Origin of the sequence: uncultured Erythrobacter sp., from assembly GCF_947499705.1 — a bacterium.
Classification (GTDB): domain Bacteria; phylum Pseudomonadota; class Alphaproteobacteria; order Sphingomonadales; family Sphingomonadaceae; genus Erythrobacter.
In genome coordinates this window covers 614,787-670,838 of record NZ_CANMPJ010000002.1, presented here as the reverse complement: position 1 = coordinate 670,838, position 56,052 = coordinate 614,787, and the positions used below count along the sequence as shown (strand labels likewise).

The window sequence follows — 56,052 nt, the reverse complement described above, 5'->3', positions numbered from 1 at the left end:
CCAAGTCCAAGAAAGATATCGCTCATTGTGTGCCGGTCCCCAGCCTGATTGTCGCCCGTTTTTCGTTGCGAAGCGGTTTGGAGAGCCAATGCAGAGCGGTCAACTCTCGACTTGGCACGCGGATGGAGTAAGGCGGAGGGAATGGGAGATCGGTCGCAATTCGTGTTGCTCGACGATGCCCGCGAAAGCGGCGCAGCGGACGCTCTGCTTTATCAAAACCCCACCGAAATATTTGCCGCCTACAGCGCCGACGATGTCGAGCGTGTACTCGCCGAAGCCGAGAAAGCGCGCAGCGAAGGTCGCGGTTCGCTAGCAGGGTATATTGCCTACGAAGCTGGGCTGGCGCTTGAAGCCAAGCTTGCTCCGTTGGCCGACGCGCGCAGCGGCAGCGCAGGACCGCTTGTATGGCTGGGCCTGTTCGACTCTCCAGAGCGCATTACCGCAGATGAGGTACCAACTTGGCTTGCGGCACATTCGGAAGGGAACACGTCGCTGGGACCGCTCGACCCTCAGCTGTCGCCCGGCGGGTATGTGGAGGCGTTCGAGGCCCTGCGCGAAGCGATCCATGCGGGCGATATCTATCAGGCGAACCTGACCTATCCGCTCGCGGGTTCCTATCGGGGCGATCCGCTGGCTCTCTACGGAGCGCTACGACCGGCGGCGCAGGCCGGCTATGGCGGTGTGATTTTCGATGGATCGCATTGGCTGCTGAGCTTCTCGCCCGAATTGTTCGTCGCGCTCGATGGAAATCAGGCGAAGGTGAAACCGATGAAGGGCACTCGCCCTCGCGGTTTGGACGAGGCTGGCGATGTGGCGCTGGCCGAAGAGTTGGCGACCTCGGTCAAGGACAAGGCCGAGAACCTGATGATCGTCGACCTGATGCGCAACGATCTGTCGCGCGTCGCGGTGCCGGGCAGCGTTCAGGTCGATGCGCCTTTCGCGATTGAGAGCTATCCGACCGTGCATCAGATGGTCTCGACCGTCCGGGCACAGCTTGCTCCTGGCAAAGGCGCGGGCGATCTGGTCCGCGCAATCTTCCCCTGCGGCTCGATCACCGGCGCGCCGAAAATCCGCGCAATGGAATTGATCAATCAGGTCGAGCGCGATGGGCGCGGCCCATACTGCGGCGCCATTGGCAGGATCGACGCTGATGGCGATGCGGCATTCAATGTGGCCATCCGCACGCTGCGCCTCACACCCATCGAGAATGCGCAAGGCACCGCTGTGCTTGGTGTGGGTTCGGCGATCGTCGCCGACAGCGATCCGCTGGCTGAGCGGCGCGAATGCGAGGTCAAAGCTGGCTTCGCGCGCCGTTCTTCACCCAAGCTGACAGCGCCTGCTTGCGACCTGATCGAGACCATGGCCTTCACGCCCGAAGAGGGGATCGCGCTGCTCGAATTGCATCTCGAGCGGATGAAGCGCAGCGCGAAAGAACTAGGCTTCGAGTTCGACCGCCACGCCGCGCGCAATCAGATCCATGCGCTATGCTTCGAATTAGAAGAACCAGCCAAACTGCGGCTCATGGCGAGCCGCAGTGGTGCGACCTCGCTGGAAACCAGCCCGATGCCTGACCCAAACGGCGAACCGCTAAAAGCGATCGCGCTGCCCAATCCGGTCGATCCGTCGGATTGGCGCCTCGCTCACAAGACCTCGGATCGCGGTTTCTACGAAGACGCGTTGACGGCGGCGCACAGCATGGATGCGAGTGAAGCCATCCTGGTGCGTGAGGATGGACTTGTTACTGAGGGCAGCTTCACCAATGTGTTTGTTGAACGGGGTGACATGCTGCTAACGCCGCCCAAGCATCTCGGCTTGCTCCCAGGAGTGTTCCGCGCCTTTCTGATCGAGAAAGAACGCGCACGCGAAGCCGAACTCACGCTTGATGATCTCGCTGACGGCTTTTGGCTGGGCAATGCGGTCCGCGGGCTCTTCAAGGCAGAATTTTTGTGATCTCATCTTCTTCGATAGCCAGGCCACCCGCTCCCTCCACCCTTCCACCCGGAGCCTACCGGGATAAAATCCGGTTGGAAGGGTGGAGGGAGCGGGTGGCCTGGTTCCAGGATAAAACGCCATGAAAATCCCCATCCTGTTCGAAGATGGTGAAGCGCTTGTCATCAACAAGCCTGCCGGGCTGCCGGTCGACCGACCCCGGCGCGGTGGCGCCTGTCTTGATGATCACCTCGACGAATTGAAGCTAGGCTTCCAGCGTCGCCCGATGGCAGTCCACCGGCTCGACACCGATACCAGCGGCTGCCTGCTCCTCGCGCGCAACCCGAAGGCGCTGAAACGCTTCAACAAGGCGTTCGAGGATCGGCTGGTCGGCAAGACGTATCTCGCTGTGCTCGACATTGAGCCGGCCGAGCAGTCTGGGACGATCGAATTGGCGCTGTCCAAGATCAGCTCCGCTGAGAAGGGCTGGCGGATGATCGCGGCCAAGAAGGGCAAGCCCGCAATCTCGCATTGGGAGTTGCTTGAGACAATTGGAGAGGGCGATCTCAAACGCTCGCTGATTCGCTTCCGGCCGGAAACGGGCCGCACGCACCAATTGCGAGTGCACGCATTGCAAGGCCTGGGTGCGCCATTGCTGGGCGATCCGGTGTACGGTCCGGTGCGGGGACAAAACAAAGGCGCGCCGCGCACGATGCTGCATGCCGAAACGATCTCAGTCGAACGCGATGGCAAACCGACCATCACTGCCTTTGCGCCGTTCCCGGAAGACTTTGTACGCGCCGGGCTGACCGCTCCACCGGAGCCTGCGAAACCTGCGCCCAAACCCGAAGGCGAAGCCGCTCAGGACAATGGATAAAGACCTTCTCGACGCCGTGATCTCCCGGGCCCACGCACTGGCCGAAGAGAGCTTCCTCGCGGGCTCCGGCCCCGGCGGACAGAATGCCAACAAGGTCGCCACAGAAGTCCAGTTGCGCGTCAACATCTACGCATTGCGCCTCCCGCCGCCGGTGTTCGCACGGCTGCGCGATCTTGCAGGCTCGAAACTGACCACCACTGGCGATCTGCTCATCACGGCACGCCAACACCGGACACAAGAGGCCAACCGTACGGCAGCGCGCGCCAAGCTTGAGGACATGCTCGAAGCCGCGCATCGCCAGCCCAAGAAGCGCGCCAAGACCCGCGTGAACCGCGTCGGCAAGACCAAACGGCTCAAGACCAAAAAGGCACGCGGAGAAGTGAAAGCCAATCGCGGCAAACCAAGTCGTTCGGACTGGTGACTCTGCTTGACTTTTCCCGGTGAATCGGCAAATGGGCGCGGCTTGAAGGGCGGCGCTCGCGCGTCGCCTGTTGTTTTTCAGGCCGAGCGAGCGATTCGCTTAGCCCTACCCGATCTTAGGAAACCGCCATGGCGAAGCCCGCAACCGTCAAGATCAAGCTCGTCTCGACCGAGGGCACGGGCTTTTACTACGTGACCAAAAAGAACCCGCGCAACATCACCGAGAAGATGGTGTTCCGTAAGTACGATCCAGTCGCGAAGAAGCACGTCGAGTTCAAGGAAGCCAAGATCAAGTAAGATCTTGTCCGATGCGCCAGCCACATGGCCAGCGCACCTTTCTGCTTGCCACGTGCGAAATTCAGCCGCAGTTCAAGGCTTCGGGAATAATCCGCGAGGCATGATGAAGCTGATCTCATTCACATCGAAAAAGCCCCTGCGCTTTGCGCTGGCCGGCATGGCTGGCGCCTTGGCGCTCGCGCTTCCTGCAGGATCGCCGTTGGCTCCGATTGCGCCTGCGCAAGCGCAGAGTAACGCAGCCGATCTCGATCGCGCGGTTGAGGCGCTGCGCGGCATTTCGACTATGCGCGCGGATTTCACCCAGACCGATCGGATGGGCGGCGTCGTACGCGGCACCATGACACTCAAACGCCCGGGCAAGATCCGCTTCGACTACGGCAAGGATTCCGACCTGCTCGTCATTTCCAACGGCAGATCGCTCTATATGGTCGATTATGAGGTCAATCAGGTACAGCGTTGGCCGATCAAGAATTCACCGCTGGGCGCACTGCTCGATCCCAACCGCGACGTGAAGCGTTACGGCACCTTGATTCCAACTGGCAGCCCCGACGTGCTCAGCGTCGAAGTGCGCGATCCAAAGAAGCCGGAATTCGGCACGATTACTCTCATTTTCGTGCGAAATTCGCGCGCACCGGGCGGGATGCAGCTCACCAACTGGGTCGCTCTCGACGCGCAGAATCACCGCACCACCGTAAGGCTTACGAATCACCGCTATGGAATGTCGGTCGCAGAGAGCACTTTTCGGTTCCGCGATCCGCGCCGCTCGTCTCGTCGACCGGGGTGAACGGTTGGACCGCGTCCGGTTGTAAGGATGCGACAAAATCAGGCGCATATTCATTTACGCGCAAGCCGAAACAGCGTATTTATTCAAAACAAGGCGGTCGAAGGTGGGTTTCCCCCCTGTTGCCCTTTCCTTCGTAAAGGCTGCCTTGAACAAGCGTGACGAACGCTCACAAGGAACCCCTGTCCCATCGCCCCCGGGACAGGGGTTTTTTTGTGGGAATTCGTCTTATGCGGGGTGTTTGTTTGCGCACTCGCATCCGCGAGCGCGATTTCCTCGCTCACGCGGCCTGAAGGCCGCGTCGCTGCGGGCGGGCGGGCGCCCTTGCGGCTGCTACGCAACCGTTTGGCTCCAGGTCACGGCAGTCAAAGGCCGAAAGCGAAGTCGAAGACGCAGCTGACCAGAGGTCACCTGCAAGGCCGACGCGCCTTATGGCGCGGAAGCCAAGCAGCGCGGATACGCTGCGTCCAGCGTTTGAGGGCGCTGGAACGTCACTCCCAGCCAAAAGCACTCCTAATAATATCGTAGATCACGTTTTGCTCGATGACGCCGCGTGCCTTTTGCGCGCCTGGACCGCTGGCGTAGAGCGCGACGTCTTCCCCTGCGTGAGTTTCGCTGCGGAGCGGGATTGCCGATTGTTGCTGAGCATTCACCCCGGTTTCGGGGACCGGACGTTCGGCCAAGTTGGCAATGGCGCCGGGACCGTTGGCATAGCCCAACGTCGTGTAGGGTTTGCCGTCAGTGGCCGGACGGGGCTCTTCGCTGTTGCTGATCTCACCCGCTGGAGGCACCACCAGCCCGAGAATGTCATTCCCGCGCCGCGGGTATCCGGCGATGGTAAAGACGTGGCTGTGATCGGCGGTTACCATGATCAGCGTCTCTGCCGGGTCGGTGTTGTCGATCGCATATTCGATCGCCCGAGCGAATTCGACGGTCTCTTCGAGCGCAAAGCCCGCCTTGCCCGCGTGGTGGCCGTGATCAATCCGCCCGCTTTCGACCATCAGGTAGTAGCCCTCTGGATCATTCCGAAGGCGCGCAATGGCCTGCGCGGTCATATCGGTCAGTGTGGGTTCGCTGGCACCCTTGGTTCCGTCTTTTTCAGCCTCGTATGTCATATGGCTGGTGGAAAAGAGGCCGAGCACGGGCTTGTCCATCGGGGCAGCTGCGAGCGCCTCCTTGTCAGTCACATAAGTGCCACCGGTCCGTGCACTCCATGCGGCTGTCAGGTCGGCCCCCGCATCTTCGCGCCAGCCGCCTTTCTCGCTGCCAAAGAACGGACCGAGTCCGCCGCCCAGGGCGAGATCCCAGTCCGCCTCGATCAGCTGTGTGGCGATATCCTTACACCCCTTGCCGCGTTCATCGGCGGGGATTGCATTGTCTGCTTCCCAACCGCGGTCGGGGCTGCGCGAATAGACGCTGGCAGGAGTCGCATGAGTGATTCGTGCGGTGGAGACGATCCCGAGCGCCAGACCGCGCTGCTTCACTTCCTCGCCCAGCAAGGGTAGCGGATTTGCGAGACCCGAGGCACAATCGCCGCGCGACACGCCAGGTCCAACACCCAGCACGCCAATTTTGGTCTTCTGGCCCGAATGCATCGCGGTCGCCGTGCCAGCACTGTCGGGGACCTGTGCGTCGGTGTTGTAGGTCTTCACCAGCGCGACGTTTTCAAACTTCTCGAAGCTCAGCAGGTTCTCTTCGCCCGTCTCGCCGCGCTTTTGCCCCGCATATATCCGCGCAGCTGTGATGGTCGATATGCCCATGCCGTCGCCTATGAACAGGATGACGTTTTTCGCGCGCGTCGGCTCTGCCGTGATCACCTCCTGCGCAGCTGAGACGCTGCCAACCGCAGGCGGAGCGCCAGCGTCGGTCGTGCAGGCGCCGAGCGGCAAGGCGGCGCAAGCCAACAAAGCAGTGAGCGAACGGGCGCGGATCATGTCGTGGTCTCCTGATGTGTCGACCTTCGCTATCGCCTGCGATTGCGACGGGAAAGTGAAAGGTGGAGTTTCTGCCCATCCCACCCTAAATCGCTGCGCATGATTTCAATCGCCACATGGAACATCAATTCGGTCCGCCTGCGGATGCCTATTGTCGAAAAGTTCGCCGCCGCTGAATCGCCTGACGTGATCTGCCTCCAAGAGATCAAGTGTGAGAACGACAAGTTCCCTGCCGATGCGCTCGCCAAGCTGGGTTACGAGCATCAGGCGGTGTGCGGGCAAAAGGGCTATCACGGGGTCGCTACCGTCAGCAAAATCCCGCTGAAGGAAGTCTCCCGGCACGATTGGCAGAACAATGGCGAAGCGCGTCATATCGGCGTCGAGGTCGGCAACACCGGCATGGTACTCGAGAACGTCTATGTCCCTGCGGGCGGCGATATTCCCGACCGCGAGAAGAACACCAAATTCGGCCAGAAGCTCGACTTTCTGGAACGGATGACGCGCTGGGCTGATAAAGTGGATGCCCCAACGATGATCGTTGGCGATTTCAACATCGCACCACTCGAAAGCGACGTGTGGAGCCACAAACAGCTGCTCAAAGTCGTCAGCCACACTCCGCTCGAGGTCGAAACGCTGGACCGGTTCCGCGATGCGCATGGCTGGGTCGATCTTGGCCGCGAATTCATCCGCGATCCGGAACGGTATTTCAGCTGGTGGTCGTACCGCTCGCCCGACTGGCGCAAGAATGATCGCGGACGGCGGCTCGACCATATGTGGGCCAGCCCTGAATTGGCGAAGCAGGCAACCGGCCACCGTATTCTCGAGGATGCGCGCAGTTGGGAAAAGCCGTCCGACCACATCCCGCTGATCACGGAGTTCGATCTCTGAGCGAATGCCCGTCTCCGGCACGCCGCGCTGCGCAAGCGGTCGATGCGCTGCGTCACGGGTGGCCTGTGACGTTCGCGGGCGGACCAACCGTGCTGCCGGTTGAAACCGCTGTTGCAAGCGGGGCGACGTCAGACCGGATGCTCATTTCCGCAGCGCGTGCAGCGACGCTCAAACTCGCGAATCAGCGCGATGCGGCTGCACCGCACGCACCGGTGCTGATCCGGGGCGGGGAAGCATTCGATCTGGCCAGCGCCGTCCCGATTGCCGATCCAGCACTCGACCTGACCAATCCGCTCAAGGGGCCGTTCAGGGCGGAGGCGATTGAATGGTCTGACATTGCAAGCACAGCGATGGAGCTGGCGCGAATCGCAGGGATCTTGCCAGCCTTCATGGTCGATCCCGACAGTGCAGGAGAAGCGCACTCACTGGTTGCCAGCGATCTCGACGCGTACTCGGAAGCTGGCGCCTTGTGCATCGTCACGCGCGCGCGCCTGCCCGTCACCGCCAGCGAAGATGCCGAGATTATCGCCTTTCGCTCGACAGCAGACACACGCGAACACGTTGCCTTGATCATCGGCGATCAGAGCGGCGACCGCGCGCCGCTGGTCCGGCTCCATTCGGAATGCCTGACAGGCGACATTCTCGGCAGCCTCAAATGCGATTGCGGCCCGCAGCTCGATTCCGCGCTCCACGCGATGGCCGAGCACGCAAGCAAAGATGGCGGATGGGGTGCATTGCTCTACCTGAGGCAGGAAGGGCGCGGGATCGGCCTGATCAACAAACTGCGCGCTTACCGATTGCAAGACCAAGGCTTCGACACGGTCGACGCCAACCAGCGGCTCGGCCTGCCGGACGAAGCACGCGACTTTCCGGTAGCCGCCCGGATGCTCGAACTGATTGGCACGACGACCATTCGGTTGATGACCAACAACCCGGCCAAGGTCGATGCGCTCACCGCAGCCGGCATCACAGTGACCGAACGGGTCCAGCACCAACTGCCCGACAACCCGCACAACGCACGCTATCTCGCAACCAAGCGCGACCGCTCAGGACATTTGCTGAAATGACCGCGCCGCAGCCAGCCATCACCATCCGCCCTGAAGCGCCCGGCGACGAGGAGACCATCTTCGCGCTTACCGAAACGGCGTTCGAGCCGATGCCTTTTTCCGACGGCAGCGAGCCAGAGTTGATCAATCGCCTGCGCGCCGATGGCGATCTGACGCTTTCGCTGGTCGCCGAAGATGCGGAGCGGATTGTTGGCCATATCGCCTTTTCACCGGTCACGATCGATGACGGGGCGAGCGACTGGTATGGTCTGGGCCCGGTATCGGTCTGGCCGGAACTGCAAAAGCAGGGGATCGGCGGCGCACTGATCAAGCGCGGGATCGCGGATCTGCGCCAGGCCGGTGCGCGCGGGATCGTCCTGCTGGGCAGTAATGTCTACTATCCACGCTTCGGCTTCGTTCACGAACCGCAACTGACCTATCCCGGCGCGCCGCCCGAGTTTTTCCAATGCCTGCTGCTCGAAGGCGAGCTACCAAGCGGCGAGGTGAAATTCTCGCCTGCGTTTGGCTAAGTTCCGACTTCGCTCAGAATTTCGCCCATTTCTGCATCAATCCGCCGGAGGCGCTCTTCCTCCGCCGCCTTCTGTTCGTCCGAGCTTGGAATTCGCTCGGGACGCTGAGGGATGGCGGCATCGGGGTCGAGCCAAACCGTTTTTGCGCCGCTTGGTTCGACAATCCGTGACACCTCATCGAACCGGTCTCGTGTCGTCGAGATGTAGAAGGTCGCTTCACTAAGCGACCCAGTTTCAACGCCGTCCATAATTGATCGAACCGCGGGAACCAACCCATCACCATCGCAGGGCTCGGCAAAAGCTTCGGCTCGGGCGTAATCAGCATCGTCTAACAAGCTATCGCGCAACCAGCCGACCGATTCTGCGTATCGCGGGTGGTCGGGCGGGAAAAGAACCGTCCTTGAAGTGAAGGGGTCGCTGCTCCAGTCGGGCGCAAGACGCATGAACGCCTCGTTGAGGTAATTGTGCCAGTCCGGCCTGTCGCATCCATCAGGAGCGGTCAGCGGATCGCGAAAATAAGCGAGGCGTTCTTGCTCGGCGCGCTCACGTCGTTCGTTGATATCTTCTGCGGCGCATTGCGCTGCCTCCCACTCCGGCCCCTGAGGCAGATCAACGCTGCCATCCTCCAGCTCGATCCAGAAGGTGACCGTTTCCTGGGATTCGCCGTAGGGATCGCTGCCAGGCACATAAATATCGAGCTTGAGTTTCGGAGCTTCTGCCGCGATCTCGGCATCCTGCATCCACTTGGTCGAGCTGACAGAGTGCGACAGAGCCGACACATAGGTTTCGGGGAGCAATTCCGTAAGCGCCATTGATCGCACCAAGCTGCCATCTGGACCGTAGATGACGATCACGTTCTCCCCGCGCCCGACGCTGTGCCAGTTGTCGAAGGTAACGACGTAGCGACCATTGTCAGCGACCAATGCGGAGACTGGCGCAACGTGATTCTCCAATGGCCCAGCCCAAACGGGTTCCCAAACTCCGGCGCCAGTCTTCCGCTCAAGCATGCCGATCGGCCTGGGTCTTTCCATTTGCCGGCCCTCTTTGTCGGCCTTTATCTCTTCAGCAAAGAAGGCAAGCTGGCTATCAATTGGTGCTGGTTCGACTGTGAAACGAAACTGGCCGCTGGCAGACTCGGTCGTCTCGGTGGTTGGCATCGACCAACTATCTGCACACGCATTGCTTGGCTTGAATGTCGATACCGCCGCCACACAGATAGCGATGATCGAAAGAACGGTGAACCATGCGGACTTCATGAATGAGACAATATCACATGGAGCCAAGCTTGCAAGTCTGCGCGATCACCGCCGCTCGTACTGCTTCAGCCCGCTCGCCAGCGCGTTGCCTGACAGCGCGATGCTTGCACCAGTCCAGTCAGCGAGGAACACGCTGGAACGGCGCAGGCCGGGCACAAAGCGCGCTTCGTTGCCGGTCACTCGCAACCCATCCGACGAGTGCAGATTGTCCTCCGCACCCACGGCGATGAAGGCGGAGTAGTTCTCCTTGTCGCGCCCCTGGATGAACCAATTGTTGGCGATCAAGCCACGGCTGCCAGCAGGCAGGTCGATCATGTAGTTGGTTGCGCGGCCATTGGCGTCGTCGAACGAGTTGTTCTCAATCGTAACGTTACCGGCGCGGGCCTTGAGATAATGCCCGCCCTGACCGCGCTCGAAGCGGCTCTCCTTCACGGTCAGCTCGCCGTAATTGCCGGTGTAGATCGAATGCGCGCAGCCGGCGGAATTCTCGCATGTGCCAAGCCCGCTGAAGGTTGAGCGGACGATATAGATGCGCCCGCCCGGGTCGTTGGCTGTCAGAATGCCCTGCTGACTATCCATGAACCAGCTATTGGCGATGTTGAGGCTGCCCTTTTCAAGACGGATGCCCGCGCCATTGCCATCCGGCACATAAATCCCGCGAAACACGAGTCCCCGGACTTCCGCGCCCGCGCCGCGCAAGACCAGCGCCGCTTTGCCTTCACAGGCCTTGCGCTCGAACACCGCGCTACCGGGTTTCTCCGTGACATAGGTGATTACGCCTGCTTCCTGCACCGCGCATTGGCGATAGGTGCCAGGAGCCACTGCGATGGTGCCGCGCCGGTTGCCGATTGCGTTGATCGCCGATTGCAGGCTGCCATAGCTGCGCCCGGTCTCGGTCACGGTGAAGTCTCCCCGCGCCGATTGCGCGAAAGATGCGGTAGCCGTGATCGCCAGCACTGCAATGCAGACCGCCGCCCCCATCGCCGTGCGCACGATGCGCTTTTGCCGAGGGTTGCCTTGAGAAATTGAGGAATGTGTCATGCGGAGCGAATTATCACGCCGACACACAGACCGAAGGCGCGCATTTCGCGCTGTGCCGTTTCGATCCAGCAATTGCCCCTTGGCTTAACTGTACCAGCAGGGCTAAACCGCACCCGCGCCGGGCTATCGCAACCCGGCCAACAATTTGGGTCACACGAGGAGGAACTCCCAATGAAGAAATTCACCAGCCTGGCCATTCTTGGCGGCGCATCGCTCGCTCTTGCTGCATGTGGCAGCGCGGAAGACGCATCGACAGAAGCCACCGCCGACACGGTTGAAATGCCAGCCGACGAAGCGCTTGAAGCCGTGACGGACGAGCCGGTTGAAGACGCGGCTGCTACCGACACCGCCGAAGACGAAGGTTCGGACGCAACCGCTGCCGTTCCGCAGGAAACCGCTGAAGCGGCTGCCGAAGACGCTGCAAGCGTGGCCGAGCAGGTCGAAGCTGCGGCTGCCGAAGCAGAAGCCGCTGCGGATGCCATCGATTCAGCAGCAGATGCTATCGAGAATGTCGGTCAGTAAGCCGGCGCATGGGACATCGGCGGGCCGGGCGCAGTTTTGCGTCCGGCTCGTCGCCCCTGCACTCCTGATTGCCCTCACCGCGTGCAATGAAACCGGCGGCTCAGGCCCCGGCGGCGTGAGCGAAGGCGAAGCGCGTGCGCTCGAAGAAGCGGCAGAGATGCTCGACGCCCGGCGCCTGCCCGATGAAGCTCTGCCAGCCGTTGAAGGGCCACCTGTGGAAGGGGCAACGGACGCGGGCGAGAGCGGCGAAGACACAGCTGAAATGACAGGCGACAATTCCGAGTAAGGTCGGGCACACAGCTCGCCACACGAGAGGATCACCCCCAATGAACGCCCCTGCGGATTCCAGTCAGTTTAATCAGGGAATGGATCCAGACACCTTCGAACAATTCGCCGAGCAGCTAGAGCGCTATGTCAAAGAGCGGCTGATCCCGGCAGAGCCAGACGTGATCGAAAATGACGCTATTCCGCCCGAAATCGTGCAGGAAATGCGCGATATGGGCCTGTTCGGGATTTCCGTGCCGGAAGAGTATGGTGGGGCTGGTCTGAACACCTCGCAATATGCCCGCGTGGTCAACATGATGAGCTACGCCGCGCCGGCGTTTCGCTCGATCTTCTCGATCAATATCGGAATGTTTGCGAGCGCCCTGAAGAACGGCGCAACCGAAGAACAGCGCGCCGAATGGTATCCCAAGCTGGTCGAAGGCAAGATTGCCTGTTTCGGCCTTACCGAGCCAGGTTCGGGCAGCGACAGCGCGGCGATGGCGACCACCGCGACTCCCGATCCAGACGGGAACGGATGGGTACTGAACGGCACCAAGCGCTACATCACCAACGCGCCGCACGCCGATGTCGCGCTGATCATGGCGCGGACTGAAAAGGACGCGCTGCCCAAGAACGCGCATGTCAGCGCGTTTCTGGTGCCGATGAATTCACCGGGCGTTTCGACCGGATCGCCCGACAAGAAAATGGGCCAGTCCGGCTCGCACATTTCCGACATCATGCTCGACGATGTGAAAGTTCCGGGCGACGCGTTGCTTGGCGGCGAAACCGGCAAGGGTTTTCGTTTCGCGATGCAGAGCCTCGACAATGGCCGCATTTCCGTCGGCGCAGCGGCGACCGCCTATGCCCGCCGCGCGCTCGACAGCGCGCTGCGCTACGCCAATGAGCGCAAGGCGTTTGGCGAACCGATTGCGCGGTTTCAACTGATCCAAGCGATGCTGGCCGACAGCGAGACCGAGATCTACGCGGCCGAATGCATGATGCGCGATGTGACCGCGCGCGCGGATCGCGGCGAGAACATCATCACCAAGGCCGCAGCGTTCAAGGTCTTCGCCAGCGAGATGTGCGGCCGCGTGGTCGACCGCGTGGTGCAGATCTATGGCGGCGCAGGCTATCTTGCCGAATACGATGCCGAGCGGTTCTATCGCGATGCGCGGATCTATCGCATTTACGAAGGCACCACGCAGATCCTGCAACTCCAGATCGCCAAGCATATGCTGCGCGAATGGGAAAAGTTGAACGGTTAGGGAGGGCACTACGCCCACCTCGCTGCGACTAGCCAGCAAGCTGGCAAGTCTCGCTCCCCTCCCGCCTGCGGGAGGGGTTGGGGGTGGGCCAAGCACCATATGTACAATTTACTCAACGACCTCAGCATCATCGAAGTCTCCAGCTTCGTAGCCTCTCCCACGGCAGGCCTGTATTGCGCGCAGATGGGTGCGGAGGTGATCCGCGTCGACCACAAGGCAGGCGGGCTCGACTACGACCGTTACATGCTGACAAAGGAAGGTCGTTCACTCAGCTGGGAAAACCTCAACCGCGCGAAGAAATCGGTGGCGCTCGATTTGCGGAGCGGCGAAGGGCGCGAATTGTGCGTCGAGCTGGCAGCGAAGACTGGGCAGTGCATCACCAACCTGCCGGAGAAGAGCTTTCTCAGCCATGCCGCGATGAAGGCGGCCCAGCCTGAAGGCGCACCCGATATGACGTCGGTGCGGATCATGGGCTGGCATGACGGACGGCAGGCGATGGATTTCACCGTCAACGCTGCCTCCGGCTATCCGCTGATGACCGGGCCGGACGATTGGGACATGAAGACCGCGCCGCCGGTTAATCAGGTGCTTCCGGCTTGGGATTTCATCACCGGTGCTTATTGCGCCTTCGCCCTGCTCGCCGCTCTGCGTCACCGAGACGCTTCTGGCGAGGGCAGCGAAATGCGTGTTCCGCTGGGCGATGTGGCGATTGGCACTGTCGCAAATTCGGGCATGATGGCCGAAATGCTCTATCGCGATTCCGACCGCGAGCGGCTCGGCAATGCGATCTGGGGAGCATTCGGGCGCGATTTCCGCAGCAAGGACGGTGTGCGCTTCATGGTCGCGGCGCTCACCGCCAAGCAATGGGCGGGACTAGTCGAAGCCTTCGGCGTGAAAACTCCGATCAGCAAACTTGAATCAGAAGTCGGGGTCAGATTTGCGGATGGTGATGATCCGCGGTTCAAGCATCGCCACGCTTTGTTCGATATATTCCAGACCGTCGCATCCAGCCACGATTATGCCGCGCTCGAGGCCCGCATGAGCGCCGAAGGATGCACTTTCGAGAAATACCGTACCGCTCACGAAGCGGCGAACGACCCGGCGCTCGTGGCTGACAATCCGCTATTCGGCCCGTCGCCTGCCAATCCGAGCGGGTTTGAGTATCCCGCCACCCGAAGCTTCGCGAACCTACCCGCACAGGAACCGGGCAATCCGGCACCTGCGCCCTATCTCGGCCAGCATTCCGAGGAGGTATTGGCTGAACGCCTTGGTCTTTCGAGCGGTGCGATTGGCAAGCTGGTGGATGCCGGGACGGTGGCTTTGAGTGACAAGGACAGACATTAGAACCGCTCATCCTGAGCCTGTCGAAGGGTGAGCGCCCGCCATGCTCGCACTTCGACAAGCTCAGCACGAGCGAGTCAGGAGATATTTGTAATGACCAGAAGAGCAGCGATCGTCTCACCCCTCCGCACACCGGTCGGCAAATTCCTCGGCGGGTTGTCGAGCATGAATGCCGGGGAACTCGGCGCAGTCATCCTGAAAGCGCTGATCGAGCGCAGTGGGATCGATCCTGCGCGCGTCGACGATGTCGTCTTCTCGCAGGGCTATGGCAACGCGGAGGCCCCCGCGATTGGTCACTGGAGCTGGCTCGCCGCTGGCCTACCGCTCGAAGTGCCCGGCTACCAACTGGATCGGCGGTGTGGGTCAGGCCTCCAAGCCGTCGCCAATGCTGCAATGATGGTCGAGACCGGCATGGCCGATGTCGTGGTTGCGGGCGGGTGTGAGAGCATGTCGAATGTCGAGCACTACACTTTGCAAGGGCGCGGAGGAGCGCGCATGGGCGATATCACGCTCCACGATCGCCTGTCGCGCGGACGCTTGATGAGCCAGCCGATTGAGCGCTTCGGCGTGATCACCGGCATGATCGAAACCGCCGAGAACCTTGCCAAGGACTACGAAATTTCGCGCGAAGAGGCTGACGCGTATGCGGTCCGTTCGCACCAGAATGCGGCCGCCGCTTGGGATGCAGGCAAGTTCGACGAGCAATTGGTGCCGGTTGAAGTGCCGCAGCGCCGCGGTGATCCGGTGACCTTTACCATGGACGAGGGTTTCCGCGCAGACGCCTCAATGGAAACGCTCGGCAAGCTGCGCGCGCTTGATACTAAACGCGATCCCGATGCCATCGTCACAGCAGGCAATGCCAGCCAACAGAATGATGCAGCAGCGGCGTGTCTCGTTGTGGCTGAAGACAAGCTTGAGGAGCTGGGCCTAGAACCCATGCTGTGGTTCGGCGGCTGGGCGGCAGCGGGCTGCGATCCTTCGCGAATGGGGATCGGACCGGTGCCAGCGGTAGAGCGCCTGTTCGAGCGACGCGGCTACAGCTGGGAAGATATCGACCTGGTCGAGCTCAACGAAGCCTTCGCGCCCCAAGTCCTCGCGGTACTCAAAGGCTGGGGTTGGAGCGATGACGATTCTCGCCGCGAAATCCTCAACGTCAATGGATCGGGCATCTCGCTTGGCCATCCCATCGGTGCGACCGGCGGACGCATCCTTGCCGATATGGCGCATGAAATGCATCGCCGCGAGGTGCGTTACGGTCTTGAAACCATGTGTATCGGCGGCGGGCAAGGCATCGCAGCGGTGTTCGAGCGGGCCGTGTGATGAGCGAGTTCGAAGCCTGGATCGGACGCCTGCAAACCTCCACCGACCGGCTCGACGAAGCGCATGCCGAGCGCTGGTTGGCGACGTTCGATCTGGACAGGCCAAGCCGCCCGCTCCCTCCACCCTTCCACCCGGAGCCTACCGGGACACAATCCGGGTGGAAGGGTGGAGGGAGAGGGCGGCCGGGGACGCAGAGAGAAATGCCGCAGGGCATTCATTTTGCGCTCTGCACTCCTGACGCGCCCACAGATAACCTGGGCGAAGATGGCCACCCGGCGCGCGATGACAGCGCTGAAAGCTTCCTGCCACCCTTTCCCATGCCTCGGCGCATGTGGGCGTCGAGCACAATTCAGTTCGTTGCTCCTTTAGCGATTGGAGCGACGATCGCGCGCACCAGCCGGATCGCGTCGATCAGCGAGAAGGAAGGGTCAAGCGGCAAGCTGGCCTTTGTGAATGTCGAACACGAAACCAGCGCCGACGGTGCGCTCGCGGTGCGGGAAACGCAGACGCTGGTCTATCGCGATGCCGCTGCGGCGGATGCACCGCTCAGCCCATCCTCGGCAGGTGACGGTGCCTTCGATCCATCTGAGTGGGCGACCAGCAGGACGCTCACCCCAGATCCGCGCCTGCTGTTCCGCTATTCGGCCCTGACCTTTAACACGCACCGCATCCACTATGACGCGCCCTATGCGGAGCGTATTGAACGCTATCGCGGTCTGGTTGTGCACGGGCCTTTGACGGCCAGCCTACTGTTGCAGCTTGCTGCCAGTGAGCTCGGCGAGAACAAGCTAAGCACCTTCGCATTTCGCGGAATGTCACCCGCCATCGCCGGCGAACCTCTGCATCTCGTGATGCGGCAAAGTGAGGATGGCTTCGAGTTGGGTGCGTTTGCCGACGATGGGCGGCACGTGATGAAGGCCAGCGCCTCGGTCTAATCGCTAGTCGACCGGATAGTCCTTGATCGGCTCCAAGACATCATAGCTTTCCGTCTTCGGCTTGCGTCCCAGCTCCGGAAACTCGATTGCTGGCGGCTCGACATGCGTGTCTGGCAGATGATCAAGCAAGTGCCGGATCAAGGTCAGTCGACCGCGCTTCTGATCGTTGAAATCCACCAGCGTCCACGGTGCATTCTCAAGATGCGTTGCCTTCAACATCGCCTCGCGCGCTTCGGTATAGGCGTCATATTGCTCGCGCGCGGCCAGATCGATGGGCGAGAGTTTCCAGCGTTTGAGCGGGTCTTCCAGCCGTTCAGCAAGCCGCTCTTCCTGCTGCTCCTGATCGGTTGTCAGCCAGTATTTGAACAGCAGGATACCATCATCGGTCAGTAGCTTTTCAAACACCGGAACCTGTTCGAGAAATTGGTCGACCTGATCCTCATCCGCAAAACCCATCACTTTCTCGACGCCCGCGCGGTTGTACCACGAACGGTCGAACAGCACGATTTCGCCCTTGGTGGGCAGGTGCTGGATGTAGCGCTGGAAGTACCACTGACCGCGCTCGTCATCGGTCGACTTGCCAAGTGCCACGGTGCGACATTGGCGCGGATTGAGCTTGTCGCGCACCGCGCGAATTGCGCCGCCTTTGCCCGCCGTGTCGCGTCCTTCAAACAGCACTACAACACGCGCGCCGGTGGCCCGCGCCCAGCGCGCCATACCGACCAGCTCCTCGGTCATCGGTTCCAGCAGCTTGCGGTAATCCTTGCCCTTCAGCGCCATAGGGTTTCCTTCGTGTTTGTTCTTGTTTCACCGCAGTGGTAGTATCAAATGCAACGTTATGGCTACACTTGCTGACCCTGAAACCGATTTTACCGTCCTGCCGGAGCTTCCGGAGGATGTGTTCACTGCGCCTTTGGCCAAGCCTCCGCATCTGGGCAACGATTGGCTTGAGCCAGCGCAGACCGATTATTCGAGCGACGATCACGCGGTGTGGGACGACCTGTTTTCACGCCAGATGCAGGTCCTGCCCGGACGCGCGGCGAGCGCGTTTATGGCTGGCCTTGAAAAGCTCGACCTGTCGCGCGGCGGCATCCCGGAATTTGGCCGCCTGAGCGAGGAATTGGATACGCTAACCGGGTGGAGCGTGGTGCCGGTGCCGATGCTGATCCCGGATCACGTGTTCTTCTGGCACTTGGCCAATCGGCGCTTCCCAGCGGGCAATTTTATCCGCACGCGCGAGACGTTCGATTACATTCAGGAGCCTGACGTCTTCCATGACGTGTTCGGCCATGTCCCGATGCTGACCGACCCGGTCTATGCCGATTACATGCAGGAATATGGCCGCGCCGGGTGGAAGGCGATGCGCTACAACCGGCTGAAGTCCCTGGGTTCGCTCTATTGGTACACGGTCGAGTTTGGTCTGATCGAGGAGGCTCCGGGAGACATTCGGGCCTATGGCGCAGGCATCCTGTCCGGCCCCACTGAAGCGGTGTTCGCAGTCGAAGCCAAGAGCCCCAACCGCATCATGCTGGCGGTCGACCGGGTGATGCGCACCGACTACGTCATCAGCGATCTGCAACCGACCTATTTCGTGATCGAGAGTTTCGATGATCTCTTTCGCCAGACGGTCGAGCGGGATTTCGACCGACTATATAAAAATCTGGCGCCGGGATTCACCTATGCGAACAGCGCGGTCATCGATGTCGATTATGTCGTGAACCGCGGGACGCAGGAATATCACCTGCGCGGTGGGCGCGGGAGCAATGCGGAACCCGTTTAGGGCCGGATTGAGGCTCTAAGCTTCGCTTTTGCGCAAGACGGCGTGATACAGGACCAGCACTACCAGCGCTGCGGCGCAGGCGGCGCCAAGCGCGATCAGCGACAGTCCGCCGAGCACGGTCCCTTGGTTCGCAATCAGACCGGCGATCAACGCGGCGAGCAGGCTCAGCCCCATTTGGCGCAGGATCTCACCCGGCTCCTCGGTGCGCGCAAGGATCGAGGCCATCCAGCCAAGCAATGCTCCCAGTACGATCAACACCATCAACGCCATTGTGAGTTTCCAGCTCCTTCACATGCATAATCCGCAAGCGGGCAGGTTGGTTCCTGCGCGGATCACAAATGCCGCGATTCAGAAAAAGTAAAACAGCGCGCAGCCCATCGCGACGCGGTAGATCACGAACACCAGCATCGAGGCGCGTTTCAGGAAGTTCATCAGAAACGCCATCGTCAAGAACGCCGAGATAAACGTCAGCACCCCGGCGATCAGCGCGTCAAGCGCTAGGCCTGCCCCTGCTTCGAAAATCTCCGGCACAATCAGCACGCCTGCACCGGCAACCGCAGGGATCGACAGCAGGAATGAGAAACGCGCAGCTTCCACCCGCTTGTACCCGAGCGCCCGTGCAGCCGTCATCGTGACGCCCGACCGGCTTGTCCCGGGGATGATCGCCAGCGCCTGTGCGAGGCCGACCAGCAATCCGTCTCGCCATGTCATGTCTTCGAAGTTCTTGATTTCCTTGCCGAGCCAGTCGGCGATACCAAGCAGCAGGCCGTAGACGATCAGATTGAAAGCGATCAGGTCAGTAAAGCGGATCGAAGACATCAGATCGTCGTCGACAATGGTGACGCCGAACACGCTCTCGGCAATGCCGTTGAACAGGCCGAGCTTGATCGACAGTCCAAACGCGACCGCCGGGATCGTCCCCAGCACGATCCACCAGAACAGGCGCCGTTCGGACGGAGCCTTACCAATCCCGATGCTGGCAAACCCGCCGCGCGCGAGAACAACCACGTCTTTGAAGAAATAGACGATGATCGCGAGCAGCGACCCGACATGCACCGCCACATCGATCAGCGGGCCCTGATCGGGAAAGTCGGTGAAGGTCGGGATCAGGATCAAATGTCCCGACGATGAAATCGGCAGGAACTCGGTGATCCCCTGAACGACCGCAATGATCAACAGTTGGAGGAATGTCATTTAGGGAAATGAGCCTTGTGCGACGCGCGTAAGTGACACGCTGCCGGGGCCATTACCCACCCCCAGCCCCTCCCGCAAGCGGGAGGGGAGCGAGACTTCACGAGACGAAGTCGAGTGTTAGTCGCAGCGGGGTGGGCAACTGGGCGCAATCACCAGATCTTCACCCGCTCTTCGGGCGGCAGATACAGCGCATCGTCTTCGGTCACGCCGAATGCTTCATACCACGCGTCGATATGACGGACGGAATTGTTGAGGCGAAACTCGCTCGGCGGGTGGTTCGCGGTCATCACGCGGTTGCGCAGGCTTTCTTCGCGCTCCATCCCGCGCCAGACTTGCGCGTAGCCCATGAAGAAGCGCTGATCGCCGGTCAGGCCATCAATCACCGGCGGCTCTTCACCGTTCAGCGACATGCGGTACGCGCGGTAGGCCATTTGCAGGCCGACAACATCGCCGAGCGTTTCGCCCATCGATTGACCGGGACGCAGGCATTCCGGACCGTTGGAACTTTCAACCGGGCAATAGGATTTGATGAACTCGCCCATCTTCTCAGTGAACTTGACGAAGCCTTCCCGGTCTTCGTCCTGCCACCAATTGCGCAAGGTGCCGGTCGCGTCGAATTGCGAGCCTTGATCATCATAGCCATGGCCAATTTCGTGGCCGATCACCGCTCCGATACCGCCATAATTGACCGCCGGATCGGCGCTGGCGTTGAAGAATGGCGGCTGCAGGATCGCCGCAGGGAAGACGATCCGATTGGTGAGCGGCGAATAGTAAGCGTTCACCGTTTGCGGGAACATGCCCCATTCGCTCGGGTCGACTTCGGTGCCGAGGCGCGAACGGTTGTCTTCATCATTCCAGCGCGCGGTGGCCAATCGATTGGCAATTGGATCGGTCGCGGAGATTTCCAGACCGTCATAGGTCTTGAACTCGTCTGGATAGCCAATCATTGGCACGAAGCCGTTGAGCTTGGCCCGTGCCTCGGCGATCGTCGCCTCGGTCATCCATTCATTCTTGTCGAGCGCTTCGTTCATTGAACGACTGAGGTTGGCGACCAGCTCATCCATCCGCGCCTTGCTTTCGGGCGGGAAGTATTTCTCGACATAAAGCGCGCCGAGTTGCTCGCCGATTGCCCCTTCGACTTCGCTGATCGCGCGCTTCCACCGCGCCTGCTGCTCTTCACGGCCGCTGATGGTCTTGCCGTAGAACTCGAAGTTTGCCTTATCCAACTCGCTCGAAATTACGGCTGCGTTGGACGAAAGCATGCTTTTCGCCATGTAGGCCTTGATTGTCGCCAGCGGTGTATCGTTCAGCAATTGCATCATCGCCGGGAGCCCGCCGCCGATCATCGCAACCTGATCAGGTGTCAAACCTGCTTCTTCGATTTCTTCTTCGGTCGGCGGAATTTGCGATGCGAGGAACCGCGTCTGGCCAGCCAATTGTGCCGATTCGAGCAATGCGTCGATGGGGAAATCGCCCGCAATCTTCGCCAGATCTTCAGGCGAAAGCTCGTTATAGGTCAGTGTCGGTTTGCGGAAGATCTGGCGCGCCCATTCAAGCTCCGCAACCTTGTGCTCAAAGGCATAGACGGCCTCGGCAGCCGCGCCTGGATCGGCATAGCCCGCCGCACTCAATACCGTGGCGAGATAGTCTTTGTACTTCGCCCGAATTTCGAGGTTGGTTTCGGAATCAACGAGATAATAATCGCGGTCGGGCAGGCCCATTCCATCAAAGCCGAGGCCGACGACATATTGGGTGGGGTTGCGCGCATCGATGGTCACCCCGGCGCTCACCAGCGAAGGAAAGCCCGGCTTGCCGAACAAGGTGGCCAATGCCGTGAGATCGGACGCGCCGTAAACCTCCTGGAGGTAAGGCTGAGCGCGGGTCAGACCATTTGCGTCGATGGCTTCAACGTCCATGAAAGCGTTGTACGCGTCGACAATCCGGCGTGCCTGCGTGCCAGGCTCTGGGTTAGAGGCCACCAGTGTTTCCACCAGCGAACGCACGTCGCGGGTAGCGCCTTCGCGCAGCATGTCGAACGCGCCAAAGCGCTGACGGTCGGCCGGGATCTCATTGCCTGCGATCCACTTGCCGTTGACGAAGGCGTTGAAATCGTCGCCGGGATCGACATTCTGATCGATCAGATCGAGGCCAACGCCCCAAGCGCCAAAGTCCATGGTCGGACTGGCTGTTTCCGCTGCATCGGCTTCGGCCTCTTCCAGCAACGTGTCGATATGCGGCGCTCGAGCATCATCGGCGAGCGCGGGTGTTTGAAGTGCGAGCGCGGCGACACCGGCGCACAGAAGGGTGGATTTGTTGATCATGGTTGCATGTCCCCGGTTGGCATTTCGGATGTGCCTGAAAGGATCTGTTTAGGCGCGGTGCTAGCGCAGTGTCGACGCTCGTCCGATGGGACGCGCGATTGATCGAAAAAAGGGCTGCCTAGGCGGCGGCGCTGGCGGCGAACTGCAGATTCGCGAGGCGGGCGTAGAGCCCTCCCTGCGCCGACAGCTGCTCGTGCGCGCCTTGTTCGACCACTTCGCCGCCATCCAGCACGATGATCCGATCCGCCTTGCGTACGGTGGCAAGGCGGTGGGCGATCACCAGTGTCGTGCGCTGCGCCATCAATTGATCGAGTGCTTGCTGCACCAGCTGTTCGCTTTCCGCATCAAGCGCGCTGGTCGCCTCATCAAGCAGCAGGATCGGTGCGTCACGCAGAAGAGCGCGCGCAATTGCAACGCGCTGCCGCTGACCGCCCGACAATTGCGTGCCGCCTTCACCCAGATACGTACCCAGGCCATCCGGCAGATCGCGCAGGAAGCTATCGGCATTGGCCGCGCGGGCCGCTTCCCAAATCTCTTCGTCGGAAGCATCCCATTGGCCGTAGCGCAGATTGTCGCGCGCATTGGCGCTGAACAGCACGCCGTCTTGCGGGACCAGCGCGAGCCGCTCGCGAATATCAGCTGGATCAGCCTTGGTCAGTGGCACCCCGTCCATCCGGATTGTGCCAGCCTGCGGATCGTAGAAGCGCTCGACCAGTTGGAAGATCGTGGACTTGCCCGCGCCGGAAGGGCCAACAATTGCTACCGTCTCGCCCGGCTCGATCTCGAGGCTGAAATCCTTGAGCGCCGGTGTCTCGGGCCGCGCAGGATAGCGGAAGGTGACATTGCGGAATGACAGGCTGCCGCGTGGCGGCACGGGAAGCGCCTCGGGCCGTGAGGGTGAGGCGATTTCAGGTTCGGCTTCGAGCAGTTCCGCAAGGCGGCTTGCAGCCCCGGCCCCGCGCAAGAGCTCGCCATAAACTTCGGTCAGCGCGCCAAAGGCACCAGCCACAATCATCGCCCCGACGATAAACGAAAGGATCGTCCCGCCGGTAATCGCGCCCGCTGCGACGCCTTCCGCACCGCGCCACAGGATCGCGACAATCGAACCGAAAATCGCAAGGATGATAATCGCCGTCATCATGGCGCGCAGGATGATCCGCCGCCGCGCGGTCTCGAACGTCCGTTCGACAGCCTCTCCAAACCGGCCGGCCTCGCGCTCCTGCTGTCCGAAGCTCTGGACGATTTTCATCGCCGACAGCACTTCGGTCACCATTGCGCCGACATCGGCTACGCGGTCCTGATTGTCGCGTGAGATTGTGCGGATGCGGCGACCGAAGAAGACGATCGGTAGGATCACGGCTGGAATGCCGACAGCGAGCCAGATCGTCAGGCCGGGCAACAGCCAGAATAGGTAGATCGTCCCGCCGATGCCGAGGAAGATGTTGCGCAGCGCCACAGATACGGTCGTCCCGACGACAGTTTCGATGATCGCGGTATCGGCCGTCATCCGGCTGGATATCTCTTTCGGGCTGTTCTCTTCGTAGAAGGACGGTGACAGTCGCATCAGATTGCGATGCACCTTGCGGCGGATGTCGGCGACCACACGCTCGCCAATCCAGCTGACGAAATAGAACCGCGCCGCTGTGCCGAGCCCGATGATGAAGACGATCACCAGAAGGTACCGGAACCAGCGCCCGATATTCCCGGCACCCTCTACACCATTGGTACCCGCATCGCCGAAACCGCGATCGACGATCAATTGCATCGCAGCCGGGATGGCCAGTGTCGCGCCCGCCGTCACGAGCAGAGCGAGCAGCGCCAGCGTCACCTGGCGCGGATATTTGGCCGCTTCGCGATAGACCATGCGCAGCGGCGCCAGCGAACGGCGCTTTTTCTCGTCCGATAGCGCCTTTTCGTCGCTTATTTCGTCGCTGACCCCATTCATCGTGTCGCTGACTTAGGGAGAGCACGCCGCATTTTCACGTGCAAAAAGCGCACAGTCCCAAGGAAAGGCACCCGCAAAGCGGTTATTGTGCATTGCACAATGGCACTGGAGGGCCCATTTGGAGTGTAACGGGGATCGCCATTCGGACGAATGCTGTGTCGCACGTCCGATCGAGATAGGGGGCAAAATGCTCTACCAAGCATACGAAATCCAGCGCAGCTGGCTCAACAGCGTCAGTTCAATGGCGTCGATCAGCTCGAATATGCTGTCCAATCCCGCCAATCCGATGAGCTACACCGGATTCGGTCCGATGGCGGCCAACGCGCTTGACGTGTTGGCCCATGCCACCGCGCAATATGGCAAGCCCGCTTTCGGGATCACCGAGATTGAGAGCGACGGCAAGGTCTATCCCGTTATCGAAGCAACCGTCGTCAACCGTCCGTTCGGAGATTTGAAGCGTTTCCGGCTCGATGGCATCGACGACAACCGCCCGAAACTACTGATCGCGGCTCCGATGAGCGGCCACTATGCCACGCTGCTGCGCGGCACGGTCGAGCGGATGCTGCAGCAATACGAAGTCTACATCACCGATTGGGCCGATGCGAAGACAGTGCCGCTGCACGAAGGCAGCTTCGACCTCGACGACTACATCGATTACCTCATGGAATTCCTGGAGTACATCGAAGGCGTCAATCCGGGTCAGCGCCCGCATATGATGGCGGTGTGCCAGCCTTCGGTCCCGGCCTATGCCGCGACCGCGCTGTTGAACCTCCACAAATCGCCCGCAACCCCGGCGACGCTAACGATGATGGGCGGCCCGATCGACACGCGTGAAAGCCCGACCACGGTCAACAATCACGCTATGGATCGCCCGATCGAATGGTTCCGCCAGAGCGTGATCGCCAGCGTGCCGATGAATTATCGCGGCGCCGGGCGTAAGGTTTACCCCGGCTTCATGCAGCTATCCGCGTTCATGAGCATGAACCTGCAAAGCCACATGATGAGCCACTATGAGATGTTCAAACACCTCACCACGGGCGACGATGCGAGCGCACAGGCGACCAAGGATTTCTACGACGAATATCGCAGCGTTTGCGACATGACGGCGGAATTTTACCTGCAAACGGTCGAGGAAGTGTTCCAGAAACACTCGATCCCCAACGGCACGTTCGAACATAAGGGCGAGGTCGTCGACCTGACCCAGATCACCGATACCGCGCTGCTGGCCATCGAAGGCGAGCGCGACGATATTTCAGGCTTGGGCCAGACCAAGGCTGCACTCAAGCTCGCAACCGGACTCTCAGAGAAGAAAAAGCGCTACTACATGGCCGAAGGTGCCGGGCACTACGGCATCTTCAACGGCAGCCGCTGGCGCGACAAGGTAGCTCCGGTGGTCGAGGAGTTTATCGCGGCGCACGGGTGAGGCAGATCAGGATGTAAGGGGCGGCTTCACGTGTTCTCGTAACAGTTTCGCGCAAAGAAACTTCGATGTGAAGACTCGCTCGAACCAAGGCGCTGGACGAATTTGCGGATAGATCATTGATCCCTCAGCGAAATACGCGGCTTCGAGCAACAAGGCCCTCGCATCGTCAAACGACAAATCGTCGAGTTCGCCGATCGCCGTTATCATTTTCCTGATCTGATCCAGTTCAGCAGGAGCTTTTGCGTAGTCGAGAAAGAATGCATCCGCCTCGGCGTACCAATTCAATCGATTGAGCTCTTCGTCATCGATTTCTCCGACGATCCATCTTTCAGCTCCCCTTAGTCCATCCCTGAGCCCTTGCTGCGGAATCAGATGGGCGTGCTTCCAGCAACAGGCGATCAGAAACCTATGCAGTTGGCTAACCTGCTGCTCGAAGAATTTCGGTTCTTCGCTGTAGAGCGCTTCGAGCATAGCTTCAGCGTCGTTGGAATTCGCCCATTCTTCTTGCGTCATAAGTCGACTACGATCTTTCGACCTTCGGCGCCCGAAAGAACAGGCGCTTGATCATTCGGCGTGCCCACATCAGCAGGGCGATCACAAGAGCAAGTAGCACCAACGCAATTCCTCCAGCGATCACCGGATATTCGTAGGCCACCCACAGCAGTCCAACAGTCGCAACATCCTCCGCGCTGGAAGCCATCACATTGCTGACCGGTTCCGGCGACGTGTTCACCACTGCCCGCGCGCTCGCCTTGCCGCCATGCGCGAGGAAACTCGCGCCGCCGCCCAGCATGAACGCGACCACCTGCATCGCGGGATCGGACGGGTCGACAATCGCCAGCGCCAGCAGCGCACCGCCCACCGGGCGGACCAGCGTATGGATCGTGTCCCACGCGCTATCGAGCCACATCACCTTGTCGGCAAAGAACTCCGCCAGCGCTCCGAACGCCGCAATGCCCATAACCCATGGGTTCTCGAGCACTGCTAGGCTGGAAAGATGCTCTGGCACCGGCAACGCATCGAGCCGCATCGCAAGGCCGGTTGCGAAGACGCACAAATAGAGCCGCCAACCCGAAAGCAGGCTAACACTCCCCGCGATCCCAATGATTTCCATGATCCCCATTAGGGGACTTTAGCCAGAAACGAAGGCAAAGAAAAAGGCGGCGCAGGATTGCTCCCGCGCCGCCCTCTTCAATTTCTTGCAATGTTTGCGCTTAGAAGACCTCGAACAGGCCCGCTGCGCCCATGCCGCCGCCGACGCACATGGTGACGACGACATACTTCGCGCCGCGGCGCTTGCCTTCGATCAGTGCGTGGCCGGTGCAGCGTGCGCCGGTCATGCCGTAGGGGTGGCCGATCGAGATTGAGCCGCCATTGACGTTGAGAATGTCGTTGTCGATGCCGAGCTTGTCGCGGCAATAAAGGACCTGCACGGCGAAAGCTTCGTTCAGTTCCCACAGGCCGATATCGTCCATCTTGAGGCCGGTCTGCTTGAGCAGCTTCGGAATAGCATAGACCGGGCCGATGCCCATTTCGTCAGGCTCTGTGCCAGCGACAGCCATGCCGACATAGCGGCCAAGCGGCTGGAGACCCTTTTGCTCGGCGATCTTGGCTTCCATCAACACGCTTGCCGAAGAACCGTCTGACAGCTGCGAGGCGTTACCGGCAGTGATCACCTTGCCCGGACCCATTACCGGCTGGAGGCCTTGCAGACCTTCAAGCGTGGTTGAAGGGCGATTGCCTTCATCCTTGGTCAGCGTGTGTTCGACCTGGCTGACTTCGCCGGTTTCCTTGTCCTTGACCATCATGGTGGTGGTCGCAGGAACGATTTCGTCGTCGAATTTGCCCGCTTCCTGACCGGCTGCGGTGCGCATCTGCGATTGCAGCGCGTATTCGTCCTGCGCTTCGCGGCTGATGCCATAGCGCTCAGCCACGGTTTCAGCGGTCTGGAGCATCGGCATATAGACGTCTTTGTGCATGGCTAGCAGTGACGGGTCCATCTGAACGCGCATTTCGGGGGTCTGGACCATCGAGATCGAGTCCTGACCGCCACCGACGACGATATCCATATTGTCGACTGTGATCTGCTTCGCCGCCGTAGCAATTGCCATCAGACCCGAAGAGCATTGGCGGTCGATCGTCTGCGCCGGAACCGAGACAGGAGCGCCGCCGCGAAGGGCGACCTGGCGACCGATATTACCCGCTTGCGTGCCCTGGGTGAGGACCGCGCCCCACACGACATCGTCGACTTCGCCGCCGTCGATGCCAGCGCGTTCGACGGCGGCCTTGTAGGAGAATGAGCCGAGCGTTGCGCCGGGGGTAGCGTTGAAGCCGCCTTTGTAGGCGCGCCCAATCGGCGTGCGAGCGGTGGAGACGATGACTGCGTCACGTGACATGGGGGAATTCCTTTTTCCTTAAATACGAGTCCCCGCGCAGGCGGGGATCTCATCGATCTTGGTGCTATGCTTCTGGAGTTCCCTGCGTAGGCCTTGAGCCAACTTCGTTTCCGCGGGAACTCGCGGGGTTTTTCAGACGAAGAACTGCGTGATCCACTCACAGATCAGGGCAGGCTTTTCCTCGCCTTCGATCTCGATCGTGATCTCGGCTGTCTGCTGCCATTGGCCGGGACGCTTTTCGATCATCTCGACGAGCTTCCAGTGACCGCGAATGCGCTTGCCCGAGCGGACCGGGTTGATGAAACGCGTTTTGTTGCCGCCATAATTCACGCCCATCTTCACATTGTCGATCTTGGGCATGTCGCTGTTGGCGGAGAGATACGGGATCATCGACAGAGTCATGAAGCCATGTGCGATGGTGCCGCCAAATGGCGTCATCTTTGCCGCTTCTTCGTTGATATGGATGAACTGGTGGTCACCGGTCGCATCCGCGAACATGTTGATCTTTTCCTGGCTCATTTCGACCCATTCGCTGGTGCCGATATTCTCGCCGACCTTTGCGGCCAATTCTTGCGGTGTCATGGGACTGCTCCTCTTCCGGTTTCGCCGTGCGGAATCCCGCCCGCGCGGCGCTATTTCGAGGAGCTACATGGCAGTCGCGAGAGAGGAGTGCAATCGCCCAGAATCGGGCAGCGCTATGCCGTTACGGCATTGGGTGCATTCGCTCGGCTGGCCCGCTTTCGCGCGCGTTCGGCAGTCGGAGAAAGCTGATCGCTCTGCTCCAATTTGGCCTGCTGCGAGTCGAGCCGTTTGCAGTAATTATTGAGGCCGATCTGCAATCCGATGATCATCAGCATGACCGGCTGATAGGCGATCCCCTGAAACAGGGCTCCGGTGATATAGACGAAGCTCGCCAGCTGAAGCGCGGTGGCGAACGGCGCGATCCATGCCTCGGCTTCGTCGCTCTTGTCCTTCCAACGCCGCCGGACGCGCTCCATCTGCCACACGCCCAGACCATGCAGCAGCAGCCAGATCGTGAGGCCCGGATAGCCTTGTTCGCCAAGCAGTTCGAAGATCGCCGAGTGGTAGGCGCGGCCTTCATCGACGACTTCGCGGAACTCGACCGAGGTCGTGTTGCCGACCTCTTCCTTGACCGGCATTTCATAGGTGAACCGGTTGCCGCGATAGGCATCGAAGCCGCCGCCCATTGGGTTTTCGGACGCGTAGTCGAGCGTCCAATTCCAAACGGCCACGCGGGTCGAAGCGCTTTCGTCGCCACCCGGCTCGGCAATCGTCGCCATACGCTCATAATAGCTTGGCGGAAGGAATGGCAGCGCAGTCATCCCAATGACGGCACCGGCTGCGAGGAACAGCACACGCCGTTTGATATAACGCAGCAGCAGCACGCCGAGCACAGCGATGCAGACGAGCCCGGTGCGCGCCTCGGTCCCCACCGGCACCAGCAGGCAGGCGAAGATCAGCAACACTGCAAACACCGTCACCGGCCATTGCGGTTTGTAGATCGTGCCGAACCGCGTGAACCACCAGACCATCGGCGTCAGCGCGATCGCTACCGTCGCCAGCGTAGAGCTTTCGTAAATGCCGCTATTGTCGTTGACGAAGAATTTGAGGTTCTCGTAGCCGCCGCCGCCCAGCACGGTTTTCATTCCCGTTCCGATCACGATGGTCGCAATCGACAGGACCAGGATCAGTGCGAGACCTTCCAACCGCGCACGCGTGGTCAGTGTGAAAGGCAGGAACAGTGCGAACAGCAGCGCCTTCCAGACCCACTCCCACTTATCCAGGGCAGGGATCGGGAAGTCGGCATTCTGCGTGGTCCACCAGCAATAGACCAGCAGCGCCAGAATCAATCCCTGCCGCAGCGTGAAGCGAACGCCTTCCTTGCGATCGAGCAGCAGCCAGCCGCCAAACGCCGCGCCGAAGGCGATGAACGAAACCGGGATAGTCTGGATAATCGCATAGCCGATCCGCTGCGGCGCGATGATGTCGATATAGACATACAGCAGCACCCACAGAAACGGGCGGCGCAATCCGAGCACCAGGACAAAGCCGATAAAGGCGAGGAAAGCGAGATCGAGCATCAGGCCTTCTTTTCTGCGCTACCGCTTACGCTGCTTGAGCGCACAGGCTCATCGCCTTGCGCAGCCTCACGGCGGCGCGCGTTGCGTCCTGCAACGCTCGCGTCCTTACGCCTTTGCGCAATCGCGTCCCTTATGTCGCCAATAAGCGGATCATTATCGAGGCCATCACGCCACACCAGGCGCAACAGCGCGATGGCCATAAGGCCATGTCCTAGGGCGAGGGCGAAATAGTCGATCATAGCTCTGTCTATCCGGCAGACGCTGTCGCCCGCTCTATCAGGGGCATTAGACAAAGGCAGTTGACGGGCCGTTAAGCACATTCGTGGCAAAGGCCGAGGCATGACACGGGTTCTGCACGTCCTCGACCATTCGCTGCCGCTGCATAGCGGCTACACCTTTCGCACGCGCGCGATCCTGAAGGCGCAGCAGGCTCTTGGGCTGGAAGTGCGCGGGATCACGGGGCTGCGGCATAGCGGCGAGGGAACATCCAGCGTCGAAACCGTTGACGGTCTCACATTCCACCGCACGCCGGGTGAAGCCTCGGGCCCGCCGGGAGTAAGCGAAGCGCGCGAAATGGCCGCGCTGTCTGCATCGATCCAGGCGCTCGCCAAGGACTGGCGGCCTGACATTATCCACGCGCATTCCCCGGCTCTTTGTGGAGGAGGCGCATGGCGTGCCGCGAGCGCTCTCGGCGTGCCGCTCGTCTATGAAATTCGTGCCTTCTGGGAAGATGCTGCCGTCGGCAACCGCACCGGAACCGAAGGCTCGGTCAAATACCATCTGACGCGCGCGCTGGAGACTCAAATCGTGAAACGCGCCGATGCGGTGTTCACAATCTGCCAGGGCCTTCGCGACGACTTGATCGAACGCGGTATCAATCCCGGCAAAATCGGTATCATGCCCAACGGTGTCGATCTGTCGCTGTTCGGCGATCCACCGCCACGCGACGAGGCGCTGGCTGGAGGGTTGGCCATCGGGCCCGACACGCCGCTGATTGGCTATATCGGCAGCTTCTACGCCTATGAAGGCGTGGACGACCTGATCGCCGCAATGCCGCACCTCCGCCGCGAGCAACCCGATGCGAGGCTGTTGTTGGTCGGGGCTGGCGAGATGGACGCCGAATGGCGCGCAGCTGCTGCAAAGCTGCCTGAACCCGAAGCGGTGATCTTCACCGGCAGGGTCCCCCATTCCGAAGTCGAACGCTATTATTCACTGATCGACGTGCTCGCCTATCCGCGCAAGCACTCGCGCCTGACAGATCTCGTCACACCTCTCAAACCGCTCGAGGCGATGGCGCAGCGCCGAATCGTCGCCGCTTCGAATGTCGGCGGGCACCGCGAGCTGATGAAACACGGCGAAACCGGTTTTCTGTTCGCGCCCGACGACCCCGCCGCCTGCGCTGCTGCTCTGCATGAAGTGTTCGAAGCGCGCGGCGAGTGGGATGCAATTCGCGAACGCGGCGTCGCTCATGTGCGCGCCAGGCATGACTGGGCAGCCAATGCCCGGCGTTATCAAGACGTTTACCATCTCTTGCTAGCCAATGTTAATCGCGGGGATGGGCGTGCCGCCCTCACCGCACCAGCCTAGGTTTAGTAGCGCTGGTTCAACAGGGTAGGAACGAGGGGCAGCATGCTTTTCAGCAGGTCCGCAAATACCGAGTTTAAGATGCGCCGCCGCAACCGGTTGCCGATTGCCGCGCATCCGTTTTTCGTGCCCGCGCTTACGGTCTGGGGGGCTTCCCTTTCCGGGCTTATCGTCATGGTTCTACCCGCATCGATCATCAATCAGATAACCACGGCCTCCGCTCTCGGGGTGCTTGACGGTTTCGCCCGCTATTTCTTCGCCGGGCTCGCCGCCGCTCTTGGCGGCGCATTCGGATTTTTTGCCGCGACCAAATGGCGCGACCGTCTACCGGGTCGCTCGGAAGCGCTGATCGACCGCGCCGCCGATCATGTGCGTCCGATTGACCCGGCGTCCGAACTGGGCAGCGAAAGTCTCGACGCGCCGATTGACGAGGAGCCTGTCGAAACTGAGCAAGTTGAACAGGAGCCGGTAGCCGAAGACGAGCCGGTGATCGACGAGCCGGAAAACACTGAAATTGAAGAAACACTCGAGCTGGGTGCCGATCTGGAAGCTACTCCAGAGCCTGCCCCTGAGCCCGTCGAAGGGCCGGCGGAGGAACCTGCTCAGGTTGATCCACTGGCGAACGAGCATCTCGAGCCAGCCAGAGAGGCGGCTGAAACTGAGACGCCTGAACCCGCCAGCCGCCTTCCGCTCCGTCGCCGCCGCAATCGCGGTAAGCAACTTGAGCTGGTGCAGGCGCTCAGCGATCACCGCGCTCGCCAGACTGCGCTGAACAAGGACCACCTCGACCTCAGCGAGTTTACGCAGCTTGCAGAGAAGAGCCGCGCTGCAAGCCCGCCCAGAAAGCCAACCGCAGTCGAGACGCTTCGCGCGGTTCCGCCGCAGGATCTAAGCCTCGTGCAGATGGTCGAGCGGCTTGCTGTCGCGCTTCACGAACGTCAGGAAGTGGCGCGCAACCGTCCGCCAGCCGAACAGGCAACCGAGCGCGACGCCGCACTCGCCGAGGCTCTGAAGGCACTTTCCGTCTTCACGGAAAAAGGTCTCGCGGCCAACGACAAAGCTGCAACGCTGGCCGAATCACAAGCGGGCGAATCCGAAGATGGCACCGAACGCGAACTGCGCGAGGCTCTGGGCAAACTTCAGACAATGCGCGGAGCGGCCTGACCTCCTCCCCACACAGCAGGGCGCGAATCGTGCAACATGGCGCTTGCTTGAATGCAGTCCGCGCAATCAAGCCAAAGCCCAGCCATACTCAAGTGAAATAATACTTCACTCTTCGCGGTTGCAAAATCGCGTTCCTGTCGGCATGAGAGTTTCGAACGTGCGCGGGTGCTCCTTTGGGGCATGCTCCCCGCTCGACACTCTGCCGCTGAGTGCTCCCTCGTCATAGCGCGAGCCGGGCCGCACCCTCCGGCATCTGACAGGATGGAACTTTGCCATGGTGGGTCATCCCGCTCCCCAGGGTCTCTACGACCCGCGAAATGAACATGACGCCTGCGGTGTTGGCATGGTCGCTCATATCAAGGGCGAGAAGAGTCATGCCATTATCGAGCAATCGCTTGAGATTCTTGACAAACTCGATCATCGCGGCGCGGTGGGTGCCGATCCGTTGCTGGGCGACGGCGCGGGACTTCTGATCCAGATTCCCGACCCACTGATTCGCCGCTGGGCCGATGACAATGGGCACGATCTGCCCGCGCCGGGCGACTACGCGGTGGCCATGTGCTTCATGCCGCAAGACGAAGCGGCGCGCACATTCGTGGCGGAGCGATTCGAGAAATTTGCTGCGAAGGAAGGCCAGCGCTTCATCGGCTGGCGCGATGTTCCGGTGACCCTCGACGGACTTGGCGATGCCGTGATCGATTCGATGCCGGTCATCCAGATGGCAATGATCGCCCGCGGCGAAGGCTGCGCCGATCAGGACGCGTTCGAGCGGAAACTGCTCGTGATCCGCAAGCAGGTTCAAAACCCGCTCGAGCAGCTTGCCGAAAAGCATAATCTGCCGGGTCTGACGGACACGTACCTGCCCAGCTTTTCGACCCGCACCATCGTTTACAAGGGGCTGCTGCTCGCAGGGCAGGTCGGCAGTTTCTACGATGATTTGCGCGATCCCGATTGCGTATCGGCGCTCGGCCTCGTGCACCAGCGCTTCTCGACCAACACTTTCCCGAGCTGGCGCCTCGCGCACCCATTCCGCCTGATTGCGCATAATGGTGAGATCAACACCAATCGCGGCAATGTGAACTGGATGAATGCGCGCCGCCGCACGATGGAAAGCGATCTGCTCGGCGTTGATCTGGACAAGATGTGGCCGATCATTCCGCACGGGCAATCGGACACCGCTTGCCTCGACAACGCGCTCGAGCTGCTGCTCGCGGGGGGATACAGCCTTGCCCATGCGATGATGATGCTGATCCCCGAAGCGTGGAACGGCAACGCGCTGATGGATCCGGAACGCCGCGCGTTTTACGAGTATCATGCCGCTTTGATGGAGCCGTGGGACGGCCCTGCCGCCGTGTGCTTCACCGATGGCCGCCAGATCGGTGCAACTTTGGACCGCAACGGCTTGCGCCCCGCGCGATTCTGCGTGACCAAAGACGATATCGTCTGCCTGGCTTCGGAAAGCGGCGTGTTGCCCTTTGCCGAGGAAGACATCACCCGCAAATGGCGTCTGCAACCGGGCAAGATGCTGCTGATCGACCTTGAACAAGGCCGCATCATCGAAGACGAAGAGTTGAAGGCCGATCTCGCGGGTGCGGAACCCTATGCAGACTGGCTCGAAAGGGCCCAGTTCAAGCTCGAAGATATTCGCGAAATCGAACCGGAGCTTTCGGAAATTCCCGAAAGCGAAACCACCCTGCTCCAGCGCCAGCAGGCGTTCGGCTACACGCAGGAAGACATCTCGCGCTTCCTCGAACCGATGGCGGTCAAAGGCGACGATCCGATTGGGTCGATGGGCACCGACACGCCGATTGCCGTCCTGTCGGACAAGGCGCGGCTGCTCTACGACTATTTCAAACAGAACTTCGCGCAGGTCACCAACCCGCCGATCGATCCGATCCGCGAAGAGCTGGTGATGAGCCTGATCTCCATGATCGGCCCGCGTCCCAACCTGCTTGGCCGCGATGCCGGTACGCATAAGCGGCTAGAAGTCGAACAACCGATCCTCACCAATGAGGACCTCGCCAAGATCCGCTCGGTTGAAGCAGCACTAGACGGTGCATTCCGCTGCGAAACGATCGATATCACGTTCGACGCTGAGCAAGGCGTTGAGGGGATCGAGCTCGCGATCAAGGAAATGTGCTGGGCCGCGACCGAAGCGGTGCTGCAGGACCAGAACATCCTCGTCCTGTCGGATCGCGGGCAGAATGAAGGCCGCGTGCCGATGCCTGCATTGCTGGCCACGGCTGCTGTGCACCATCACCTCGTGCGTCAGGGTCTGCGGATGCAAACCGGCCTGGTGATCGAAACCGGTGAAGCGCGCGAAGTGCACCATTTCTGCGTCCTCGCAGGCTACGGCGCGGAAGCGATCAACCCCTATGTCGCGTTCGAAACGCTCGAAGACATCCGCCGCAAGAAGCACCTCGAACTCGACCCGCGCGAGGTGCAGCAGAACTATATCAAGAGCATCGGCAAAGGCATTCGCAAGGTCATGTCCAAGATGGGCATTTCGACCTACCAATCCTATTGCGGCGCGCAAATCTTCGATGCGGTTGGCCTGTCGTCGGACTTTGTCGAGAAGTACTTCACCGGCACAGCCACCACCATTGACGGGATCGGGCTGGAGCAAGTCGCCGAGGAAAGCGTGCGACGCCACGCGCAGGCCTATGGCGACAACCCGCTCTACGCAAACATGCTCGATGTTGGCGGCATCTATCAATACCGCCTGCGCGGCGAGGAGCATGCATGGACGCCGGAAAACGTCGCGCAATTGCAGCACGCGGTGCGCGGCAACGATCACACAAATTACGAGGAATTCGCCAAGTCGGTGAACGAGCAGTCCGAGCGGCTGCTTACCATTCGCGGGCTGATGGAATTCAAGAACGCTGAAGAGGCCATCCCGCTCGACGAAGTCGAACCGGCGAGCGAAATCGTCAAACGGTTCAGCACCGGGGCGATGAGCTTTGGCTCGATCAGCCATGAGGCGCACTCGACGCTTGCCGTCGCGATGAACCGCATCGGCGGGCGTTCGAACACCGGTGAAGGCGGCGAAGAACCGTTCCGTTTCCAGCAAATGGAAAACGGCGATTCGATGCGCAGCCGGATCAAGCAGGTGGCCTCAGGCCGCTTCGGCGTGACCACCGAATACCTTGTCAATTCCGACGATATCCAGATCAAGATGGCGCAGGGCGCAAAGCCCGGTGAAGGTGGCCAGCTGCCTGGTCACAAGGTCGACAAGCGGATCGGCGCGGTGCGGCACTCGACGCCGGGCGTGGGCTTGATCTCACCGCCGCCGCACCATGACATCTACTCGATTGAAGATCTCGCGCAGCTGATTCACGATCTCAAGAACGTGAACACCGGTGCGCGTATCTCGGTGAAACTCGTCTCCGAGGTCGGAGTCGGCACGGTCGCAGCGGGCGTTTCAAAAGCACGCGCCGACCATGTGACGATTTCCGGCTATGACGGCGGAACTGGCGCTTCGCCGCTGACCAGCCTGACCCACGCCGGTTCTCCATGGGAGATCGGCCTCGCCGAGACTCAACAGACGCTGTTGCTCAACGATCTGCGCAGCCGGATCGCGGTGCAGGTCGATGGCGGGCTTCGCACAGGACGTGACGTCGCAATCGGCGCGCTGCTTGGCGCAGATGAGTTCGGCTTCGCGACCGCTCCGCTGATCGCGGCGGGCTGCATCATGATGCGCAAGTGTCACCTCAACACGTGTCCGGTCGGCGTCGCGACGCAGGACCCCGAGCTGCGCAAGCGCTTCACCGGTCAACCCGAACATGTGGTCAATTACATGTTCTTCGTCGCCGAAGAACTGCGCGGCATCATGGCCGAGCTGGGTTTCCGGACGGTCGAGGAAATGGTCGGCCGCGTCGACCGCCTCGATATGACCCGCATGCACCGGCACTGGAAGGCGCGCGGGATCGATCTGTCACGCTTGCTGCACAAACCAGAGCTGGCCGAAGGCGCACCGCTGCACAACACCGAAGTGCAGGATCACGGCCTTGGTGCGGCAATGGACAACGCGCTGATTGCTGACAGTCAGGAAGCAATCACTGCGAAGAAGCCTGTCCAACTGGATTATGAAATTCGCAATGTGAACCGTACCGCTGGCGCAATGCTCTCTGGCGAGATCGCCAAAGCGCATGGCCACGAAGGCCTGCCGCCCGACACAATCCGCGTCAATCTGACCGGCGTTGCCGGGCAAAGCTTCGGTGCGTGGCTGGCTCACGGCGTCACGCTCGATCTGTCGGGCGATGCCAACGATTATGTCGGCAAAGGCATGAGCGGCGGACGCATCATCATCCGCCAGCCCGAAGCTGCCAACCGCAATCCGGGCGAAAACATCATCGTCGGCAACACCGTGCTGTACGGTGCGATCGCGGGCGAAGCCTATTTCAACGGTGTCGCAGGCGAGCGTTTCGCGGTCCGCAATTCCGGGGCGATTGCCGTAGTCGAAGGCGCAGGCGATCACGCTTGCGAATATATGACCGGTGGTGTCGTCGTGGTTCTCGGCCAGACCGGACGCAACTTCGCCGCAGGAATGAGCGGCGGCGTCGCCTATGTGTACGATCCGGACGGCAAGTTCAGCGATTTGGTGAACCACGCGCAGGTCGATCTGCTGCCGATCTCCGGCGAAGCTGACCTTGATGAAGGCACTGGCCGTCCGCAGCAGCGTTCGCGCTCAGTGCACAATTTCGGAATGGGCGACATGCTGCGCCACGATGCTGAGCGCCTGCGCATCCTGGTTGAACGCCATCAATTGCACACCGGCAGCGAGATCGCTGGCGCATTGCTGGCCGACTGGAACGCTGCGCTGGGCCACTTCGTCAAAGTCATGCCGCGCGATTACAAGCGCGCGCTCGAAACGCTCGAGGCCGAGCGCGAAGAAGCCGCCAGCGTGGCAGCGGAATAAGATCTAGGGACGCAAAGAAGAACAATGGGCAAGGACACCGGATTTCTCGAGCTGGATCGGCGCGAACGCGATTATCTCGATCCCAAGGAACGGCTGAACAATTACCGTGAATTCGTCGTCCAGCCGGATGATACAACGCTATCCTCGCAGGCTTCGCGCTGCATGGATTGCGGGATTCCGTATTGTCACAACGGCTGTCCGGTGAACAATATGATCCCGGACTGGAATCATCTGGTCTACGAAAACGACTGGCGCAACGCGCTCGACGTGCTGCATTCGACCAACAATTTCCCCGAATTCACCGGTCGCATCTGCCCTGCCCCGTGCGAGGCCAGCTGCACGCTCAACATTGTCGACCAGCCGGTGACGATCAAATCGATCGAATGTGCGATTGTCGATCGCGGATGGAAAGAAGGTTGGGTCGAGCCGCAGATCCCCGAGAAAAAGACAGGCAAGTCGGTTGCAGTGGTCGGCTCGGGGCCAGCAGGCATGGCTTGCGCTCAGCAGCTCGCGCGCGCTGGCCACAGCGTAACCCTGTTCGAAAAGAGCGACCGCGTTGGCGGATTGCTGCGCTACGGCATTCCCGACTTCAAGATGGAAAAGCACCTGATCGCCCGCCGCTGCCTTCAGATGGAAGCCGAGGGTGTTGAGTTCAAAACCTCGAAGGAAGTCGGCGTCGACGTTTCGTTCAAAAGCCTTCAGGAAAACTTCGATGCGATCGTGCTTTCCGGCGGATCGGAGGATGCGCGCGGGCTCGCTATCCCCGGAGCAGAAATGCCAGGAGTGCGGTTGGCGATGGAATTCCTGACCCAGCAGAACAAGCGCAATGCTGGCGACGATGAAATGCGCGCCGCGCCGCGTGGGAGCCTGCTTGCGACGGACAAGCATGTCGTCGTGATCGGCGGCGGTGACACTGGAAGCGATTGCGTCGGCACCTCCAACCGGCAAGGCGCGAAGAGCGTCACCCAGCTGGAAATCATGCCGAAGCCCCCTGAGAAGGAAGACAAGGCGCTCACCTGGCCCGATTGGCCGCTCAAACTGCGCACGTCATCGAGCCATGAAGAAGGCGTCGAGCGCGACTGGGCTGTGCTGACTAAGCGCGTGATCGGCGACGGCGAGACCGTGACCGGCCTCGAATGCGCGCGGGTCGAATGGGTTGATGGGCAGATGCGCGAGATCGTAGGCAGCGAATTCACCATTCCCGCCGACTTGATCCTGCTGGCGATGGGCTTTGTCGGACCGAAAAAGGCAGGATTGCTCGAACAGGCGGGCGTCGAATTGACTGGTCGCGGCAATGTCGAAGCCAACACCGAAGACTATTCCACCAGCGTCCCCGGCGTCTTTGCGTGCGGCGATATGCGGCGCGGCCAGAGCCTGGTCGTCTGGGCAATCCGCGAAGGTCGCCAAGCCGCGCGTGCAGTCGACGAAGCGCTGATGGGTGTGTCCGAATTGCCGCGCTAGGGCGCAATTCCAACCTCCTGCTGACGGAAAACCGCACAATTGCGGCTTCGCTGGGCTGTGGCCCATTGCGTTTTTCCTTCGAAAGCGCCGTATTAGGATAATATTATCTTACGTTTGGGAGACGGTGTTCACCACGCGGTCGGTTGCCACACTGAATCGAATGGGATCACCAAAACAATAAAGTGGCCACGCGGTTCGGGCGCAGAGACCACTGGAGAATACACTATGCCGGTTTCGCTGGCCCATTCACGCAGCATCCCTGAATTTCGTGCGATTGCCCTTGCAGCAATCGGCACCGCTTCATTCGCTTTCGCCAATCCGGCAATGGCCGAAACCGAATCGTTGGCCCCATTCGATGCAGCCGACCTAGGTGTAGAGTTCGACAGCGAGTTCGAACGAGCGACAAGCGCCGATGATGCAGCCAGCCGAATTCCTGTCCTGCCGCAGGATATCGAGAATTTCGGGCCCGCTGCGGAGATTGGCTCGGTTTCATCCGTTGCTCCGCTGGTGGCGTTGCAGGGCAAGGCGCTTATCCCTACCGGCCCGCCAAAGCCGTTCAGCGCGCGCCTGGTCGTATCGCAATTCGTGGATGCGCCTATCGCGGGCGATGCCGATGACACCATCCGCTATAGCGGCCGCGCCGATGCCTATATTGATATCGGCGGAAGCAATTTCGGCCTTGATGACAGCTGGACGATCACTTTGCGCCCCGAATTCACCTGGGGTGAGACATCGAATGGCGAAATCGGGCTAATCCCGAACAACACGGCTCTTTTCCGTCCCGAAGGCGCAGGCGATTTCGATCTTTCCGCCAGCATTTCAAAGCGCTGGAAGTCGGGCACGAAGCTGACAATTGGCAAGATCAACATCCTCGACATCTCGGGCATGCTGCCGATTGTCGAAAGCGACGGTCATTACGGTTTCCAGAATCTCGGCCTCGCGCTTCCACCGACGGCTGTTGTCCCGAACACAATGACCGGCGCACAGCTCGAGATCCCGACCAAGAATTTCATCTACCGGTTCTGGGTGTTTGACCCGGATTCGCAATATGAACGCACGGGGTTCGAAACCGCCTTCGAAAGTGGCGTCGCATTCATGGCGGCTGCGGCCTACAAAGCCCGCATCGGCAAGATGCCGGGAATCTACAACGTTGCCCTCGTCGGTTCGACGCGAGACAGTTTCGCGGTCGACATCCTGCCGCGCGCGCTGACGCCGCCGCCGCAGCCAATCGGGACCTTCGGCAATGAAAGCGGCGAGCTTGCGCTGCAATTGTCGGCCTATCAGTTCATCAAACTGTATCCAGAGGCTCCGGGCAAAGGCTGGGGCATCCTCGCGCGTTTTCAGGCGTCACGCGGCGACCCGACCTTCCTCGACTATTCGGGCTATTTCGGCATCTCCGGCAACCCGCGCAAGCGCCCACAGGACCGCTTTGGCCTCGCCTATTTCCAGTATTCGCTGACCGATGAGTTGGTCGACGACATCGCGTTCCGCCTGCCGATCGAAGACGAACGCGGCGTCGAAGCGTTCTACACGGTCGGTTTTGCCAAGGGCTTCGAACTGACCGTCAACGCGCAAGTGATCGACAGCGCGGTCGCCTTCCGCGACACTGGCGTTCTGGTAGGCGCGCGGCTTACGGCGGCGTTCTGAATGAAGCGCGCGGCCCTTTGCCTTTTGCCGTTGGTGCTTGTCGCCAATAGCGAAGCAGAGCCCGAAACTGCCGAGGCAGAATCCTCGTCCGAATTCATTGGCCGCTACGATGGCAGCTCGTTCGAAACGGCGATGGGGATGGAAATCCACGCCGACGGCACATTCGGCTGGGGCGTTTCCGTCGGTGCGCTCGACATGCGTGCCAGAGGCACTTGGCGGCAGGAGGGCGATTTCATCTACCTGACAAGCGATCCCAAGCCGGTCGAGCCGGAGTTCAAATGGTCGGGGATGGAATCGACCGGAGCCACTCCCGAGGACACACCTTTCCTTCGCGTCGTCTGGGGCACCAACGGCAAGGAGTTCCAGTATGCCGATGCTGAGCTGACATGCGAGAATGGCGAGCGGTTTTATGATCAAGTTCACCGAGACGGCTATCCCTCGATAGAGGCACTGGAATACACCGACCCGCTGCCCGTCGACCAGGACCCACGCCAATCGTGCGATGTCCCGGACACCGTGGTCCTCGTTCAAAGCATCCACCGCATTCGCTCGAAGCCGTTCAAACTCGCCGATCTCGGTTGGGAGGCGGGCCAGACCGTTCAGTTTGCGTTTCACCCCAATGATATGGGCGTGGCGGACTTCACCGGGGTAACCGGCTATCTGGAAGATGGAATGCTAAAACTGGTCGGGGCGGAATGGCCGCTGGAAATGCGCAAACTGCCGAGTGAATAGGCGCTATTTGATCACCGGATGTTCGGGCGGCGGTAAATCCACTCTTATCGATCATCTCGAAGCGCGCGGGCATAATGTGGTCCACGAGCCTGGCCTGCGCATCATCAGGGGCGGCGGTCCGGCGCCTTGGGAAGATCGGCTGGGATTCTTCGAAGCAGTGACTGCCTTGTCGCTCGCCGACCTCGACAGCCCCGTTTCGCCCGACTCTCCGACATTCTTTGATCGCGGACTTTTGGACGCTCTTTCTGGCCGCGCCGGGCGCGAGAAGGTGCCGCTCGCAAGCCTTATGCCGCCACCATTTCCCTATGCGCAGCGGGTGTTCTTTGCGCCGCCATGGCCGGAGATATTCGAACAGACCGAAGAACGTCCGCATTCATTCGAAATGGCGCGGGACGAAGCACAGCGATTGCGGCGCGACCTGGCAGCGCTGCAAATCGAGACGGTTGAGCTTCCCAAAATATCTGTCGAGGAACGTGCTGACTTGGTGCTGTCCTTGGCGACCTAACCCTCGCCGCCAGCACAAGTCACGCATGTCGCAACGCTCGGATCGTGCTCCAGCCGCGCCTCGGCGATTTCCTCTCCGCACTTGGCGCAATAGCCCCATTCGCCCTCGTCTAACCGCTCAAACGCCGCTTCAATACGAAGCCGTTCCTGAGCGCGGCGGCGCTCTTGCGCCTGCGCCATCGCCTGCTGCTGCATCGCGTCCATCCGCGACAGTCGCCCGACGCTATCCTGTTGCAACTCGACGGTATCGCGCGAATCAGCATTGGCGGCGTCTTCCTCAGCCAACTGCGCTTGCCGTTCGAGCAGAGCTTTTCGCGCTTCGTCCTCAGTCATTGCAGCGACCAGTCGACCGCGCCGCAGCCATTCGCTTCGAGAAAGACGTTGGTCTGGCTGAAGGGACGCGAGCCGAAGAAGCCACCATGCGCGGAGAGCGGGCTGGGATGCGGCGATGTCAGTACGAGGTGATGATCCCCGCTACCAAGCGCCCGCACCCGGCCACCCTTCTTCTTCGCATGGCTACCCCATAGGATGAAAACCGTGGGATCGCCGCGTTCGGCGACCGCCGCGACAGCCGCATCGGTGATCGCGTCCCAGCCGCGCCCGGCATGACTTCCAGCATTGCCCGACTGCACCGTCAGCGTGTTGTTGAGCAGCAGCACGCCCTGCTTCGCCCAAGGGGTAAGATTGCCAGTCGCTGGCCGAGCGATACCGCAGTCACTCTCCAGCTCTTTGTAAATGTTGACGAGCGAAGGCGGCACTTTGACCCCATCCTGCACGGAGAACGCCAATCCGTGCGCCTGACCCGGCCCGTGATACGGGTCCTGTCCCAGGATCACGACTTTCACCTTATCCAGCGGCGTCATCGCCAGCGCCGCGAGCCTTTGCCCGCGCGGCGGGAAGATCGTCTTGCCCGCATCCTCCTCGGCTCGCAGCCATCCACCAAGCTTGCGTGCCTCGGGCGTCGTCAGCGCCGGTTCGAGCGCCTCGCGCCAGCTTTCTGGGATGTCGTCGCTAGCCATAGCTCACAGAGTTACACCGCGACGCATCAAAGGCGCGAGTGTCCCCTTCCCCTCTTTCCCCAATGCTCCTACAGCGTCGGACCAATATGACAGTGCATTTTCACGAAGAAGACCTGCCCGAAGGCGTGCTGACCGGCACATCTGACCTTGCAGTCGACACCGAAACCATGGGCCTGATCACGCATCGCGATCGGCTGTGTGTGGTCCAGATCAGCGATGGGTCGGGCGATGAGCACCTTGTGCGCTTTTCACCGGGCAGCACCTATGAGGCGCCCAACCTGACCACGATCCTTGCCGACCAAAGCCGCACGAAGCTGTATCATTTCGGCCGGTTCGACCTCGCGGCGATCCAGTATTATCTCGGCGTCACAGCTGGCCCGGTGTTCTGCACCAAGATCGCCAGCAAGCTGGTGCGGACCTACACAGATCGCCACGGGCTCAAGAACCTGACCGACGAATTGCTGAACGAAAGCATTTCCAAGCAGCATCAGAGCTCCGATTGGGGCGGCCCGGTTCTGAACGACGCGCAGCGCGACTATGCCGCGTCTGATGTGCGGTTCCTCCACCGTCTGCGCGATGAGCTAACCGTACGACTCGAACGCGAAGGCCGGATGGAGATCGCTCAGGCCTGTTTCGATTTCCTCCCGACCCGTGCACAGCTCGACATCGCCGGTTGGGCCGAGCACGACATCTTCAGCCACGCGTAAGGCGAGAGGAGCCAGACCGCGCCGCCATGGTCATCAAACGCCGCATCGAAACCTCTGAAGCGAAAGCGCTGCGTAACCAGCGTCAGCATTTTGCTGCGCCCGGCGGTTCGCATGATCGGTTGATCGGGTTTCTGGGTAGAGTGCTCCCGATGCTGGTAGGGGTGGTGGCCGCCTTGATGGTGATCACGCCTTTGTCCCCGCGCGGCGAAGTCAGCTTCCTGCTCGATCGCAACAAGGTCGCAATGATCAACGAACGGCTGAGCGTCGACAATGCAATGTACCGGGGCCGCGATGACACGGGCCGACCGTTTTCGATTACGGCGGGTGAAGCGGTGCAGCGTTCCAGCGCCGAAGGATTGGTTCGGATGGACGATCTGATCGCGCAATTGCTGCTTTCCGATGGCCCGGCGCGGATCAGCGCGCCCGGCGGCACCTATGACCTCGACGAAGAAGTGGTCGATGTCGATGGATCGGTCAGGCTGACCGCCGCCGATGGTTATACGATGACGGCAAGCGGCGTATCGGTCGATCTGGATGCCCGTACAATGCAAGGCGACGATGGGGTCGAAGGCGAAGTGCCCGCAGGAGCGTTCTCTGCCCGCGCCATTCGCGCCGATCTCAACGCGCGCACTTTGGCACTCGAAGGGAATGCCCGGCTTTCCATGGTTCCGGGGGAATTGAGGGTTCCGTGATGACGATAAACAACCACACGCACTCGCATACGCGCCGCAAGCCTCTGCGCTTGATCGCTCTGGGCTGGGCCGCAGGCGGCTTTGCCCTGACCGCAGCCCTTGCCGGCGGGATTGGTCTTCAGGCGCAATCGATTGCTGCCCACAATTCGCGGGCACCCGTGAACTATGCCGCCGACCGGATCGAGCTGCAGGACCGGCAGAACCGGGTAGTTTTGTCGGGCAATGTAGTCATCAACCAGGCTGGCCTTCGTGTGCAATCGGCGCGCACTCTGGTGAATTATGACGATAGCGGTGAACTGCGGATCGATCGGATCACCGCGACCGGCGGAGTCACGCTGACGCGCGGCGACGAACGCGCGAGCGGCGATGTCGCAATCTACGATTTCAACCGGCGGATCATCACCATGGCTGGCAATGTCCGGCTGCGGCGCGGGACGGATACGCTCAATGGCGGGCGTCTGGTGATCGATTTACGCTCCGGCCTGTCGAGCGTCGATGGCCGCGCTTCGGGCAATTCTGTGCCGGGTTCGACCGAAAGCAGCGATGGACGAGTAACCGGCAGCTTCTCAGTGCCACAAGGTGATGAAAGCGAGTAGGACTAGCGCCGCTCAGTAAGCGTTTTCGTGCGTCAAGACCCACACAGTCCTGAACAGGATCGCGATGTCGCGACGCAGAGACCAGCTTGAGATGTATTCCAGGTCCGACTGCAAACGATCGGTCAGATCTTTCTCTTGCTCTGTCGCACCGCGGTGGCCGCGAACCTGCGCGAGACCCGTGAGGCCGGGCTTAAGCGAGTGGCGCTTCCAGTACCGGCTGTCGACTTCCCAGAACAGCTTGCTGTTGGCGCGGCTACCCAGCGCATGTGGGCGCGGACCGACCACGGACATATCGCCCTTCAGCACGTTGATCAGCTGCGGCAGCTCGTCGATGCTGGTACGGCGGATAAAGCCGCCGATCCGGGTGATGCGATCATCCTCACGAGAGGTTGATTGCGCACCGTCCTGATCGAGCTTTTCCTGACGCATGCTGCGGAATTTGAGCATGTCGAAGAACTGGTTGCCGCGCCCGAGGCGCCGCTGGATGAAGAGGACTGGCCCACCATCCTCGAGCTTGATCGACAGTGCAATAATGAGCAGCAGCGGCGACAGAACGATCAATCCCGCCAGCGCTGCAGAAAAGTCGAAACCACGCTTCATCATCCGGGCGCGCAAGCCCAGAGGCCCTGTCGAAACCACCAGCGTGGTCCGTTCCTGGCCTTCATAGCGATGCACTCCGACCGCGCCGAGCGTGTGCGCAGGTTCACTCACGATCTCTCCGTAAACGCCCGTCGATTTGAGCAGAAATGCCCAGGCTTCGCGGTGCTCACGCGGGCAGCTTACGACCACCTGATCCTGATTGCGCAGCAGCTTGCCCAGCCGGTCCAGCATGAAAGGATCGTGGCTGGTCGGATCGAGTTCGTATTTCGCAGCAGAAATTGTGGTGCATTTATCAAGCGAAAACGATGGGCCGCCATCGTCGATCACCAGCTGGTTGCGAACCCGGCCATCCCAGTAGCGATCAATGATCATCGGCACGATGCGACGGAATGCGACCAGCGCCAGCGCAGCGAAGAGCAATCCCAGCGTGACCGAAATCCGCGAGAACTGCGCATTCGACTTAGTGTAGAAGGCCACAAAGTTCAGCAGGCCAGCCGATATGACAAGCGCGATCAGCGCCTTGCGCGCAGCGAATATCCAGTCGCTCAGCACCCGCACGCAATAGGTCGAATTGTAGAGCGCAATGGTGAAAAACACCGGCAGCATGGTCTGCGCTGCGAGCATGGTGCTCTTTTGCCACCACACGCCTTCGTAAACGAGCGATGCAAGCGCGAACCCGAGATGCAAAAGCACCGCATCGATCAACAGCATGAGCACATAAGCACGCAGTCGCCGACGCTCACGCGAGGGCGCGATCTTGCTTTCGACAATGTCGGGCTGAACCGCAGTGAGCAGTGGCCCGGTCTGGGTGTTCATGCAGCGCTGTTCCTACGTGGCCTGACCCACGTATTTTTCCTTAAGCACAGATTCACTGCGAAAGGCGAATTTTTTGCGACTGCGAAGAGAGTTTTCCCGATAAATCGATTACCGTTTTGCGGCGAACCGAGCGATTTGCGCGAGATCCTGCGCCAAAAGCAGCTCTGCCGCCTGGCTGTTGGCAAGCAGCGTTCGGTGAAGCTCGATCAAGCGCGGAATCAGGCGGTTAAGCTTGGGATGGCTCCAACGCCCGAGCTGCAAACGAATATCGCGTTCCTCGCGCCAGAATATACCGAGCTGCGCTTTCTCGCCTTTGCCGAGATTGTCGAGCGAACCGCGCGGCCCCAGTTTGGCGCTGATCTGCGCCAGCTGCGCCGCGCGCCGTTCGAGCGCGAGAAGCAATCCGACCGGGTTCAGGCCTAATTCGCGCATGCGGCGGATTTCCTTGTCGAGGCGTCCAGTCTCACCGCCCATCACCGCGTTGACGAGGGGTTGGAAACCGTCCTCTTCGGTGGACGCGCCTATCTCCTCGTATTCCTCGATCGACGCGGTCTTGGGGACAAGCGGATCGGCATCACAATACAGCGCCAGCTTGGTCACTTCCGATTGAGCGAGCCGCACATCGAGCCCTGCACCGCGCGCAATACGCTCGGCGAGATCACCGCCCAGGCGCAATCCGGCCGAGTCGGCCATGGCCCGGACCGAAACGGACACCGATTGCAGGTCGGGTGGGTAGAACATTGCCACCAGCGCATCGGCGCGCTTTTCGAGCAGTTTGGCCGTGCGCGATTTGTCTGTGGCAGAAGTCGCGACGATCAGAACCGGCGCCGCATCACCCGCCCCCGCTTCGCCGGTTTCGATCAGCGCCTTGACCGCGTCATGCGCTTCATCGCCGTTTGCCCGGACAAGGATGTGACGCTTGTCCCCGAACAACGAATCCGACCGAGCTTCATCGCCAAGCATCGCCGGGTCCTTGCGCAGGTCCGCACCTGACACATCGACCCTTTCGCCCGCATCGGGCAGCCCTTTGATGATCGCGTTGGCGGCGGCGGACGCACCGGCTTCATCCGGGCCGCAGAAAAAGAAGATCGAGGCCTGTCCGGCATTGCGCGGAACGCCGCGGGCAAAATCCCTCTGGGTCGCCTTCACTGGCTCGCTTGACCGTTGGTGTGATCGCGCAGGGTGAGCGCGATGCGGGTTGCCATACGGTCGGCCACTTCCTTGGCGAGGTTTTCAAGCGCGGTCTGTTCGGCGGCTATGGTAGCGTATTCGCTGGAGACCACGTCGATCCCAGCATCGGCCCCGGCAGTCGCGTCGAGCAGGATTTCACCGGTGGCAAGGTCGATCAATTGATAGCGCGCGCGCAAGATGCGGCGTTCGCGGCTGATCGTGTCATCGTTGAGCACGCCCAGCGCTTCGAGCGCATCGTCAAGCCGCACATCGAGCCGGTAGGCGGGCGAGGCGTCTCCGGCGACTCCAAACCTGTTCTGCAGTGCATTGCGGACCAGCCAGCCATCACGTCCCGGTATCGCCGGGACATCGACCGCCGCGAGGCCTTGAGCGACGGCAGATGCGCTGCCTCCCGCATACATCGGCTGCAGCCCGCAGGCCGAGAGCGCGAGCAGCGCGGCAGAGGCAAACAGTACGCGCATCAGGTAACGATATTGACCAGTCTATCAGGCACCACAATCACCTTGCGAACTTCCACTCCATCAAGCGAACGCTGAACCTTCTCGCTGGCGAGCGCAAGCGCTTCGAGGTCTTCGTTGGAAGCTCCCTTGGGCGCGGTGAGCGTGTCGCGCAGCTTGCCCTTGTGCTGGATAGCGATGGTCACTTCATCTTCGACCAACATGGCCGGATTGTGCTCAGGCCATGCGGCGTCAGCGATCAGATCGCTATTGCCGAGCTTGGAGTGCGCTTCTTCCGCGAGGTGCGGCATCATCGGGCTGACCATGTGCAGGATCGCACGGATCGCGAAATTGCGACTTTCACTGGATTCCGCCTTTTCCGCCGCGCCGGTCAATTCATAGATACGCGCGACCGCTTTGTTAAAGCCGAGCGCTTCGATGTCCTCAGCCACTGCAACGATTGTCTGATGCGCCTTGCGGGCGAGCGGTTTGTATTCGCCCGTCGCATTCGGATCGTAAGCGTCGAACAACCGCCACAGCCGCTGGACGAAACGCCAACACCCTTCAATCCCGCTTTCGGACCATGGCAGGTCGCGTTCGGGCGGGCTGTCGGAGAGCATGAACCAGCGCACCGCATCGGCACCGTAATTGGCGATGATGTTGTCCGGGTCGACGACGTTCTTCTTCGACTTCGACATCTTGACGACGCGACCGGCAGTAACCGGCTTGCCGCCCTCAACCGTGATCCAATCGGCTCCATCCTTGCGGACTTCATCTGGTGACAGCCAGCTGCCATCGCCAAGCGCATACGTCTCATGCGTCACCATGCCCTGCGTAAAGAGCGCTGCGAACGGCTCTTTCACGTCAAGCTTGCCGATATGCGCCAAGGCCCGCGTCCAGAACCGTGCGTAGAGCAGGTGCAGGATCGCGTGCTCGATCCCGCCGATATAGTGCTGCACCGGCATCCATTTGGCGACTTCTTCGGGGTCGAACGGCGCATCCGCAGGCTGGCTGGCAAAGCGCAGGAAGTACCATGAGGAATTGGTAAAGGTGTCGAGCGTGTCGGTCTCGCGCCGCGCATCGCCGCCGCATTTGGGGCAAGAGGTCTTGCTCCATGTAGGATGGCGTTCGAGCGGGTTGCCCGGTGTCTCGAAGTCGACATCATCGGGTAAGGTCACCGGCAGCTGGTCCTTGGGCACAGGCACCACACCGCATTTGTCACAATGGATGAACGGGATCGGCGTGCCCCAATAGCGCTGCCGCGAAACGCCCCAATCGCGCAGCCGCCAAACGGTCGTGCCTTCGCCCCACCCGCCGCTTTCGGCGCGCTTGATCACTTCGGCTTTGGCATCCTCAACACTCATACCGTCGAGGAAGTCGGAATTGACGATCACACCATCGCCCGGTTCCGCTTCGCCGCCCATCGGCGCGTCGGCCTGTGAAGGATCGCTGGCGACTACGCGTGCAATCGGCAGTTCGTATTTGGTCGCAAATTCGAAGTCGCGCTGGTCGTGCCCCGGCACACCCATGACCGCGCCGGTGCCGTAATCCATCAGCACGAAGTTCGCGATGAACAGCGGCATCGCCTCGCCAGTGAAGGGATGGCGTGCGGTGATATCAGTGCGGAAGCCCAGCTTTTCGGCGGTTTCCAGCTCGGCAGCGGTCGTTCCGCCGCGCTTGCATTCTTCGATGAATTCCACCGCGTCGGGATCATCCGCAGCGACGCCCTGCGCGATCGGGTGATCGGCAGCGACCGCAACAAAGCTTGATCCAAAGATCGTGTCGGGCCGTGTGGTGTAGACCGGCAGCTTCTCGCCGTTCGAAAGCTCGAAGCTGAACTCCAGACCCGACGATTTGCCGATCCAGTTCTCCTGCATCAACCGCACCTTGTCCGGCCAGTCTTTAAGGTCGCCCAGCCCGCTCAGCAGGTCTTCGGCAAAGTCGGTGATCTTGAGGAACCACTGATCAAGCTTGCGCTTTTCGACTTCGGCGCCGGAGCGCCAGCCCTTGCCGTCGATCACCTGCTCGTTGGCGAGCACGGTCATATCGACCGGGTCCCAGTTCACTTCCGACTGCCGGCGATAGACCAGGCCCGCTTCATACATGTCGATGAAAAGCGCCTGTTCGTGGCCGTAATATTCCGGATCGCAGGTGGCGAATTCGCGGGTCCAATCGAGTGCAAAGCCGATCCGCTTCAGCTGCGCCTTCATCGCTTCGATGTTGGAGCGGGTCCAGCTGCCTGGATGGACTTTCTTTTCCATTGCCGCGTTCTCTGCCGGCATGCCGAAGGCGTCCCAGCCCATCGGGTGCAGCACTTCATGGCCGCGCATCTTCTTGTAGCGCGCGAGCACGTCGCCCATCGTGTAGTTGCGCACATGCCCCATATGGATGCGCCCCGACGGATAGGGGAACATCTCAAGGATGTAGCTCTTGGGCTTGTCGCTGTTGCTGTCGGCGGTGAAGGTCCCGGCCTCGGCCCACGCGCGCTGCCAGCGCCCGTCAGCCTGCGACGGATCGAAACGGGTGTCGGTCATGGAAAGCTCGCTAACGCGAAAAGGATTATCCGGCTACAGCTTTGCGACGCAGATCGCGTGCCTTGGTGAGGATAATGTCTTCGAGTTTCTGCACGGTGGCTGCCTGAACCGGCGCGTCCACCCAATTGCCTGCCTGTGCCACCTGACGGATCGCCGCAACACGGAGCGCATCGGCCCGCAAGTCCTGGTCGAGGATCGTGATGGTCAGCTTCACGCGCTCTTCGGGATTTGACGGGTTCGCGTACCAATCGGTCACGATCACGCCGCCTGCGCTGTCGGCCTGCAGCAGCGGCGCAAAACTCACTGTTTCAAGCGAAGCGCGCCACAGGAATGCGTTGACGCCGATGGCGTTGACCTGAGCCGCTTGTAGCTCAGTCGTCGGGCGATCATTGCCTCCACATGCGGCAAGCGGAACCAGCGCAGCGGCAGCCAGGAGCAGCTTGGTCGAGCGGGTGTAGGTTGAGATTGCGCGTGTCACGGAGGCGTATTCCTTTGTCAGTACGCTTGGCTCTATAATGGCAGCGGACGTGGCGGCAAGCGCCGAAACCGGTTCAAGCCGGGGAAATTCATACCTGCGAACTGCGCATCCGTGCCTTTCAGAACGCTGAATTGGGGCGAAATCGGGTTAGCCAACGCCGGCTTCTGTGTGCCCAGAGCAACAGGTCGGGCAGGACTCGCGCCGGTCCTGACAGAAATGATTGCGAAGAAGTTCGTCACGAATCTATAATTTTGTGATATTGGGAACGACTCAGGGTAGGTTCAGGCGAAAGTTGCTTTTGCCGTAACGTAAAAACCGCCCAGACAGGGGAAGCTAGACCACGATGGCACGTATGGACGCCAAGACAGCGATGAAGCAGCGCAAGCTGCCGCTGATTGCGGCTGCCGGTGCGCTTGCTCTTGTGCTTCCATCGACCGGCCTTGCGGTTGTTTCCCTTGGCGATGGCGCCGAGAAAATTGAAACAGCCGCGCTGGATTTCTTCACGCCCGCTTCGGTCGATCCCGAGCTGGCCGCGCGTATCGCCGGCAAGGCCCGTGAAAAGGGAATTCGCTTCACTCCCGCAGGATCACAGCCGATCCAGGGTGAGCGCACAGTGACTGTTGCCGTCCGGATCGACAGCGAAACCGCCCAGGCGATTTCGGTCCGTTCCGCGATCGAAGCTGTCCCGAGCGCCAGCGAAAATATCGCAGCCTTGCAGCCAAGCCGCTACAATCTCGGTACTGCGCGAGGGTATCAGAGCTTTGCTCGTCCCGTTGTCCTTCCGGACACGGTTCGCGATCTGAGTGTGCCTGATCTGACCGAGTTCGAACCCGCGCGTCCGACTCGCGAAGACAAGCCAAGCCGGTTGCAGCCGCGCATCGCGCTTGAAGACGAGCAGATTGCCGGTCGTTCGGAAAACACACTCGATTCGCTCGGTGCACAGACCGTCGATGTTGGCGGCTCATTCAGCCTTTCGCCGAATCTCGACGTGACCGCCGGTGTGCGCCTTTCGCAAGAGCGCGACCGCCTCGATCCGCTGACCAATTCGGTGCAGGACAGTCAGGCTGTCTATGTCGGGACGCAGATTCGCTTCTGATTGGCGGTCCGCTGACCGCATTAATTCGTATGCAAGACCTCGCTCCGGCGGGGTTTTTTGTTGCCCGACGTTACGGCACGGCTAGATACAAGGCTCAGCATCCCACAGGAGAACCACGATGGGCCGAGTAGCGATTGTCACCGGAGGAACGCGCGGAATCGGAGCCGCGATCTGCAACCGGCTCCAGCGGCAAGGTCATACAGTGATTGCCAATTACGGTGGCAATGATGACGCGGCCAAGGCGTTCTCGGAAGAAACCGGCATTGCATCACACAAATGGGATGTTGGCGATCACGAAGCGTGCCTTGAAGGGTGCGCCAAGGTTGAGGCTGAATACGGCCCCGTCGATATCGTCATCAACAATGCCGGGATCACGCGCGACGGTACGCTGCACAAGATGAGTTATGACGATTGGCACGATGTCATGCGCGTCAATCTGGGCGGGTGCTTCAACATGGCGAAAGCGACCTTCCCCGGCATGCGGACACGCAAATGGGGCCGGATCGTCAATATCGGCTCGATCAACGGACAGGCCGGGCAATATGGCCAGGTCAATTACGCCGCCGCGAAGTCGGGCATTCACGGCTTTACCAAGGCGTTAGCGCAGGAAGGCGCGAAGGCTGGCGTCACCGTCAACGCCATTGCGCCAGGCTATATCGACACCGACATGGTCGCCGCTGTGCCGGAGCCGGTACTGGAGAAGATCGTCGCCAAAATCCCCGTCGGCCGCTTGGGTCAGGCAGAGGAAATCGCGCGCGGCGTTGCCTTCTTCACCTCCGAAAACGGCGCGTTCATGACCGGATCGACCATGAGCATTAATGGCGGCCAGCACATGTATTGATGCCAGCCGGGCCGCTATCCGTCTGAAATACCGTGCCTAACAGCGGAATCTTCCCGCACTTTGGTAATTCGTTAACCACACTAGGTTAGCTTCCATTATCCAAAGGTGGGGTGAGTGAGGGGCTAAGGCGCATTATGGCCGAGATGGTATCAGTAACTTCGGGGCCGACAATCGGCGATGTAGCGAGCGACGAACATCGCGCCGCAGTAGGTAAGTCAGCCCATAAGTCAGCAATGCTGCGCATCGCGAAAGTGGTGTGTCAGACCGGCGAATATGTGTGCCTGATCCGCGATCTGTCGGAGCTCGGTATTGGCCTCAGCTTCCTGCACGAAGCCCCGTCCGAACCGCGCATCATCCTACAATTGACCAACGGGCTTACCTATCCGCTGGAGCGGGTCTGGGCTGGCAAACGTCAGGCAGGCTATCGTTTCGGCAGCGAGATCTCGCTCGACGAATTTCTGCACGAAGAAAGCCCGTTCGAAAATCGCCCGATCCGGCTGGATATCACCGCCGAAGCCCGCATCACCGACGGACGGGCAATCACACGGGTGAAGCTGATCGACATTTCGCGCGAAGGTGCGAAGTTCGAAAGCGACGCCGCGCATCCCGAACAGCGGCTGGTCAGCTTCGAAGCGCTTGGCCTGCCCCAGCGACTTGGTCAGGTCCGTTGGCAGGAAGACACGACCTTCGGCATGCAATTCCAGCATCCACTGGAAATTCAGGAGCTGGCGACCATGGCCATGCGCTCGCAGCCATTCGATACACCTCTGGCCGACCGGCTGGGTGGAGCATTGGCAAAGGCTCGGGCTGCCTGACCGGCTTGGTATTCGGCACCGGTCACCCTAGATCGGCTGCGCAATGCCCGGTCCCGAACTCAGCGAAGCCGATATCAGCGCCATCATCGAAATGGCGCTGAGCGATCATGTCAGTTTCGCAGATATCAACGCGCAATTCGGACTGTCCGACAGCGAAGTCAAAACGCTCATGCGCAGTAATTTGAAACCGAGCAGTTATCGCACCTGGCGCAAGCGCGTCCGCACGTTCGGCGACCGGCGCGAGCACTACAAATAAGTCAGAGGCGCTTGGCGGACTGAGTTCAAGGCACGCGGAATTTCTGACGCGCCGCTTCCACTTTGTTGCGCGCATCGCATCCCGGCGCATGATCGTTGATCAGCCCCATCGCCTGCATGAAAGCGTAGGCAGTCGTCGGCCCGACAAACTTCCAGCCGCGCTTCTTCAACTCTTTCGAAATGGCTGCCGATGCCTCGGTAGAGGCGGGCATATCCACCCCATCCCACAGGCGATCTTGCGGTTCGAATTGCCAAAAGAAGTGAGCGAGCGAGCCTTCATCCGCGACCATTTCAATCGCTCGCTGAGCGTTGTTGATTGTCGCTTCGATCTTTCCGCGATGACGGATGATTCCAGCATTGTGCAGCAGCTTTGCGACATCCTCGTCGGTGAAGCGGGCAACGGCATGGAAGTCGAAGTCGCAAAAGGCCGCGCGGAAATTCTCCCGCTTTTCCAGAATCGTGCGCCAGCTCAGCCCGGATTGGAAACCTTCAAGGCATATCTTCTCGAACAGGCGCCGATCATCGCCGACCGGATAGCCCCATTCTTCATCGTGATAACGGCGGTATTGCGGCGTGGCATCGGACCAGCCGCAGCGCATGGTCCCGTCTTCGCCTTTGGCGATGTCAGCCACGCCCGTCTCCGATCAGTTTCCTACAGCTACTCGCGCACGTATCATGATCGCGGCTCTTTCACATCGTCGACTTAACCGTTCGCGGGCTAAAATGCGCCCTCGACAGCGCGTTTCGTGTTGGACAAGTGTCAACTTCGCATTTGGGCCGTATTTGATCGCAATTTCAAAGGCTAACGCTCCAACAGTGAAGGTGACATAGTGTCAATTCTGTCAATTTCGCGCGGCAGCGGACAGGCGCGGCAATGTTTGCTATCCGGCACCGCGATGCTGCCATCATTCTATCATCCACCCGTTAAACGCTCGATCCAGATCGCCGGACACAAGACTTCGATCAGCCTGGAACCGCTGTTCTGGGACATGCTGCGCGATGCTGCCGAGGGCGAAGGCGTGCCAATCAACGCATTGGTCGCCCGTATCGACGCCGAGCGGATCAAATCCGAGACCCCGCCGGGGCTGGCGAGCGCTATTCGGGTGTGGCTGGTCAGCGAGCGCCTGAAATGATCGAAATCCAGCCTTATGATCCCGCACACTTTGACGGCGTGGATCGATTGTGGCGTGAGGTGTTTCCAAATGATCCACCGCGCAATCAGGCTGGTTCAGCGATCCCGGTAAAACTTTCACTTAAAGATGGATTGTTCTGGGTGGCGATCGAACGAGAGGACGCGGTCGTCGGAACCATCATGGCGGGGTGGGACGGCCACCGAGGATGGCTCTATTCTGTCGCTGTTGACCCGCACAAGCAGCGCGCGGGAATAGGGCGGCAGCTAGTCGAGCACGCAGTTCAAGAGTTGCGCCGCCGGGGCTGCGGGAAAGTCAATCTGCAGATCCGTGCTGGAAATGACGCGGTGGAAGCCTTCTATGCAAAACTGGGTTTCCAGACCGAGGCGAGAATTTCGATGGGCCGCGAAGTCTAGTCCCCCTATTCCGCGATCAGTCGTCGCCAACTCGCTCGATATTCGCGCCGACAAGTTGGAGTTTTTCCTCCAGCCGCTCGTAGCCGCGATCGAGGTGATAGATCCGGCGAACGGTGGTCTCGCCTTCGGCTGCCAGCGCCGCGATAATCAGACTCATCGAGGCGCGCAGGTCGGTCGCCATGACTTCGGCGCCCGTCAGATCAACCGGGCCTTTGACAATCGCAGTGCGGCCTTCGGTCGCGATATCCGCGCCCATCCGTGCCAGTTCGGGCACATGCATGAAGCGATTTTCGAAGATCGTTTCTTTCAGAACACTGGTGCCCTCGGCCTTGCACAGCAGGCTCATCAATTGGGCCTGCATATCGGTGGCGAGACCGGGGAACGGAGCGGTGGTAAGATCAGTGGGTTGGAGTGCTCCGTTGGATTTCACGGTCACACCTTTGGCATCCTCTTCGACATGAAGGCCGATTGCGCGCAGTGCTGCCAACGTCGAAACCATGTCGTGCGCATTCGCCCCTTCGAGCCGCACGTCGCCACCGGTGATCGCTGCGGCGCAGGCATAGGAGCCGGCTTCAATCCGGTCGGCCATAACCTTGTAGGTTGCGCCATTGA

Annotated in this window: 56 protein-coding genes (2 of these 56 running past the window's edge); 32 read left to right on the top strand and 24 right to left on the bottom strand. The window is 60.7% G+C overall.

The features are described 5' to 3' along the window. On the bottom strand, positions 1 to 26 hold the 5' portion of the coding sequence (locus Q0837_RS16170) for a helicase HerA-like domain-containing protein (protein ID WP_298471134.1). The gene continues 1,549 nt to the left of window position 1, outside the view; the window shows 26 of its 1,575 coding nt (coding positions 1-26); its start codon is at positions 24 to 26; its stop codon lies off the left edge, out of view. Between the two features lie 115 nt (positions 27 to 141). Here Q0837_RS16170 and pabB point away from each other — a divergent pair, with 115 nt between their 5' ends. The 5 genes from pabB (at position 142) to Q0837_RS16145 (ending at position 4,307) form a co-directional block, all read left to right on the top strand. Beyond that, positions 142 to 1,950: an aminodeoxychorismate synthase component I gene (gene pabB, locus Q0837_RS16165; RefSeq protein ID WP_298471133.1), complete on the top strand. Its 1,809-nt coding sequence runs from the start codon at positions 142 to 144 to the stop codon at positions 1,948 to 1,950. A 121-nt stretch (positions 1,951 to 2,071) separates the two neighbouring features. Next, positions 2,072 to 2,806 (top strand): RluA family pseudouridine synthase, encoded by a 735-nt coding sequence (locus Q0837_RS16160; RefSeq protein ID WP_298471131.1) that lies wholly within the window; start codon positions 2,072 to 2,074, stop codon positions 2,804 to 2,806. Next, positions 2,799 to 3,227: an alternative ribosome rescue aminoacyl-tRNA hydrolase ArfB gene (arfB, locus tag Q0837_RS16155; RefSeq protein WP_298471130.1), complete on the top strand. Its 429-nt coding sequence runs from the start codon at positions 2,799 to 2,801 to the stop codon at positions 3,225 to 3,227. Before Q0837_RS16160 ends, arfB begins: the two co-directional genes overlap by 8 nt. 128 nt (positions 3,228 to 3,355) lie before the next feature. Beyond that, positions 3,356 to 3,523, top strand: a complete 168-nt coding sequence (gene rpmG / locus Q0837_RS16150; protein WP_007165948.1) for a 50S ribosomal protein L33 — start codon at positions 3,356 to 3,358, stop codon at positions 3,521 to 3,523. A 157-nt stretch (positions 3,524 to 3,680) separates the two neighbouring features. Next, positions 3,681 to 4,307 (top strand): outer membrane lipoprotein carrier protein LolA, encoded by a 627-nt coding sequence (locus tag Q0837_RS16145; protein WP_298471813.1) that lies wholly within the window; start codon positions 3,681 to 3,683, stop codon positions 4,305 to 4,307. 488 nt (positions 4,308 to 4,795) lie between these two features. Here the strand turns inward: Q0837_RS16145 and Q0837_RS16140 are convergent, their stop codons facing one another. After that, on the bottom strand, positions 4,796 to 6,238 hold the full coding sequence (locus Q0837_RS16140) for an alkaline phosphatase (protein ID WP_298471126.1): 1,443 nt from the start codon (positions 6,236 to 6,238) through the stop codon (positions 4,796 to 4,798). Positions 6,239 to 6,337: 99 nt separating this feature from the next. Between Q0837_RS16140 and xth the strand changes: the two genes are divergently transcribed. From xth to Q0837_RS16125, 3 genes are read left to right on the top strand one after another with little or no spacing between them, the layout of a single operon-like run. Next, positions 6,338 to 7,126, top strand: coding sequence for an exodeoxyribonuclease III (gene xth, locus Q0837_RS16135; protein ID WP_298471124.1), 789 nt, complete (start codon positions 6,338 to 6,340; stop codon positions 7,124 to 7,126). Continuing rightward, the gene (gene ribA / locus Q0837_RS16130; protein WP_298471123.1) at positions 7,075 to 8,193 is read left to right on the top strand and encodes a GTP cyclohydrolase II; all 1,119 of its coding nucleotides are present in this window, start codon (positions 7,075 to 7,077) and stop codon (positions 8,191 to 8,193) included. Before xth ends, ribA begins: the two co-directional genes overlap by 52 nt. Further along, a complete protein-coding gene (locus Q0837_RS16125) occupies positions 8,190 to 8,702 on the top strand; it encodes a GNAT family N-acetyltransferase (RefSeq protein ID WP_298471121.1) in 513 nt (170 codons plus the stop codon). Before ribA ends, Q0837_RS16125 begins: the two co-directional genes overlap by 4 nt. Here Q0837_RS16125 and Q0837_RS16120 read toward each other — a convergent pair. Further along, positions 8,699 to 9,958, bottom strand: coding sequence for a hypothetical protein (locus tag Q0837_RS16120; protein ID WP_298471119.1), 1,260 nt, complete (start codon positions 9,956 to 9,958; stop codon positions 8,699 to 8,701). The two genes, Q0837_RS16125 and Q0837_RS16120, sit on opposite strands and share 4 nt — an antisense overlap. A gap of 45 nt (positions 9,959 to 10,003) precedes the next feature. Beyond that, positions 10,004 to 10,999 (bottom strand): right-handed parallel beta-helix repeat-containing protein, encoded by a 996-nt coding sequence (locus Q0837_RS16115; RefSeq protein ID WP_298471117.1) that lies wholly within the window; start codon positions 10,997 to 10,999, stop codon positions 10,004 to 10,006. A gap of 171 nt (positions 11,000 to 11,170) precedes the next feature. Between Q0837_RS16115 and Q0837_RS16110 the strand changes: the two genes are divergently transcribed. The 6 genes from Q0837_RS16110 (at position 11,171) to Q0837_RS16085 (ending at position 16,646) form a co-directional block, all read left to right on the top strand. Next, entirely contained in the window at positions 11,171 to 11,521 is a 351-nt protein-coding gene (locus Q0837_RS16110) for a hypothetical protein (RefSeq protein WP_298471115.1), read from the top strand. After that, positions 11,508 to 11,807: a hypothetical protein gene (locus Q0837_RS16105; RefSeq protein WP_298471113.1), complete on the top strand. Its 300-nt coding sequence runs from the start codon at positions 11,508 to 11,510 to the stop codon at positions 11,805 to 11,807. Before Q0837_RS16110 ends, Q0837_RS16105 begins: the two co-directional genes overlap by 14 nt. Before the next feature lie 40 nt (positions 11,808 to 11,847). After that, on the top strand, positions 11,848 to 13,050 hold the full coding sequence (locus Q0837_RS16100; protein ID WP_298471112.1) for an acyl-CoA dehydrogenase family protein: 1,203 nt from the start codon (positions 11,848 to 11,850) through the stop codon (positions 13,048 to 13,050). Positions 13,051 to 13,149: 99 nt separating this feature from the next. Beyond that, positions 13,150 to 14,394 carry a CoA transferase gene (locus tag Q0837_RS16095; protein ID WP_298471111.1) on the top strand — a complete coding sequence of 415 codons (1,245 nt, stop codon included), beginning with the start codon at positions 13,150 to 13,152 and terminating at the stop codon, positions 14,392 to 14,394. Positions 14,395 to 14,484: 90 nt separating this feature from the next. Beyond that, positions 14,485 to 15,711, top strand: coding sequence for an acetyl-CoA C-acetyltransferase (locus Q0837_RS16090; RefSeq protein ID WP_298471109.1), 1,227 nt, complete (start codon positions 14,485 to 14,487; stop codon positions 15,709 to 15,711). Next, positions 15,711 to 16,646 carry a MaoC family dehydratase N-terminal domain-containing protein gene (locus Q0837_RS16085; RefSeq protein ID WP_298471107.1) on the top strand — a complete coding sequence of 312 codons (936 nt, stop codon included), beginning with the start codon at positions 15,711 to 15,713 and terminating at the stop codon, positions 16,644 to 16,646. Before Q0837_RS16090 ends, Q0837_RS16085 begins: the two co-directional genes overlap by 1 nt. Positions 16,647 to 16,649: 3 nt before the next feature. On the opposite strand, the gene ppk2 is transcribed toward Q0837_RS16085, so the two are convergent. Then, positions 16,650 to 17,426, bottom strand: a complete 777-nt coding sequence (ppk2, locus tag Q0837_RS16080) for a polyphosphate kinase 2 (RefSeq protein ID WP_298471105.1) — start codon at positions 17,424 to 17,426, stop codon at positions 16,650 to 16,652. 58 nt (positions 17,427 to 17,484) lie between these two features. Here ppk2 and phhA point away from each other — a divergent pair, with 58 nt between their 5' ends. Continuing rightward, positions 17,485 to 18,426, top strand: coding sequence for a phenylalanine 4-monooxygenase (gene phhA, locus Q0837_RS16075; protein WP_298471103.1), 942 nt, complete (start codon positions 17,485 to 17,487; stop codon positions 18,424 to 18,426). 15 nt (positions 18,427 to 18,441) lie between these two features. On the opposite strand, the gene Q0837_RS16070 is transcribed toward phhA, so the two are convergent. The 4 genes from Q0837_RS16070 to Q0837_RS16055 form a co-directional block, all read right to left on the bottom strand. After that, positions 18,442 to 18,696: a hypothetical protein gene (locus Q0837_RS16070; RefSeq protein ID WP_298471101.1), complete on the bottom strand. Its 255-nt coding sequence runs from the start codon at positions 18,694 to 18,696 to the stop codon at positions 18,442 to 18,444. A 78-nt stretch (positions 18,697 to 18,774) separates the two neighbouring features. Further along, positions 18,775 to 19,620 (bottom strand): undecaprenyl-diphosphate phosphatase, encoded by an 846-nt coding sequence (locus tag Q0837_RS16065; protein ID WP_298471099.1) that lies wholly within the window; start codon positions 19,618 to 19,620, stop codon positions 18,775 to 18,777. Between the two features lie 149 nt (positions 19,621 to 19,769). After that, on the bottom strand, positions 19,770 to 21,941 hold the full coding sequence (locus tag Q0837_RS16060) for a M13 family metallopeptidase (RefSeq protein ID WP_298471097.1): 2,172 nt from the start codon (positions 21,939 to 21,941) through the stop codon (positions 19,770 to 19,772). A 118-nt stretch (positions 21,942 to 22,059) separates the two neighbouring features. Next, the gene (locus Q0837_RS16055; protein WP_298471095.1) at positions 22,060 to 23,886 is read right to left on the bottom strand and encodes an ABC transporter transmembrane domain-containing protein; all 1,827 of its coding nucleotides are present in this window, start codon (positions 23,884 to 23,886) and stop codon (positions 22,060 to 22,062) included. 187 nt (positions 23,887 to 24,073) lie between these two features. Here Q0837_RS16055 and Q0837_RS16050 point away from each other — a divergent pair, with 187 nt between their 5' ends. Beyond that, positions 24,074 to 25,309, top strand: coding sequence for a polyhydroxyalkanoate depolymerase (locus Q0837_RS16050; protein WP_298471093.1), 1,236 nt, complete (start codon positions 24,074 to 24,076; stop codon positions 25,307 to 25,309). 6 nt (positions 25,310 to 25,315) lie between these two features. Here Q0837_RS16050 and Q0837_RS16045 read toward each other — a convergent pair whose 3' ends face one another. The 6 genes from Q0837_RS16045 to Q0837_RS16020 form a co-directional block, all read right to left on the bottom strand. After that, the gene (locus Q0837_RS16045; protein WP_298471092.1) at positions 25,316 to 25,822 is read right to left on the bottom strand and encodes a hypothetical protein; all 507 of its coding nucleotides are present in this window, start codon (positions 25,820 to 25,822) and stop codon (positions 25,316 to 25,318) included. A gap of 7 nt (positions 25,823 to 25,829) precedes the next feature. After that, positions 25,830 to 26,432 carry a DUF4126 domain-containing protein gene (locus Q0837_RS16040; RefSeq protein WP_298471090.1) on the bottom strand — a complete coding sequence of 201 codons (603 nt, stop codon included), beginning with the start codon at positions 26,430 to 26,432 and terminating at the stop codon, positions 25,830 to 25,832. A 91-nt stretch (positions 26,433 to 26,523) separates the two neighbouring features. Beyond that, positions 26,524 to 27,705, bottom strand: coding sequence for an acetyl-CoA C-acyltransferase (locus Q0837_RS16035; RefSeq protein WP_298471088.1), 1,182 nt, complete (start codon positions 27,703 to 27,705; stop codon positions 26,524 to 26,526). A 132-nt stretch (positions 27,706 to 27,837) separates the two neighbouring features. Beyond that, complete coding sequence (locus tag Q0837_RS16030) at positions 27,838 to 28,287, bottom strand: MaoC family dehydratase (RefSeq protein WP_298471086.1); 450 nt, start codon at positions 28,285 to 28,287, stop codon at positions 27,838 to 27,840. Positions 28,288 to 28,400: 113 nt separating this feature from the next. Next, positions 28,401 to 29,807 (bottom strand): DUF5935 domain-containing protein, encoded by a 1,407-nt coding sequence (locus Q0837_RS16025; RefSeq protein WP_298471084.1) that lies wholly within the window; start codon positions 29,805 to 29,807, stop codon positions 28,401 to 28,403. Then, positions 29,807 to 30,007 (bottom strand): hypothetical protein, encoded by a 201-nt coding sequence (locus tag Q0837_RS16020; RefSeq protein ID WP_298471082.1) that lies wholly within the window; start codon positions 30,005 to 30,007, stop codon positions 29,807 to 29,809. The genes Q0837_RS16025 and Q0837_RS16020 overlap by 1 nt, the downstream gene beginning before the upstream one ends. Positions 30,008 to 30,146: 139 nt before the next feature. Between Q0837_RS16020 and Q0837_RS16015 the strand changes: the two genes are divergently transcribed. The 7 genes from Q0837_RS16015 (at position 30,147) to Q0837_RS15985 (ending at position 41,818) form a co-directional block, all read left to right on the top strand. Further along, positions 30,147 to 31,394 (top strand): TIGR04063 family PEP-CTERM/XrtA system glycosyltransferase, encoded by a 1,248-nt coding sequence (locus Q0837_RS16015; protein WP_298471080.1) that lies wholly within the window; start codon positions 30,147 to 30,149, stop codon positions 31,392 to 31,394. A 78-nt stretch (positions 31,395 to 31,472) separates the two neighbouring features. Further along, positions 31,473 to 32,555 (top strand): hypothetical protein, encoded by a 1,083-nt coding sequence (locus Q0837_RS16010; protein WP_298471078.1) that lies wholly within the window; start codon positions 31,473 to 31,475, stop codon positions 32,553 to 32,555. A 277-nt stretch (positions 32,556 to 32,832) separates the two neighbouring features. After that, positions 32,833 to 37,473, top strand: coding sequence for a glutamate synthase large subunit (gene gltB / locus Q0837_RS16005; protein WP_298471811.1), 4,641 nt, complete (start codon positions 32,833 to 32,835; stop codon positions 37,471 to 37,473). A 24-nt stretch (positions 37,474 to 37,497) separates the two neighbouring features. After that, positions 37,498 to 38,934: a glutamate synthase subunit beta gene (locus Q0837_RS16000; protein WP_298471075.1), complete on the top strand. Its 1,437-nt coding sequence runs from the start codon at positions 37,498 to 37,500 to the stop codon at positions 38,932 to 38,934. A 225-nt stretch (positions 38,935 to 39,159) separates the two neighbouring features. Next, on the top strand, positions 39,160 to 40,581 hold the full coding sequence (locus Q0837_RS15995; protein ID WP_298471073.1) for a carbohydrate porin: 1,422 nt from the start codon (positions 39,160 to 39,162) through the stop codon (positions 40,579 to 40,581). Next, complete coding sequence (locus Q0837_RS15990) at positions 40,582 to 41,313, top strand: hypothetical protein (RefSeq protein ID WP_298471071.1); 732 nt, start codon at positions 40,582 to 40,584, stop codon at positions 41,311 to 41,313. Next, positions 41,306 to 41,818, top strand: coding sequence for an AAA family ATPase (locus Q0837_RS15985; protein WP_298471069.1), 513 nt, complete (start codon positions 41,306 to 41,308; stop codon positions 41,816 to 41,818). The genes Q0837_RS15990 and Q0837_RS15985 overlap by 8 nt, the downstream gene beginning before the upstream one ends. On the opposite strand, the gene Q0837_RS15980 is transcribed toward Q0837_RS15985, so the two are convergent. After that, the gene (locus Q0837_RS15980; RefSeq protein ID WP_298471067.1) at positions 41,815 to 42,150 is read right to left on the bottom strand and encodes a TraR/DksA C4-type zinc finger protein; all 336 of its coding nucleotides are present in this window, start codon (positions 42,148 to 42,150) and stop codon (positions 41,815 to 41,817) included. The genes Q0837_RS15985 and Q0837_RS15980 overlap by 4 nt on opposite strands. After that, positions 42,147 to 42,836: a uracil-DNA glycosylase gene (gene ung / locus Q0837_RS15975; RefSeq protein WP_298471065.1), complete on the bottom strand. Its 690-nt coding sequence runs from the start codon at positions 42,834 to 42,836 to the stop codon at positions 42,147 to 42,149. The genes Q0837_RS15980 and ung overlap by 4 nt, the downstream gene beginning before the upstream one ends. A gap of 86 nt (positions 42,837 to 42,922) precedes the next feature. On the opposite strand from ung, the gene Q0837_RS15970 reads away from it, so the two are divergent. Genes Q0837_RS15970 through Q0837_RS15960 form a run of 3 tightly spaced genes read left to right on the top strand, consistent with a single transcriptional unit; the run spans position 42,923 to position 44,831 of the window. After that, positions 42,923 to 43,543: a ribonuclease D gene (locus Q0837_RS15970; protein ID WP_298471063.1), complete on the top strand. Its 621-nt coding sequence runs from the start codon at positions 42,923 to 42,925 to the stop codon at positions 43,541 to 43,543. 26 nt (positions 43,544 to 43,569) lie between these two features. Next, positions 43,570 to 44,235 (top strand): LPS export ABC transporter periplasmic protein LptC, encoded by a 666-nt coding sequence (gene lptC / locus Q0837_RS15965; RefSeq protein WP_298471040.1) that lies wholly within the window; start codon positions 43,570 to 43,572, stop codon positions 44,233 to 44,235. Further along, positions 44,235 to 44,831 (top strand): LptA/OstA family protein, encoded by a 597-nt coding sequence (locus Q0837_RS15960; protein WP_298471039.1) that lies wholly within the window; start codon positions 44,235 to 44,237, stop codon positions 44,829 to 44,831. The genes lptC and Q0837_RS15960 overlap by 1 nt, the downstream gene beginning before the upstream one ends. A gap of 12 nt (positions 44,832 to 44,843) precedes the next feature. On the opposite strand, the gene Q0837_RS15955 is transcribed toward Q0837_RS15960, so the two are convergent. The 5 genes from Q0837_RS15955 to Q0837_RS15935 all read right to left on the bottom strand — a co-directional run bounded on the left by Q0837_RS15955 (position 44,844) and on the right by Q0837_RS15935 (position 50,887). After that, a complete protein-coding gene (locus Q0837_RS15955; RefSeq protein WP_298471038.1) occupies positions 44,844 to 46,247 on the bottom strand; it encodes a sugar transferase in 1,404 nt (467 codons plus the stop codon). Between the two features lie 108 nt (positions 46,248 to 46,355). Continuing rightward, positions 46,356 to 47,396, bottom strand: a complete 1,041-nt coding sequence (gene holA, locus Q0837_RS15950) for a DNA polymerase III subunit delta (protein WP_298471036.1) — start codon at positions 47,394 to 47,396, stop codon at positions 46,356 to 46,358. Beyond that, entirely contained in the window at positions 47,393 to 47,899 is a 507-nt protein-coding gene (gene lptE, locus Q0837_RS15945) for an LPS assembly lipoprotein LptE (RefSeq protein WP_298471035.1), read from the bottom strand. Before lptE ends, holA begins: the two co-directional genes overlap by 4 nt. Further along, a complete protein-coding gene (gene leuS, locus Q0837_RS15940; protein WP_298471034.1) occupies positions 47,899 to 50,409 on the bottom strand; it encodes a leucine--tRNA ligase in 2,511 nt (836 codons plus the stop codon). Before leuS ends, lptE begins: the two co-directional genes overlap by 1 nt. A gap of 25 nt (positions 50,410 to 50,434) precedes the next feature. Next, positions 50,435 to 50,887: a DUF3576 domain-containing protein gene (locus tag Q0837_RS15935; protein WP_299296982.1), complete on the bottom strand. Its 453-nt coding sequence runs from the start codon at positions 50,885 to 50,887 to the stop codon at positions 50,435 to 50,437. A gap of 343 nt (positions 50,888 to 51,230) precedes the next feature. Between Q0837_RS15935 and Q0837_RS15930 the strand changes: the two genes are divergently transcribed. From Q0837_RS15930 to Q0837_RS15915, 4 genes are all read left to right on the top strand, one after another. Beyond that, positions 51,231 to 51,983 (top strand): hypothetical protein, encoded by a 753-nt coding sequence (locus tag Q0837_RS15930; protein ID WP_298471033.1) that lies wholly within the window; start codon positions 51,231 to 51,233, stop codon positions 51,981 to 51,983. A gap of 118 nt (positions 51,984 to 52,101) precedes the next feature. Next, positions 52,102 to 52,824 (top strand): acetoacetyl-CoA reductase, encoded by a 723-nt coding sequence (phbB, locus tag Q0837_RS15925; RefSeq protein ID WP_298471031.1) that lies wholly within the window; start codon positions 52,102 to 52,104, stop codon positions 52,822 to 52,824. Positions 52,825 to 52,958: 134 nt separating this feature from the next. Further along, positions 52,959 to 53,639, top strand: coding sequence for a PilZ domain-containing protein (locus tag Q0837_RS15920; RefSeq protein ID WP_298471029.1), 681 nt, complete (start codon positions 52,959 to 52,961; stop codon positions 53,637 to 53,639). Positions 53,640 to 53,682: 43 nt separating this feature from the next. Next, positions 53,683 to 53,895, top strand: a complete 213-nt coding sequence (locus Q0837_RS15915; protein ID WP_298471027.1) for a TIGR03643 family protein — start codon at positions 53,683 to 53,685, stop codon at positions 53,893 to 53,895. Positions 53,896 to 53,920: 25 nt separating this feature from the next. Here the strand turns inward: Q0837_RS15915 and Q0837_RS15910 are convergent, their stop codons facing one another. Continuing rightward, complete coding sequence (locus Q0837_RS15910) at positions 53,921 to 54,526, bottom strand: DNA-3-methyladenine glycosylase I (protein WP_298471026.1); 606 nt, start codon at positions 54,524 to 54,526, stop codon at positions 53,921 to 53,923. Between the two features lie 267 nt (positions 54,527 to 54,793). On the opposite strand from Q0837_RS15910, the gene Q0837_RS15905 reads away from it, so the two are divergent. Both Q0837_RS15905 and Q0837_RS15900 read left to right on the top strand, forming a co-directional pair. Further along, positions 54,794 to 55,027: a ribbon-helix-helix domain-containing protein gene (locus Q0837_RS15905; RefSeq protein WP_298471808.1), complete on the top strand. Its 234-nt coding sequence runs from the start codon at positions 54,794 to 54,796 to the stop codon at positions 55,025 to 55,027. After that, positions 55,024 to 55,440 carry a GNAT family acetyltransferase gene (locus Q0837_RS15900; RefSeq protein ID WP_298471025.1) on the top strand — a complete coding sequence of 139 codons (417 nt, stop codon included), beginning with the start codon at positions 55,024 to 55,026 and terminating at the stop codon, positions 55,438 to 55,440. Before Q0837_RS15905 ends, Q0837_RS15900 begins: the two co-directional genes overlap by 4 nt. Positions 55,441 to 55,456: 16 nt before the next feature. On the opposite strand, the gene murA is transcribed toward Q0837_RS15900, so the two are convergent. After that, positions 55,457 to 56,052: the 3' portion of a UDP-N-acetylglucosamine 1-carboxyvinyltransferase gene (gene murA / locus Q0837_RS15895; RefSeq protein WP_298471023.1), read on the bottom strand. It continues 688 nt past the right edge of the window; the window shows 596 of its 1,284 coding nt (coding positions 689-1,284); its start codon lies beyond the right edge, outside the window — the gene reads right to left on this strand; its stop codon occupies positions 55,457 to 55,459.

Bases quoted from the DNA above. Each gene is read 5' to 3' on its own strand.
- pabB (WP_298471133.1), top strand. From the start codon at position 142: ATGGGAGATCGGTCGCAATTCGTGTTGCTCGACGATGCCCGCGAAAGC.
- Q0837_RS16160 (WP_298471131.1), top strand. From the start codon at position 2,072: ATGAAAATCCCCATCCTGTTCGAAGATGGTGAAGCGCTTGTCATCAAC.
- arfB (WP_298471130.1), top strand. From the start codon at position 2,799: ATGGATAAAGACCTTCTCGACGCCGTGATCTCCCGGGCCCACGCACTG.
- rpmG (WP_007165948.1), top strand. From the start codon at position 3,356: ATGGCGAAGCCCGCAACCGTCAAGATCAAGCTCGTCTCGACCGAGGGC.
- Q0837_RS16145 (WP_298471813.1), top strand. From the start codon at position 3,681: ATGGCTGGCGCCTTGGCGCTCGCGCTTCCTGCAGGATCGCCGTTGGCT.
- Q0837_RS16140 (WP_298471126.1), bottom strand. From the start codon at position 6,238: ATGATCCGCGCCCGTTCGCTCACTGCTTTGTTGGCTTGCGCCGCCTTG.
- xth (WP_298471124.1), top strand. From the start codon at position 6,338: ATGATTTCAATCGCCACATGGAACATCAATTCGGTCCGCCTGCGGATG.
- Q0837_RS16125 (WP_298471121.1), top strand. From the start codon at position 8,190: ATGACCGCGCCGCAGCCAGCCATCACCATCCGCCCTGAAGCGCCCGGC.
- Q0837_RS16120 (WP_298471119.1), bottom strand. From the start codon at position 9,958: ATGAAGTCCGCATGGTTCACCGTTCTTTCGATCATCGCTATCTGTGTG.
- Q0837_RS16115 (WP_298471117.1), bottom strand. From the start codon at position 10,999: ATGACACATTCCTCAATTTCTCAAGGCAACCCTCGGCAAAAGCGCATC.
- Q0837_RS16110 (WP_298471115.1), top strand. From the start codon at position 11,171: ATGAAGAAATTCACCAGCCTGGCCATTCTTGGCGGCGCATCGCTCGCT.
- Q0837_RS16105 (WP_298471113.1), top strand. From the start codon at position 11,508: ATGTCGGTCAGTAAGCCGGCGCATGGGACATCGGCGGGCCGGGCGCAG.
- Q0837_RS16100 (WP_298471112.1), top strand. From the start codon at position 11,848: ATGAACGCCCCTGCGGATTCCAGTCAGTTTAATCAGGGAATGGATCCA.
- Q0837_RS16095 (WP_298471111.1), top strand. From the start codon at position 13,150: ATGTACAATTTACTCAACGACCTCAGCATCATCGAAGTCTCCAGCTTC.
- Q0837_RS16090 (WP_298471109.1), top strand. From the start codon at position 14,485: ATGACCAGAAGAGCAGCGATCGTCTCACCCCTCCGCACACCGGTCGGC.
- Q0837_RS16085 (WP_298471107.1), top strand. From the start codon at position 15,711: ATGAGCGAGTTCGAAGCCTGGATCGGACGCCTGCAAACCTCCACCGAC.
- ppk2 (WP_298471105.1), bottom strand. From the start codon at position 17,426: ATGGCGCTGAAGGGCAAGGATTACCGCAAGCTGCTGGAACCGATGACC.
- phhA (WP_298471103.1), top strand. From the start codon at position 17,485: ATGGCTACACTTGCTGACCCTGAAACCGATTTTACCGTCCTGCCGGAG.
- Q0837_RS16070 (WP_298471101.1), bottom strand. From the start codon at position 18,696: ATGGCGTTGATGGTGTTGATCGTACTGGGAGCATTGCTTGGCTGGATG.
- Q0837_RS16065 (WP_298471099.1), bottom strand. From the start codon at position 19,620: ATGACATTCCTCCAACTGTTGATCATTGCGGTCGTTCAGGGGATCACC.
- Q0837_RS16060 (WP_298471097.1), bottom strand. From the start codon at position 21,941: ATGATCAACAAATCCACCCTTCTGTGCGCCGGTGTCGCCGCGCTCGCA.
- Q0837_RS16055 (WP_298471095.1), bottom strand. From the start codon at position 23,886: ATGAATGGGGTCAGCGACGAAATAAGCGACGAAAAGGCGCTATCGGAC.
- Q0837_RS16050 (WP_298471093.1), top strand. From the start codon at position 24,074: ATGCTCTACCAAGCATACGAAATCCAGCGCAGCTGGCTCAACAGCGTC.
- Q0837_RS16045 (WP_298471092.1), bottom strand. From the start codon at position 25,822: ATGACGCAAGAAGAATGGGCGAATTCCAACGACGCTGAAGCTATGCTC.
- Q0837_RS16040 (WP_298471090.1), bottom strand. From the start codon at position 26,432: ATGGGGATCATGGAAATCATTGGGATCGCGGGGAGTGTTAGCCTGCTT.
- Q0837_RS16035 (WP_298471088.1), bottom strand. From the start codon at position 27,705: ATGTCACGTGACGCAGTCATCGTCTCCACCGCTCGCACGCCGATTGGG.
- Q0837_RS16030 (WP_298471086.1), bottom strand. From the start codon at position 28,287: ATGACACCGCAAGAATTGGCCGCAAAGGTCGGCGAGAATATCGGCACC.
- Q0837_RS16025 (WP_298471084.1), bottom strand. From the start codon at position 29,807: ATGCTCGATCTCGCTTTCCTCGCCTTTATCGGCTTTGTCCTGGTGCTC.
- Q0837_RS16020 (WP_298471082.1), bottom strand. From the start codon at position 30,007: ATGGCCATCGCGCTGTTGCGCCTGGTGTGGCGTGATGGCCTCGATAAT.
- Q0837_RS16015 (WP_298471080.1), top strand. From the start codon at position 30,147: ATGACACGGGTTCTGCACGTCCTCGACCATTCGCTGCCGCTGCATAGC.
- Q0837_RS16010 (WP_298471078.1), top strand. From the start codon at position 31,473: ATGCGCCGCCGCAACCGGTTGCCGATTGCCGCGCATCCGTTTTTCGTG.
- Q0837_RS16000 (WP_298471075.1), top strand. From the start codon at position 37,498: ATGGGCAAGGACACCGGATTTCTCGAGCTGGATCGGCGCGAACGCGAT.
- Q0837_RS15995 (WP_298471073.1), top strand. From the start codon at position 39,160: ATGCCGGTTTCGCTGGCCCATTCACGCAGCATCCCTGAATTTCGTGCG.
- Q0837_RS15990 (WP_298471071.1), top strand. From the start codon at position 40,582: ATGAAGCGCGCGGCCCTTTGCCTTTTGCCGTTGGTGCTTGTCGCCAAT.
- Q0837_RS15980 (WP_298471067.1), bottom strand. From the start codon at position 42,150: ATGACTGAGGACGAAGCGCGAAAAGCTCTGCTCGAACGGCAAGCGCAG.
- ung (WP_298471065.1), bottom strand. From the start codon at position 42,836: ATGGCTAGCGACGACATCCCAGAAAGCTGGCGCGAGGCGCTCGAACCG.
- Q0837_RS15970 (WP_298471063.1), top strand. From the start codon at position 42,923: ATGACAGTGCATTTTCACGAAGAAGACCTGCCCGAAGGCGTGCTGACC.
- lptC (WP_298471040.1), top strand. From the start codon at position 43,570: ATGGTCATCAAACGCCGCATCGAAACCTCTGAAGCGAAAGCGCTGCGT.
- Q0837_RS15960 (WP_298471039.1), top strand. From the start codon at position 44,235: ATGACGATAAACAACCACACGCACTCGCATACGCGCCGCAAGCCTCTG.
- Q0837_RS15955 (WP_298471038.1), bottom strand. From the start codon at position 46,247: ATGAACACCCAGACCGGGCCACTGCTCACTGCGGTTCAGCCCGACATT.
- lptE (WP_298471035.1), bottom strand. From the start codon at position 47,899: ATGCGCGTACTGTTTGCCTCTGCCGCGCTGCTCGCGCTCTCGGCCTGC.
- leuS (WP_298471034.1), bottom strand. From the start codon at position 50,409: ATGACCGACACCCGTTTCGATCCGTCGCAGGCTGACGGGCGCTGGCAG.
- Q0837_RS15930 (WP_298471033.1), top strand. From the start codon at position 51,231: ATGGCACGTATGGACGCCAAGACAGCGATGAAGCAGCGCAAGCTGCCG.
- phbB (WP_298471031.1), top strand. From the start codon at position 52,102: ATGGGCCGAGTAGCGATTGTCACCGGAGGAACGCGCGGAATCGGAGCC.
- Q0837_RS15920 (WP_298471029.1), top strand. From the start codon at position 52,959: ATGGCCGAGATGGTATCAGTAACTTCGGGGCCGACAATCGGCGATGTA.
- Q0837_RS15915 (WP_298471027.1), top strand. From the start codon at position 53,683: ATGCCCGGTCCCGAACTCAGCGAAGCCGATATCAGCGCCATCATCGAA.
- Q0837_RS15900 (WP_298471025.1), top strand. From the start codon at position 55,024: ATGATCGAAATCCAGCCTTATGATCCCGCACACTTTGACGGCGTGGAT.